Annotated in this window: 52 protein-coding genes, 4 tRNA genes and 1 pseudogene (1 of these 57 running past the window's edge); 34 read left to right on the forward strand and 23 right to left on the reverse strand. The window is 63.0% G+C overall.

Annotated elements, in window-relative coordinates; genetic code table 11:
* Nucleotides 1-285: 285 nt before the first annotated feature.
* From QMK17_RS19215 to QMK17_RS19230, 4 genes are all read right to left on the reverse strand, one after another.
* Nucleotides 286-2,391 (reverse strand): 3-hydroxyacyl-CoA dehydrogenase NAD-binding domain-containing protein, encoded by a 2,106-nt coding sequence (locus QMK17_RS19215; protein WP_283510896.1) that lies wholly within the window; start codon nt 2,389-2,391, stop codon nt 286-288.
* Nucleotides 2,388-3,614 carry a thiolase family protein gene (locus tag QMK17_RS19220; protein WP_283510897.1) on the reverse strand — a complete coding sequence of 409 codons (1,227 nt, stop codon included), beginning with the start codon at nt 3,612-3,614 and terminating at the stop codon, nt 2,388-2,390. Before QMK17_RS19220 ends, QMK17_RS19215 begins: the two co-directional genes overlap by 4 nt.
* Nucleotides 3,615-3,685: 71 nt before the next feature.
* Nucleotides 3,686-5,017 carry an HRDC domain-containing protein gene (locus tag QMK17_RS19225; protein WP_442972798.1) on the reverse strand — a complete coding sequence of 444 codons (1,332 nt, stop codon included), beginning with the start codon at nt 5,015-5,017 and terminating at the stop codon, nt 3,686-3,688.
* Between the two features lie 53 nt (nt 5,018-5,070).
* Nucleotides 5,071-5,658: a DUF3000 domain-containing protein gene (locus QMK17_RS19230; RefSeq protein ID WP_283510898.1), complete on the reverse strand. Its 588-nt coding sequence runs from the start codon at nt 5,656-5,658 to the stop codon at nt 5,071-5,073.
* Between the two features lie 148 nt (nt 5,659-5,806).
* On the opposite strand from QMK17_RS19230, the gene hemE reads away from it, so the two are divergent.
* From hemE to QMK17_RS19255, 5 genes are read left to right on the forward strand one after another with little or no spacing between them, the layout of a single operon-like run.
* On the forward strand, nt 5,807-6,871 hold the full coding sequence (gene hemE / locus QMK17_RS19235) for a uroporphyrinogen decarboxylase (RefSeq protein WP_283510899.1): 1,065 nt from the start codon (nt 5,807-5,809) through the stop codon (nt 6,869-6,871).
* Complete coding sequence (locus tag QMK17_RS19240) at nt 6,868-8,244, forward strand: protoporphyrinogen oxidase (protein WP_283510900.1); 1,377 nt, start codon at nt 6,868-6,870, stop codon at nt 8,242-8,244. Before hemE ends, QMK17_RS19240 begins: the two co-directional genes overlap by 4 nt.
* 5 nt (nt 8,245-8,249) lie before the next feature.
* Complete coding sequence (gene hemQ / locus QMK17_RS19245) at nt 8,250-8,945, forward strand: hydrogen peroxide-dependent heme synthase (protein ID WP_283510901.1); 696 nt, start codon at nt 8,250-8,252, stop codon at nt 8,943-8,945.
* On the forward strand, nt 8,942-9,640 hold the full coding sequence (locus QMK17_RS19250) for an HAD family hydrolase (protein ID WP_283510902.1): 699 nt from the start codon (nt 8,942-8,944) through the stop codon (nt 9,638-9,640). The genes hemQ and QMK17_RS19250 overlap by 4 nt, the downstream gene beginning before the upstream one ends.
* Nucleotides 9,637-11,955: a molybdopterin-dependent oxidoreductase gene (locus tag QMK17_RS19255; protein ID WP_283510903.1), complete on the forward strand. Its 2,319-nt coding sequence runs from the start codon at nt 9,637-9,639 to the stop codon at nt 11,953-11,955. The genes QMK17_RS19250 and QMK17_RS19255 overlap by 4 nt, the downstream gene beginning before the upstream one ends.
* Here QMK17_RS19255 and QMK17_RS19260 read toward each other — a convergent pair.
* From QMK17_RS19260 to QMK17_RS19280, 5 genes are all read right to left on the reverse strand, one after another.
* On the reverse strand, nt 11,936-12,394 hold the full coding sequence (locus QMK17_RS19260) for a MaoC family dehydratase (protein ID WP_283510904.1): 459 nt from the start codon (nt 12,392-12,394) through the stop codon (nt 11,936-11,938). The genes QMK17_RS19255 and QMK17_RS19260 overlap by 20 nt on opposite strands.
* Nucleotides 12,395-12,447: 53 nt before the next feature.
* Entirely contained in the window at nt 12,448-12,876 is a 429-nt protein-coding gene (msrB, locus tag QMK17_RS19265; RefSeq protein WP_283510905.1) for a peptide-methionine (R)-S-oxide reductase MsrB, read from the reverse strand.
* 9 nt (nt 12,877-12,885) lie between these two features.
* Nucleotides 12,886-14,160, reverse strand: a complete 1,275-nt coding sequence (locus QMK17_RS19270) for a glycosyltransferase family 87 protein (protein ID WP_283510906.1) — start codon at nt 14,158-14,160, stop codon at nt 12,886-12,888.
* A 103-nt stretch (nt 14,161-14,263) separates the two neighbouring features.
* Nucleotides 14,264-15,826 (reverse strand): alpha/beta fold hydrolase, encoded by a 1,563-nt coding sequence (locus QMK17_RS19275; RefSeq protein WP_283510907.1) that lies wholly within the window; start codon nt 15,824-15,826, stop codon nt 14,264-14,266.
* A gap of 28 nt (nt 15,827-15,854) precedes the next feature.
* Complete coding sequence (locus QMK17_RS19280) at nt 15,855-16,646, reverse strand: pyrimidine reductase family protein (protein WP_283510908.1); 792 nt, start codon at nt 16,644-16,646, stop codon at nt 15,855-15,857.
* Nucleotides 16,647-16,680: 34 nt separating this feature from the next.
* Between QMK17_RS19280 and zapE the strand changes: the two genes are divergently transcribed.
* A complete protein-coding gene (gene zapE, locus QMK17_RS19285; RefSeq protein ID WP_283510909.1) occupies nt 16,681-17,697 on the forward strand; it encodes a cell division protein ZapE in 1,017 nt (338 codons plus the stop codon).
* Between the two features lie 5 nt (nt 17,698-17,702).
* Here zapE and QMK17_RS19290 read toward each other — a convergent pair whose 3' ends face one another.
* The 7 genes from QMK17_RS19290 to QMK17_RS19320 all read right to left on the reverse strand — a co-directional run bounded on the left by QMK17_RS19290 (nt 17,703) and on the right by QMK17_RS19320 (nt 20,076).
* Nucleotides 17,703-18,233, reverse strand: coding sequence for a GNAT family N-acetyltransferase (locus tag QMK17_RS19290; protein WP_283510910.1), 531 nt, complete (start codon nt 18,231-18,233; stop codon nt 17,703-17,705).
* Nucleotides 18,230-18,682 (reverse strand): ribosomal protein L7/L12, encoded by a 453-nt coding sequence (locus QMK17_RS19295; RefSeq protein WP_283510911.1) that lies wholly within the window; start codon nt 18,680-18,682, stop codon nt 18,230-18,232. Before QMK17_RS19295 ends, QMK17_RS19290 begins: the two co-directional genes overlap by 4 nt.
* 50 nt (nt 18,683-18,732) lie before the next feature.
* A complete protein-coding gene (locus QMK17_RS19300; RefSeq protein ID WP_283510912.1) occupies nt 18,733-19,404 on the reverse strand; it encodes an alpha/beta hydrolase family protein in 672 nt (223 codons plus the stop codon).
* The gene (locus QMK17_RS19305; RefSeq protein WP_283510913.1) at nt 19,397-19,657 is read right to left on the reverse strand and encodes a hypothetical protein; all 261 of its coding nucleotides are present in this window, start codon (nt 19,655-19,657) and stop codon (nt 19,397-19,399) included. Before QMK17_RS19305 ends, QMK17_RS19300 begins: the two co-directional genes overlap by 8 nt.
* 124 nt (nt 19,658-19,781) lie before the next feature.
* Nucleotides 19,782-19,856: transfer RNA gene (locus QMK17_RS19310), tRNA-Val, on the reverse strand.
* A 42-nt stretch (nt 19,857-19,898) separates the two neighbouring features.
* Nucleotides 19,899-19,969 (reverse strand) — tRNA-Cys (locus tag QMK17_RS19315).
* A 35-nt stretch (nt 19,970-20,004) separates the two neighbouring features.
* Nucleotides 20,005-20,076, reverse strand: a tRNA-Gly gene (locus QMK17_RS19320).
* 209 nt (nt 20,077-20,285) lie between these two features.
* On the opposite strand from QMK17_RS19320, the gene QMK17_RS19325 reads away from it, so the two are divergent.
* The 9 genes from QMK17_RS19325 (at nt 20,286) to pdxS (ending at nt 28,495) form a co-directional block, all read left to right on the forward strand.
* A tRNA-Val gene (locus QMK17_RS19325) sits at nt 20,286-20,357 on the forward strand.
* Nucleotides 20,358-20,564: 207 nt separating this feature from the next.
* Nucleotides 20,565-20,924 carry a TIGR02611 family protein gene (locus tag QMK17_RS19330; RefSeq protein WP_442972801.1) on the forward strand — a complete coding sequence of 120 codons (360 nt, stop codon included), beginning with the start codon at nt 20,565-20,567 and terminating at the stop codon, nt 20,922-20,924.
* Between the two features lie 114 nt (nt 20,925-21,038).
* A complete protein-coding gene (thrS, locus tag QMK17_RS19335) occupies nt 21,039-23,117 on the forward strand; it encodes a threonine--tRNA ligase (protein WP_283510988.1) in 2,079 nt (692 codons plus the stop codon).
* Between the two features lie 7 nt (nt 23,118-23,124).
* Nucleotides 23,125-23,667 carry an HIT family protein gene (locus QMK17_RS19340; RefSeq protein WP_283510914.1) on the forward strand — a complete coding sequence of 181 codons (543 nt, stop codon included), beginning with the start codon at nt 23,125-23,127 and terminating at the stop codon, nt 23,665-23,667.
* 25 nt (nt 23,668-23,692) lie between these two features.
* Complete coding sequence (pgsA, locus tag QMK17_RS19345; protein ID WP_283510915.1) at nt 23,693-24,370, forward strand: phosphatidylinositol phosphate synthase; 678 nt, start codon at nt 23,693-23,695, stop codon at nt 24,368-24,370.
* Nucleotides 24,367-25,272 (forward strand): phosphatidylinositol mannoside acyltransferase, encoded by a 906-nt coding sequence (locus QMK17_RS19350; protein WP_283510916.1) that lies wholly within the window; start codon nt 24,367-24,369, stop codon nt 25,270-25,272. The genes pgsA and QMK17_RS19350 overlap by 4 nt, the downstream gene beginning before the upstream one ends.
* Nucleotides 25,269-26,393: a glycosyltransferase family 4 protein gene (locus QMK17_RS19355; protein WP_283510917.1), complete on the forward strand. Its 1,125-nt coding sequence runs from the start codon at nt 25,269-25,271 to the stop codon at nt 26,391-26,393. Before QMK17_RS19350 ends, QMK17_RS19355 begins: the two co-directional genes overlap by 4 nt.
* Nucleotides 26,393-27,418 (forward strand): NUDIX hydrolase, encoded by a 1,026-nt coding sequence (locus QMK17_RS19360; protein WP_283510918.1) that lies wholly within the window; start codon nt 26,393-26,395, stop codon nt 27,416-27,418. Before QMK17_RS19355 ends, QMK17_RS19360 begins: the two co-directional genes overlap by 1 nt.
* Before the next feature lie 156 nt (nt 27,419-27,574).
* Nucleotides 27,575-28,495, forward strand: a complete 921-nt coding sequence (pdxS, locus tag QMK17_RS19365) for a pyridoxal 5'-phosphate synthase lyase subunit PdxS (RefSeq protein ID WP_283510989.1) — start codon at nt 27,575-27,577, stop codon at nt 28,493-28,495.
* 9 nt (nt 28,496-28,504) lie between these two features.
* On the opposite strand, the gene QMK17_RS19370 is transcribed toward pdxS, so the two are convergent.
* Nucleotides 28,505-29,173, reverse strand: a complete 669-nt coding sequence (locus tag QMK17_RS19370; RefSeq protein ID WP_283510919.1) for a hypothetical protein — start codon at nt 29,171-29,173, stop codon at nt 28,505-28,507.
* A 64-nt stretch (nt 29,174-29,237) separates the two neighbouring features.
* Between QMK17_RS19370 and QMK17_RS19375 the strand changes: the two genes are divergently transcribed.
* The 12 genes from QMK17_RS19375 (at nt 29,238) to QMK17_RS19430 (ending at nt 42,513) form a co-directional block, all read left to right on the forward strand.
* A complete protein-coding gene (locus QMK17_RS19375; protein ID WP_283510920.1) occupies nt 29,238-30,089 on the forward strand; it encodes an acyl-CoA thioesterase in 852 nt (283 codons plus the stop codon).
* The gene (pdxT, locus tag QMK17_RS19380; RefSeq protein ID WP_283510921.1) at nt 30,086-30,688 is read left to right on the forward strand and encodes a pyridoxal 5'-phosphate synthase glutaminase subunit PdxT; all 603 of its coding nucleotides are present in this window, start codon (nt 30,086-30,088) and stop codon (nt 30,686-30,688) included. Before QMK17_RS19375 ends, pdxT begins: the two co-directional genes overlap by 4 nt.
* Before the next feature lie 147 nt (nt 30,689-30,835).
* Nucleotides 30,836-31,591, forward strand: a complete 756-nt coding sequence (locus QMK17_RS19385; RefSeq protein WP_283510922.1) for a YebC/PmpR family DNA-binding transcriptional regulator — start codon at nt 30,836-30,838, stop codon at nt 31,589-31,591.
* Nucleotides 31,592-31,677: 86 nt separating this feature from the next.
* Nucleotides 31,678-32,322 (forward strand): crossover junction endodeoxyribonuclease RuvC, encoded by a 645-nt coding sequence (gene ruvC, locus QMK17_RS19390; RefSeq protein ID WP_283510923.1) that lies wholly within the window; start codon nt 31,678-31,680, stop codon nt 32,320-32,322.
* Nucleotides 32,319-32,927, forward strand: coding sequence for a Holliday junction branch migration protein RuvA (gene ruvA / locus QMK17_RS19395; RefSeq protein WP_283510924.1), 609 nt, complete (start codon nt 32,319-32,321; stop codon nt 32,925-32,927). The genes ruvC and ruvA overlap by 4 nt, the downstream gene beginning before the upstream one ends.
* The gene (gene ruvB, locus QMK17_RS19400) at nt 32,924-34,015 is read left to right on the forward strand and encodes a Holliday junction branch migration DNA helicase RuvB (RefSeq protein ID WP_283510925.1); all 1,092 of its coding nucleotides are present in this window, start codon (nt 32,924-32,926) and stop codon (nt 34,013-34,015) included. The genes ruvA and ruvB overlap by 4 nt, the downstream gene beginning before the upstream one ends.
* A 126-nt stretch (nt 34,016-34,141) precedes the next feature.
* Nucleotides 34,142-34,543, forward strand: a complete 402-nt coding sequence (gene yajC, locus QMK17_RS19405) for a preprotein translocase subunit YajC (RefSeq protein WP_283510926.1) — start codon at nt 34,142-34,144, stop codon at nt 34,541-34,543.
* Between the two features lie 163 nt (nt 34,544-34,706).
* Nucleotides 34,707-36,536, forward strand: a complete 1,830-nt coding sequence (gene secD, locus QMK17_RS19410) for a protein translocase subunit SecD (RefSeq protein WP_283510927.1) — start codon at nt 34,707-34,709, stop codon at nt 36,534-36,536.
* Nucleotide 36,537: 1 nt separating this feature from the next.
* Nucleotides 36,538-37,743, forward strand: coding sequence for a protein translocase subunit SecF (secF, locus tag QMK17_RS19415; protein ID WP_283510928.1), 1,206 nt, complete (start codon nt 36,538-36,540; stop codon nt 37,741-37,743).
* A complete protein-coding gene (locus QMK17_RS19420) occupies nt 37,743-39,452 on the forward strand; it encodes an ABC transporter substrate-binding protein (protein ID WP_283510929.1) in 1,710 nt (569 codons plus the stop codon). Before secF ends, QMK17_RS19420 begins: the two co-directional genes overlap by 1 nt.
* Nucleotides 39,449-40,006: an adenine phosphoribosyltransferase gene (locus tag QMK17_RS19425; protein ID WP_283510930.1), complete on the forward strand. Its 558-nt coding sequence runs from the start codon at nt 39,449-39,451 to the stop codon at nt 40,004-40,006. The genes QMK17_RS19420 and QMK17_RS19425 overlap by 4 nt, the downstream gene beginning before the upstream one ends.
* Nucleotides 40,007-40,125: 119 nt before the next feature.
* Entirely contained in the window at nt 40,126-42,513 is a 2,388-nt protein-coding gene (locus QMK17_RS19430) for a RelA/SpoT family protein (protein ID WP_283510931.1), read from the forward strand.
* A gap of 68 nt (nt 42,514-42,581) precedes the next feature.
* Here QMK17_RS19430 and QMK17_RS19435 read toward each other — a convergent pair whose 3' ends face one another.
* Together QMK17_RS19435 and QMK17_RS19440 are read right to left on the reverse strand one after the other, a co-directional pair.
* Entirely contained in the window at nt 42,582-43,409 is an 828-nt protein-coding gene (locus QMK17_RS19435; protein WP_442972799.1) for a peptidylprolyl isomerase, read from the reverse strand.
* Complete coding sequence (locus QMK17_RS19440; protein WP_283510932.1) at nt 43,406-44,278, reverse strand: peptidylprolyl isomerase; 873 nt, start codon at nt 44,276-44,278, stop codon at nt 43,406-43,408. The genes QMK17_RS19435 and QMK17_RS19440 overlap by 4 nt, the downstream gene beginning before the upstream one ends.
* A 216-nt stretch (nt 44,279-44,494) precedes the next feature.
* Here QMK17_RS19440 and QMK17_RS19445 point away from each other — a divergent pair, with 216 nt between their 5' ends.
* The 3 genes and pseudogenes from QMK17_RS19445 to QMK17_RS19455 all read left to right on the forward strand — a co-directional run bounded on the left by QMK17_RS19445 (nt 44,495) and on the right by QMK17_RS19455 (nt 47,149).
* A complete protein-coding gene (locus QMK17_RS19445) occupies nt 44,495-45,187 on the forward strand; it encodes an MBL fold metallo-hydrolase (protein ID WP_283510991.1) in 693 nt (230 codons plus the stop codon).
* Nucleotides 45,188-45,189: 2 nt separating this feature from the next.
* Nucleotides 45,190-46,446 (forward strand): annotated as a pseudogene (gene hisS, locus QMK17_RS19450) (histidine--tRNA ligase); the annotation flags it as partial.
* A 70-nt stretch (nt 46,447-46,516) separates the two neighbouring features.
* On the forward strand, nt 46,517-47,149 hold the full coding sequence (locus QMK17_RS19455) for a hypothetical protein (protein ID WP_283510933.1): 633 nt from the start codon (nt 46,517-46,519) through the stop codon (nt 47,147-47,149).
* Nucleotides 47,150-47,154: 5 nt separating this feature from the next.
* Here QMK17_RS19455 and QMK17_RS19460 read toward each other — a convergent pair whose 3' ends face one another.
* Entirely contained in the window at nt 47,155-47,622 is a 468-nt protein-coding gene (locus QMK17_RS19460) for a DUF3237 family protein (RefSeq protein WP_283510934.1), read from the reverse strand.
* A gap of 124 nt (nt 47,623-47,746) precedes the next feature.
* On the opposite strand from QMK17_RS19460, the gene QMK17_RS19465 reads away from it, so the two are divergent.
* Entirely contained in the window at nt 47,747-48,778 is a 1,032-nt protein-coding gene (locus tag QMK17_RS19465; RefSeq protein ID WP_283510935.1) for an Rv2578c family radical SAM protein, read from the forward strand.
* 18 nt (nt 48,779-48,796) lie between these two features.
* On the opposite strand, the gene ypfJ is transcribed toward QMK17_RS19465, so the two are convergent.
* The gene (gene ypfJ, locus QMK17_RS19470) at nt 48,797-49,729 is read right to left on the reverse strand and encodes a KPN_02809 family neutral zinc metallopeptidase (protein ID WP_283510936.1); all 933 of its coding nucleotides are present in this window, start codon (nt 49,727-49,729) and stop codon (nt 48,797-48,799) included.
* Nucleotides 49,730-49,934: 205 nt separating this feature from the next.
* On the opposite strand from ypfJ, the gene aspS reads away from it, so the two are divergent.
* Nucleotides 49,935-51,731 (forward strand): aspartate--tRNA ligase, encoded by a 1,797-nt coding sequence (aspS, locus tag QMK17_RS19475; protein ID WP_283510937.1) that lies wholly within the window; start codon nt 49,935-49,937, stop codon nt 51,729-51,731.
* A 93-nt stretch (nt 51,732-51,824) separates the two neighbouring features.
* Here aspS and QMK17_RS19480 read toward each other — a convergent pair whose 3' ends face one another.
* Entirely contained in the window at nt 51,825-52,754 is a 930-nt protein-coding gene (locus tag QMK17_RS19480) for a hypothetical protein (protein WP_283510938.1), read from the reverse strand.
* Nucleotides 52,755-52,924: 170 nt separating this feature from the next.
* A complete protein-coding gene (locus tag QMK17_RS19485; protein ID WP_283510939.1) occupies nt 52,925-53,581 on the reverse strand; it encodes an RDD family protein in 657 nt (218 codons plus the stop codon).
* Between the two features lie 204 nt (nt 53,582-53,785).
* Between QMK17_RS19485 and QMK17_RS19490 the strand changes: the two genes are divergently transcribed.
* Nucleotides 53,786-57,181 carry a transglutaminase family protein gene (locus QMK17_RS19490; protein WP_283510940.1) on the forward strand — a complete coding sequence of 1,132 codons (3,396 nt, stop codon included), beginning with the start codon at nt 53,786-53,788 and terminating at the stop codon, nt 57,179-57,181.
* A 117-nt stretch (nt 57,182-57,298) separates the two neighbouring features.
* On the forward strand, nt 57,299-57,671 hold the start of the coding sequence (locus QMK17_RS19495) for a circularly permuted type 2 ATP-grasp protein (protein WP_283510941.1). 2,369 nt of this gene lie beyond the right edge of the window; the window shows 373 of its 2,742 coding nt (coding positions 1-373); its start codon is at nt 57,299-57,301; its stop codon lies off the right edge, out of view.

A 57,671-nucleotide genomic window follows, 5' to 3' on the forward strand; every position in this document is an offset into this window, starting at 1 on the left:
GAGGAGTCCGGCGACGGTGGTGTCGCTGTCCCAGTTCTGGTGGTAGTCCCAGCTGTGGTGGATGTCGGTGATCGCCAGGCGTGCGACTGTCGCTGCTGAATCCCCGTAGTCGAACATGTGTTCGAGAGTAGTGCTCTGGAAGCGCTGCTGTCTAGGGGTCTGACAAACGAACCCCTTCCTCCACAAACGAACCCCCAGTAGGGAATTCGGCGCCAGAGCGTAATGCCGGAAATGCCACAGCCGGCACTCGAATCGAGTGCCGGCTGTGGGATGGAACCGAGAAAATTAGACGTTTGCGACGCCGGAAGCGAGGAACCGCTTGCCGGTTGCAGCCTCGGACGCGCCGGTGCGGTCGAGATATGGCGTGATACCGCCATTCCAGAAACCGAAGCCACCGCCAAGGAGCAGGCAGAGGTCGATGTCCTCGGGAGCCGCGACTACACCCTCGTCGAGCATGATGCGGATCTCGTCAGCGAACGCACGACGAGTGCGATCGAGCACCTGTTCTGCAGTCGACGGTGAATCGCCCTGCGGCCACAGTGCGGCTACCTCGGGATCGACCACCTGACCCTCGGGGCCGTACGTCCACACGCCGGGCTTCTTCGCCTCGACCAGAGCGCGGAAGCCGGGGGAGTCCTTGAACCGCTCCGGGTATGCCTCGGCGAGCGTCTCGGCAGTGTGCAGCGCCACCGCCGGTCCTACGAGGGCCAACAACGTCAGAGGGCTCATCGGCATTCCGAGTTCGCCCACGGCGCCGTCGGCGACGTCGAACGGGGTGCCCTCGTCGATCGCACTGATGATCTCGTTGGAGGCACGAGTGACGAGACGGTTGAAGACGAATCCGGGAAGGTCGGCGGAGAGCACAGCCGACTTCTTGAGCGTCTTCGCGGTGGCGAAAGCAGTTGCAAGGGTGGCATCATCGGTCTTCTCACCCTTGACGACCTCCAGAAGCGGAAGTACAGCGACAGGGTTGAAGAAGTGGAAGCCCACCACGCGCTCGGGGTGCTTCAACTCGGCGGCCATCTTGGTGATGGACAGCGACGATGTGTTGGTGGCAAGAATCGTTTCGGGAGAGACGAATTCCTCGACCTCGGCGAACACCTTCTTCTTGACATCGAGGTTCTCGAACACGGCCTCGATAACGAAGTCCGTCTTCGCGAACGCCGACTTGTCGATCGAACCGGAAACCAAGGCCTTCAGGCGGTTTGCTGCGTCAGGAGACAGACGTTTCTTGCCGAGCAGCTTGTCGATCTCGCTGTGAACGTAGCCGACGCCCTTGTCGATGCGCTCCTGATCGATGTCGGTCAGGATCACCGGCACCTTCAGCTGACGGACGAAGAGAAGCGCAAGCTGGCTGGCCATCAGGCCTGCGCCGACGATGCCGACTCCGGAGATCTTGCGCGCCAACGACTTGTCGGGTGCGCCTGCCGGACGCTTCGCACGCTTCTGGACTAGGTCGAACGCGTACAGGCCGGCGCGGAGCTCATCCTTGACCAGCAACGTCGACAGTGCCTCGTCCTCGGCGGCGAATGCTGTGTCGAGAGATGCCGAATCGGTGATGTCGGTGGACTTCGCAAGTTCGAGCAGCTCGACAGCGGCGACGGGGCCGGGGGCGAAGTTGCCGGTCTTGCCCGCGACGATTCCCCTGGCACGAGCGATGGCGTCGTCCCAGGCCTGGCCCCGATCGATCTCGGGGCGAGCAGGAGTGATCTCACCATTGATGACTTTCACCGCCCAGGCGAGCGACTGCTCGATGAAGTCCGCTCCGCCGAAGACTGCGTCGGCGATACCGAGGTCCAATGCCTGCTGCGGCTTCAGCGTGCGGTTCTGGTTGAGTGAATTCTCGATGACCACGGTGACTGCATTCGATGCGCCGACGATGTTGGGCAGCAACTGTGTTCCGCCCCATCCCGGGACCATCCCGAGGAATGCTTCGGGTAGGCCGAGTGCTGCTGCGTTGTCCGCGACGGTCCGGTAGTGCGAGTGCAGCCCTACCTCCAAGCCGCCGCCGAGCGCAGCGCCGTTGATGAACGCGAACGTCGGGACCCCGGACTCGCGAAGGCGGCGAAACACCTTGTGACCGAGTTGCCCGATCTGCAGCGCCTCGTCCTTGGTCTTGATATTCGGAACACCGTTGAGGTCCGCGCCGACAGCGAAGATGAACGGCTTTCCGGTAACCGCGATGGCAACCGGGTTGGCGGCAAACGCTTCGTCGAGCGCCGCGTCGAACTGTGCAAGCCCAGCAGGGCCGAAGGTCGACGGCTTGGTGTGGTCGTATCCGTTGTCGAGGGTGACGAGAGCGATCGAGCCCTCGAGTCCGGGTACGGAGATGATCTTGGTGAACGCGTTCGTGACTACCTCGTCGGTGAACGCTGTGGTGATGTCGCTCATTTGACTGCTCCCGAGTAGTCGGAGTGGTTCGGGTTCTCCCAGATGACGGTGCCACCCATGCCGAGACCGATGCACATGGTGGTCAGGCCGTAGCGAACGTCGGGGCGCTCGGTGAACTGACGGCTCAGCTGCGTCATCAGGCGTACGCCAGAGGATGCGAGAGGGTGGCCACAGGCGATGGCGCCGCCCCACTGGTTGACGCGTGGGTCGTCGTCGGCTATCCCGTAGTGATCTAGGAACGCCAGAACCTGGATGGCGAAGGCTTCGTTGATCTCGAAGAGGCCGATGTCGGAGATGCTCAAACCAGTACGGCCCAGAAGCTTTTCGGTAGCAGGCACAGGGCCGATACCCATCACTGCCGGATCGACTCCAGCGAATGAGAAGCCGACCATACGCATGCCGATGTTGAGGCCCAGCTCGTGCGCGGTGTCTTCACCGGCGAGGATCGCAGCCGTAGCGCCGTCGTTGAGGCCGGCAGCGTTGCCCGCTGTCACGCGGCCTGCCGGACGGAACGGGGTCTTGAGCTTCGCAAGATCCTCGATGGTGGTACCGGGGCGCGGCGGCTCGTCCTCGGTGGCCAAGCCCCAACCTGCTGCGGACTTCGTGGCGACGGGAACGAGGGTGTCGGCGATGTAGCCGGCCTTCTTGGCGGCTTCGTACTTGTCCTGGCTCGCAACGGCATACGCGTCGGTGCGGTCCTTGGTGATGGCCGGGAAACGGTCGTGCAGATTCTCCGCAGTGTTGCCCATGACGAGCGCACTCGGATCGACGAGACGGTCGGCAAGGAACCTCGGGTTCGGATCGACGCCCTCACCCATCGGGTGACGACCCATATGCTCGACGCCACCCGCGATGACGACGTCATACTGGCCGAAGCCGATGCCGGAGCCGGTGGTGGTGACCGAGGTCATCGCGCCGGCGCACATGCGGTCGATGGCGAAGCCCGGGACGCTGATGGGCAGTCCAGCGAGCAGAGCGGACGTGCGGCCGATGGTCAATCCCTGGTCGCCGGTCTGCGTGGTCGCGGCAATGGCGACCTCGTCGACTCGCTCGGGAGGTAGAGCAGGGTTCTTGCGTAGAAGTTCGCGAATTGCTTTGACGACGAGGTCGTCTGCGCGGGTGTCGGCGTAGATGCCCTTGGGGCCTGCTTTGCCGAACGGTGTGCGGATGCCGTCGACGAACACGACATTTCGCTGTGAGCTGGTGGACGCGGGTACAGACACGCTTCGATCCTCCCGACAGGTGCGGACTTGATTCCCGGCCGACGCCGGGTTGCTGCCCACTCTAGCCGGTATTACTCGTCGGTAACTTGAGTAGGGGTCAAAGCCTTGGCGAGCACGGAAACGGTCAGCTCGAGTTGCCAGGGTCGCGCGCGACCTTCGCTGAGCGTCGCCTCGATGATCGCGGGAGCATCCGCCGCGGCCACAGATCGCCAATCCCAAACCAACCGTCGCAGGACGTCGGGCAGCAGCAAATTTTCCACCGGCACGGACACGCTCTCGCTCAGCTCGGTCATCGCTGTCCTCGCTGTCGCAAGACGTTCCGCGGCCTCCGGGTCCCGGCGAGCCCACCGATTGACCGGTGGAGGACCGTCGAACGGTGCCGACTTCGGAGGCAGTTCGGTTGTAGGCAGCCTGCGTGCGCGTTCTAGAGCTGACAGCCACATACTCGTCGACCTGCGCTGGCGGGGGCCTCCGAAAACAGGCAGTGCGCGCAGTTCACCCTCGGTCTTCGGGTCTGCCGATGCTGCTGCAACGATCGCCGAGTCAGGCAGCACTCTCGATGGAGCGATGTCGCGCCGCTGGGCCAGTTCGTCTCGGGCCTGCCACAGCTCGCGGATCGACGCGAGCACTCTCGAAGACTTGACCGCATGAATTCCGGACGTGCGCCGCCAGCGGTCCGCCTTCGGCTTCGGCGGTCCAAGGGAGAGGATGTGCGCGAACTCCTGTGCCGCCCAGGCGGTCTTCCCTTGACTTTCCAGTTCGGCCGCCATCGCGTCACGGAGTTCGAGGAGAACCTCGACGTCCAACGCTGCGTAGTTGAGCCACGTATCGGGGAGCGGACGCGTCGACCAGTCTGCGGCACCGTGGCCTTTTTGAAGGGAGAGGCCGAGAGTTCGTTCCACGATCGGTCCGAGACCGACTCGTTCGAAACCAGCCAGACGACCGGCGAGTTCGGTGTCGTACAGCGTTGCCGGCTCCAACCCGAGTTCGGCGAGTCCCGGCAAATCCTGATCGGCGGAATGGAGAACCCATTCGAGAGGATTGATGACCTCGGCAAGCGGACCGAGCGCCGCCGCCACTGGGATCGGATCGAGCAGCACGGTTCCCGCCCCGCGACGTCGGAACTGAAGGAGGTAGGCCCGTTGAGAGTAGCGAAATCCTGACGCCCGTTCGGCGTCGACAGCGAGCGGCCCGTGTCCGCCTGCCAGCATGCGCGCTGCGACGGCGACGGCCTCCGGCGTGTCGACGACCGTAGGTACGCCGTCGGCCGGGGCGAGCAAAGGTATCGCGGTCGGCGCAACCGCGGTCGTGTCCGAGTCCACTACTTCGGCGCCCACAACAGCGGACTCCATTGCTTTCGACTCCGATGCGTAGGGCGGTTCGTCGGAATTGGTCGCTGACATGAGAGGTGACTCTAAGCCCTCTCCTGTCAGCAGTGTGCGGACTACGTCCGGTTCTACTCGCCTCCGCGGAGCGCGGTGATACCTGCGGGCGGTAATCCAGCGGCGTAGGCGAGTACCTCACAGAAGGCTTGGACGTGGGACGCCAGTTCGACGGACCCAGCTGTCCACGACGCACGAAGTTCGAGCTGGTGCGCCTTCGGAGGGCCTGCTATGTCCCCGTAGCGGACAGAACTCGTCGACGTGACCGTGCCGCCGAGCGCGGTGAAGGGCTCTGAACCGCTTTCCAGAGCGTCGACCAACCAGCTCCAACCCACCTCGGGGAGCAGCGGATCGGATGCGAGCGACTCGTCGACGTCGGCCTGGATGTACGCGACGAGGCGCATCGTTCCGTTCCAGGCTTCGTCGCCGTCTGGGTCGTACAGCAGAATCAGGCGGCCGAAGGCGTCGCCGTCCGATTGCTCGCTGATGTCCTCGGAGTTGGGGTGTTTCACTTCCGCCCCGATGGCGTAGCTGTAAGGGGCCAGGCGCTGCGGCGGTCGAATCGGCCCGATCTCGATGGCCGGGTGTACGACGGCCCGGTGCATAGCCTCGATCGCCGATCGAAACGGCGCGGGCTCGGCAGAGGGTCCGGGTTTGGTCACGACATCGGACGTTAGACGCATCACGTTCGGGTTCGCCGCAGGCGCGCCGACTCGACACCAACCCGCGACACGCCGCACCCCCGTCCTGAGAAGATGTGTCGGACCTGCATAGAAGCGTCACGGCGCTCGCGTGGCAGCATGGAGACCGATGAACACCGACACGCCTTCGTCCCGTCGCCTTCTTCCTGACGCACCGCTGCTTGCCGCCATCGCAGGGCGGCCCACGTCGCGTCGTCCGGTGTGGTTCATGCGCCAGGCCGGCCGATCCCTTCCGGAATACCGGAAGATCCGGGCAGGCATCGGCATGCTCGACTCCTGCTTCGATGCCGAACTGGTGGCCGAGATCACCCTTCAGCCGGTGCGGCGGCACGACGTGGATGCTGCGATTCTGTTCTCCGACATCGTGGTGCCGCTGAAGGCCGCAGGGTTGGACCTCGACATCGTTGCTGGTACCGGTCCGGTTGTGGCGAATCCGGTGAGGTCGGCAGCCGACGTGGCTGCCCTGCCCAAGCTCGATGCCGATCAGGTGCAACCGGTATCCGACGCGATCGAGCTGCTGACGAAGGAGTTGGGGCAGACGGCTCTCATCGGTTTCGCAGGAGCACCCTTCACCCTCGCGTCCTACCTTGTCGAAGGGGGACCGAGCCGCAACCACGAGAAGACGAAGGCGTTGATGCGCTCGGACCCGGCCACATGGCACGCATTACTCGATGGCCTCGCAGACACCACGATCACATTCCTGCAGGCCCAACTCGCCGCAGGTGTCGACGCGATCCAACTGTTCGATTCTTGGGCGGGAGCGCTGTCACTGCGGGACTACCGAGAATTTGTGTTGCCGCACTCGACCAAGGTCCTCGACTCGGTCAGCGGGGCGGGAGTGCCGAAGATTCACTTCGGTGTGGGCACCGGAGAATTGCTCGGTGCGATGGGCGAAGCAGGCGCCGACGTGGTCGGAGTCGACTGGCGAATTCCGCTCGACGACGCATTCCGTCGCGTCGGCCCGGGTAAAGCGTTGCAAGGCAATCTCGACCCCGCCGTCCTTTTTGCAGGATGGGACGCGGTGGAGTCCGAGGTTCGACGGATCGTCGCCGAGGGCGACCGTGCTGTGAAGGCCGGAGCAACGGGGCACGTATTCAACCTCGGTCACGGAGTCCTGCCCGATACCGACCCCGCGGTGCTGACCCGAGTAGTGGAGCTGGTGCACTCGCTGTGACGAATCTCTCGCGCAGGGCGACAGCCCCGAGGGCAGCAGTGGTCGGCGGCGGAATCACCGGGCTGGTGGCCGCCTACCGGCTGCGTACAGCGCTCGGGCCCGACGCCGAGATCACCGTCGTCGAAGCGTCGGAACGGCTCGGAGGCACACTCCGTACGGTCGATCTCGCAGGCGGTCCGCTCGATGTGGGAGCCGAAGCGTTCATCGGTAGAAGGCCGGAAGTGCCTGCGCTGATGGCAGAGCTCGGTCTAGCTGATCAATTGGTTCATCCGGCAGGCAAACGCCCTCTGATCTACTCGGCGGGCGCTCTGCATGCGATGCCTGCAGGCACCTTGATGGGGATTCCGTCCAACGCTGAGTCGGTGGCGGGTCTCGTGGACGATGCGACCCTGCGGCGGATCGCCGCCGAGCAGAGCGTCGACCTGCATTGGGATCGAGGCAGCGACATGAGCGTCGCCGATCTGGTCGGCGGGCGTTTCGGCGAACAAGTGCTTCGTCGATCGGTGGATCCGCTTCTCGGCGGTGTCTATTCGGGGCTGTCGGACTCCATCGGCGTACGGGCGGCTGTACCCACACTCGCCGCGGCTCTCGATGCGGGCGCGCTGTCATTGACCGCCGCGGTCGAGAGTGCGATTCCCGCTCCCAGTTCGGCGCCGGTGTTCGGCGCATTGCGCGGTGGATACGGCGTGCTCGTCGACGCACTGGTGGCCGTAGCCGGAGCCCGAACGGTGATGGGGACTTCGGTGGTCTCGATCTGCGGCGAGCGCAAAGGGTGGAGAGTGGACCCGATCGGTCACGTTGATGTCGTCGTCCTCGCAGTGCCCGCGCCGGCGCTGTCGCAGATCCTGGCAGACACCGTTCCCGACGCTGCCGATGCTGCCGCAGGCATCGAGCTCGCATCCTCTGTGGTGGTCGCCTGCTCGCTTCCTGCGGGCACCGAACTGCCCGACAACTCAGGGGTTCTCGTCGCAACCGACGCAGGGCTTTCGGTCAAAGCATTCACCCTGTCCAGTCGTAAGTGGACGCATCTCGCTGACCGCAGCGGACCGGTGCTGCGCGCGTCGCTCGGACGGTTCGGCGACACCGAGGCCCTTGGTTGGACCGACGAACAGCTGGTCGAGACAGCCCTGGCCGACCTGCGAACCGTCACCGGCATCGACGTCCCGCCGACCGGAACCTTCGTTGCGCGCTGGCGCGGGGGACTCCCGCAATACGCTCCAGGGCACTTGAACCGAGTCGCCGAGATCGAAGAAGCCGTGAAGGACGTTCCCGGCGTTGCCGTCGCAGGTGCTTGGAGTCACGGCGTCGGAGTCCCCGCGTGTATCGCATCGGCCACCAGAGCTGCGGCCGCCGTGTGCGAGGTGGCACGATAGGGGCTATGGCACGCCTCGACTATTCCACGCTCAACTCCACGCTCCGCTACCTGATGTTCTCGGTATACAAGGTCACACCCGGTGTTCTGGGCGAGGACCGGGCCGAAGCAGCGAAGGAAGCTCGTGCGTTCTTCGAAAGCCAGGAAGAGAAGGGCGTTGCAGTGCGTGGCGTCTACGACATTGCCGGTATGCGCGCCGATGCCGACTTCATGGTGTGGACCCATGCGGAGCGCATCGAGGATCTGCAAGCGACGTACTCCGATTTTCGGCGCACCACCGCGCTCGGCAAGGCCAGCACTCCGGTGTGGAGCAACTCCGCGCTGCATCGGCCGGCCGAGTTCAACAAGAGTCACGTACCTGCATTCATCGCGGGTGAAGATCCCGGTGCGTACATCTGCGTGTACCCCTTCGTCCGCTCCATCGACTGGTACCTGCTCCCCGACGACGAGCGTCGCCAGATGCTCGCCGATCACGGTATGGCCGCCCGCGGCTACAAGGACGTGCGCGCCAACACCGTTCCGTCGTTCGCACTCGGGGATTACGAGTGGATCCTTGCGTTCGAGGCACCCGAGCTCGATCGCATCGTCGACCTGATGCGCGACCTGCGTGCCACCGAAGCGCGACGCCATGTGCGGGAGGAGATTCCGTTCTTCACCGGTCCTCGCGTGGATGTCGAAGCGCTCGTGGCTTCTCTTCCGTGACCGCGGGAAGTTCAGATATTCAGGCTGTAATTTTCGATTTTTCCGGGACGCTCTTTCGCCTGGACGAGGACGACTCCTGGTTCGACGGTGTGACGCACAGCGACGGAACCCCGGTCGACGGTCATCATGCTGCGGAGCTGATGCGGAGGTTGACGGCGCCGGTCGGTGAGGTCGTAGAGTTCGACGATGCCAGCAGGTACGCGTGGCGCAACCGGGATCTCGATCCGGCATTGCATCGTCAGGCGTACCTGCATGTACTGCGCGAGTCGGGAATCGACGATCCGGCCCAGGCGGACGCCGTGTACGGACGGGTTCTCGATCCGTTCTGCTGGACGCCGTACCCCGACACCGCCGAGGTGCTGAAATTGTTGGCGGCCAAGTCCATTCCGGTTGCAGTGCTGAGCAACATCGCTTTCGATATCCGTCCAGCGTTCGACGCTCTCGGTGTGAGCGAGTACATCTCGGAGTTCGTGTTGTCGTACGAGGTCGGATTCGTCAAACCACAGCAGGAGATATTTCGGTATGCCACCGAAAAACTAGGCGTCGTTCCGAGCCGCACGCTGATGGTCGGCGATAGTGAGGAAGCCGATGGCGCTGCACGCGATATCGGTTGCGCATTCGCTCTCGTCGAGCCGGTTCACACGTCGCTGCGCCCAGATGCTCTGCGGAAAGCGCTGGAGCGCAACGGTATATGAGTCCCGCTCAGCACATGGCGCACTGGGGTATGTACCGCGCGTCTTCGGTCGATGGTGAAGTCACCGAGGTCCATCCGGACGCGGGTGATGTGGCGCCGTCACCGGTGTTGGGGAACATCCCAGGGTCGGTTCGTCATCGTTCGCGGATAACCGGCCCTGCCGTGCGTCGTGGCTGGCTGGAGAACGGTCCAGGCCCCTCGAACGAACGCGGTAGCGACGAGTTCGTCGAGGTCACGTGGGAGGAGCTCGCCGAGCTGTTGGCGGGCGAACTACGGCGCGTAATCGATCGTCACGGCAACGAGGCGATCTACGGCGGGTCGTACGGATGGGGCAGTGCGGGACGATTTCATCACGCGCAGAGTCAAGTTCACCGCTTCCTCAACTGCATCGGCGGCTACACACGCTCGGTGAACAGTTATTCCACCGGCGCGACCAGCGTCATCATGCCGCACGTATTGGGTGCGCATTGGAAGATGTTCTCGCGGTCCACGTCTTGGGACGTCATCGCACAAAAGACCGACCTTCTCGTCGCGTTCGGCGGCGTGCCGGTGAAGAACACCTCCGTCAATCACGGCGGCACTTCGAATCATCCGACCGAGTCGGCGTTGCGGTCGCTGCGGGACAGGGGCGGAAGAATCGTCACGATCAGTCCGCTGCGTGACGATATGACCGGCGCGGCGACCTGGCTGGCGCCGAAGCCGGGGTCCGATGTTGCAGTGATGCTGGGTCTCGCATACGTGCTCAGGTCCGAAAATCTGCACGACGCAGCATTTCTCGACAAGTACTGCACCGGCTACGACATCTTCGAGCAGTATCTGCTCGGCACGTCCGACGGCATTGCCAAGACGCCGGAATGGGCCGCCGACAAATCGGGACTGAGCCCGAAGGTCATCGTCGAGCTGGCGCGGTCGATGGCGTCGCAACGCACTCTCGTGACTGTCACCTGGTCCATGCAGAGGATCAAGAACGGCGAGCAGGCACCGTGGATGGGGCTGACGCTCGCGTCCATGCTTGGCCAGATCGGTATACCCGGCGGCGGGTTCGGCCATGGGTACGGCTCGATGAACGAGCCAGGTTTGGCGCCGGTGCCGTATCCGTTGCCGACACTGCCCCAGGGATTCAATCCTGTCGCGACGCACATTCCGGTGGCAGCGATCTCGGACATGCTCCTGAACCCGGGCACGGCGTTCGACTACAACGGCGCTCGGCTCCGTTACCCCGACATCAGGTTGGTGCACTGGGCGGGTGGAAATCCATTTCATCATCATCAGGACCTCGGCCGTTTGCGCCGGGCACTCGCGCGCCCGGACACCATCGTCGTGCACGATCCCTACTGGACTCCGATGGCCAAGCACGCCGATATCGTGGTGCCGTCGACCACGTCCCTCGAACGAAGCGACATCAGCTGCACTCGAAACGATCCGCTTCTCGTCGCTATGGCACCTGCGGTGCGCCGCTACGCACACGCACGGGACGACTACGACACATTCTCTTCAGTTGCCGAGAAGATGGGCGTGGGGCAGGAATTCACCGAGGGCCGGACCTCGGGGGAGTGGCTCGAACATCTCTACGCGGAGTGGCAGGGTTACCTGGGCGCCTCGGGTGTTGCAACGCCCACGTTCGGCGAATTCTGGGAGGCCGGATCGGTGCGCATGGACACCGAGGATGGTCTGACGTTTTTTGCCGACTATCGCGAAGATCCCGTTCGAAACGCCCTCAGAACGCCGAGCGGCAAAATCGAGATATTCTCGGAGGTCGTCGACGGGTTCGGCTACGACGACTGCGTCGGACACCCGGCATGGTACGAACCCGAGGAATGGCTGAACGGCCCGCGTGCCGAGCTGTTTCCCCTGCACCTCATCGCGAACCAGCCACGAACGCGATTGCACAGTCAGCTGGACCACGGCGCGACTAGTCAAGAGTCGAAAGTTCAAGGGCGCGAACCAATTCGTATGCACTCGGCTGCAGCGTCGACTCGCGGACTCCTCGACGGAGATGTCGTGCGGGTCTTCAATGACCGCGGAGCGTGTCTCGCCGGAGTGGTCGTCGACGACGGCATGCTCGCCGAGGTCGTGCAACTCTCGACCGGCGCCTGGTACGACCCGCTGGACCCGAAGGACAGTGGGTCACTGTGCAAGCACGGAAATCCGAACGTGCTGACGCGGGACGTCGGTGCCTCGTCGCTGTCGCAGGGGTGCACTGGGCAGCACGTGCTGGTGCAGATCGAACGCTACGACGGCGAATTGCCGTCGATCACCGCGTTCGATCCACCTCCATTCACTGACAGTGAGGCGCTCAGAAGACGATTCGGCTGATGATCTCCGCCACCAGCGCTGGTTTGTCCTCGCCCTCGATCTCGAGGGTGCATGTGGCGAGGATCTGCAACGCCCCGCCCGATGCGTCCTCGACGGACGTCAGCGTGGTCTGCAGACGGACGTGCGAGCCGACTTTGACCGGGTTGATGAAGCGGACCTTGTTGGAGCCGTAGTTGATGCCGAGTTTGGTGTTCTCGATGGTGTAGATCTGCCAATTCAGCATCGAGACCAACGACAGGCTCAGGAACCCGTGTGCAATGGGTGCACCGAACGGGCTCTCCCTTGTTGCGCGTTCTACGTCGACATGAATCCATTGGTGGTCACCGGTCGCATCGGCGAACGTGTTGACTCGTTCCTGAGTGATCTGTAGCCAATCGCTCGACCCGAGATCCTCGCCGACTGCTGCTTTCAGCTGCTCTGCTGATGTGAAGGTGCGCATGGTCACAGTATGGCAGTGTGTCCGACACTCCAGTCCCGGGACACCGGCAGCCGTCAGGCCTTCGGCGCGAGGACCAGCGAAATCGAGTTGATGCAGTACCGCTGATCCGTCGGGGTCGGGTAACCCTCGCCCTCGAAGACGTGGCCGAGGTGGCTGTGGCAGCTCTTGCAGATGACCTCGACCCGGCGCATGCCGAGCGAAATGTCTTCGTTCAGGATTACGGCGTCGCTGTCGGCTGGGTCGAAGAACGACGGCCAACCGCAGTGAGATTCGAACTTCTCGGTGCTGCGAAACACTTCGGCGCCACACGCGCGGCACTCGTAGACGCCTTCGGTCGAGGTATCGGTGTACTCACCGACGAACGGACGTTCCGTACCCGCTTCACGCAGGACGGCGTACTCCTCGGGTGTCAGCTTCTCGCGCCACTGCGAGTCGGTCAGCTGGACGGTAGGGTCGGAATTCTTGTCGGTCGCTGAAGTCATATCACCACGCTAATACGATCCGGCGGTCTTCGTCGTTTTCCCAGCGTGCGCACTGCTGTCAGACGGGAGAGGCAGAATCAGGTCTTCCGGTTCGATTCCCTCTCCCAGCCTGCCGTCCTTCTTTGCTGCGAGATAACGCCCGAGAAGTACGCCGAAAATGACGATGATGAGCAAGCTCCATCCGAAGGTGGTGCGCATGTAGTCGAATGCACGTCCAGCCGTGTCGAAACGGCCGGACAGCCATCGGTCGTAACAGGTGAAGCCGTAGATCGCTAGCCAGGCAGGCCAGTTGCGCAGCACTGAATTCTTCAGAACCACCGTCATCAGCAACGGGAACAGCAACATCGAGTAGTACATCTGGCCGAGGGACCCCAGCAGCCAGTGAGCTGTAAGAACCAACCCGGAGGTGGTGGCGATGAAGAACAGTCGGTCCTCACGGCAGTATTTGTACAGAATCCACAGGGACGCAAGAACCATGATGCCGAGCACTCCGCGTATGCCGAGAATGAGGAACTCCGGCAGGCCGTAGTAACGGCCGTTGCCGACCACGGCACTGTTGAAGTAGTCGCGTGATTGGAGTAGGTAGGGCGCGGTACGTCGTACGAAGTCCATGGGATCCACCGAGAGCGGCCACGCGATGGCAGTGACGACTACGGGCACACCGAGTGCTGTGATGAACACCTTCCACTGCCTGGTCATCAAAGGAATGATCAGAAGCGGCGCCAGTATGGGCTTCACGACGATGGTAAGGCCAATCGCAACACCCGCCCAGAGGTCTTTGCGTGAAAGCATGAATCCGATGAAGGCGACCTCACCGAGGAGAACGAATCCGTTGAAATTGGTGAATACGAGGGTATTCGTGACCGTTTCACTTGCGAACGCGGCGAACAGAAGGACCGGCGCTGCAACGGAGTTCATACCGTAGCCGAAGATCCTGAGCAGGATGTAGAGCGCGGCAATGATCGCGACGGCGCTGGCGAGGATGAACAACCACCGAGCTCGCTCGGGGTCGATCAGAGCAACGGGGGACAGCATCATCGTCGCGCCAGGCGGATATAGATAATGCGGGTCGACCGAGTCGAAGTTGGCGTTGTATACAGGTTCCTGGTTCAGGAACGCGAGGCCCGCGCGGTACACCGGAGTGAAGTCGTCGGTGATATCGCCGTTCACCGCCCGTACGAGCACACGATTGAGCACCGTCATGATGGCGAACGGCCACAGAGCGAACTTCACGACATCTGCAGTGGATCGACCGTTACGCGGCTCGAGGAAGCTTAGTGACACCCGCAGAACGGTACCTTGACCGCCACGCAGCGAGAACCGAGACACACCGCGAACCCGCGCCGGTCCTCACCGATCGGCAGTGGTCTGTGATGGGTACGCAGGGCTAGGCCGGGCAGGCGCTCCCGTCGGGCGGCAGCGCCGCATCGCTCGCGTAGGCGACCGCTGCGGATTGCGCACACTGCGACCCGCCGAGTACTGGGTGGCCAGCTCCCTGCCATGTCATCGCTGCTGCGCGGGTACCCGTCGACGCGAGCAGACCGGTGATGCTTGGGAATCCGCCGTTGCCGACCACTGGATCGGCCGCGCCACTGAGCTGCAGCACCGGAATGGCGAGATCGGAGGGCAGCGGGGAGGCCGGAGCCGTTGGCCACGACGAGCACGTCAATGCAGCCAAGGCCGCGTCTGTGCCGAAGACCGGGTACCGCTCGTTCCAAGACGATGCCGCGTCGCGGACGGCCTGCGGCGACGGCCATTGCTGACCGTCGGTGCAGCGTGCGACGAATTGCCCGTCGCTTCCGTACGCTGCAGCTGCCTTCGTGGCGAGCGACCGTAGACTCGCCGGATCGCCATTCGATGCAGCAGAAAGCGTGTCGGCCAGCGCCAAAGCGCGCTGGGACGGATCGCCGTCCGACGATGCCAATTCGTATGCGATGCCGTCGACCACGGCATGCGAGGAGACAGGAGCGAAAGCTCCCGCATTCGCAGACGCGATCACACTCTTCACCAATGCCAGAGGATCGCCACCCAGCGAGCAGTTCAACGCGACACATCGCTGCGTGAACGCCGCAAACGCAGCCTCGCGGCCCTGCGTCTTCTGCTCGGCACGCGTCATCTCGTCGACACCGATTCCTGCCGGCGAATCGAGTACCAGGCGTGCGAGGCGATCGGGGTAGGCGGCTGCGTAGGCCAACGCTGTCGATGCACCGTTTCCGGTGCCGACGATTCCGAGCGCGTCGACGCCCCACGCCGTGCGCAACTGTTCGAGGTCGTCTGCGGCGAAGCGAGTGGAGAACGCGAGTTCTTGAGGCTGCAAGATATCGGTGCACTCGATGGTCGCGTCTCGACCGGCAGCAACGGCACGGTCAACCGCGTCCCCGCCGGTGCGTTCGAACTGCCCGAGGTCGGCGAGTGGGTCTCGGGCCTCGGCTTTGATGCAGTCGACCGCAGTGGATCGACCGATGCCTCGACGATCGATCGCCACGATCGGGTGAGCGGCCAGCAGGGTCGAACTCTGGCCGGCGGCCATGTCGGCGAGAGTCTCGATCGACGCCATGTCCGATCCCGAGGTGAGGACGAGCGGCGCAGCATCCGCGGGAGTGCGGTCGAAGCGCGCACGCATAGCGCCCACCGAGAACGACCCGAACATCTGACCCGACGCATCGACCGGCGCCTCGAAATCTGAGCATTCGAGAATCAATCCCGGCGACCGAGCCGTCAACCCGTAGTTGTTCAGAGTAGTTCCGGTGCAGTCGGACCAGGGCAAATCTGTCACGGGAACCTGAAGGTCCGGTATTTCGGGCGCAGCATCTGCCGTGTTCTGCGCCGGTTGCCCGGGGGAGTTCTGCTCCACTGCAACGTCGGGGCGCTGGGATGGGCCCGCAGCACAGGCTGCGGCCGTCATAGCCAGGCACACCGTCATTGCGAGCAACGTTCGATTCTGCGTCACGCTGCGAGGCTATCTTTTATCGTCGACCTCACGCCGACGGCCGGTGTTTGACCCACCTCGTCAACAGCGTCCCGTCGTCATCGGCCACTACGTGCGCCCGGGTCATGCGGCGCATCGACGACGTGGACGAGTGCGAAATCCGTCCTGCACCACCGGCGACGAGAAGCGGCGCCGTGGTGAGACAGACGTCGTCGACTGCGTCGTCGTTCAGCAACTGGCCGAACAATCCTGGCCCTCCCTCGCAGAGGACTCGGTGCAGGCCGAGATCGTCGAGCGCGGCGAGAATCGCAGCGGTCGAGACGTTGTCCCCCGGTGTTTCGACGACGCGTGCACCTGTAGTCGCCAGTGCGCGGCGTGCATCGGGCGACGCCGATGCCGCGGTGACGACGATCGGAGGGACTTCGGTGTCGGTGAAGATACGGGCGTCCGGCGAAATGTGCGCCGAGGCCGTGACCACTACGACGGGCGGAATCGGTGCGAGCCCGAGTGCCGATCTTCGTTCTTGTTCGTCGGTGGAGAACCGAACACCGCCGTAATTCTCTGCACGGACCGTGCCTGCTCCGACGAGGACAGCATCGGCAAGGGTACGCAGAACAGTGAACACAGCCTGGTCGGCGGGAGTTCCAAGGCCGGCGGAGAGGCCGCCGGCAGTGACCGCGCCGTCGATGCTGGAGACGAAGTTCGCGCGGATCCACGGCCGCCGCGGTCGTGGGGGATATGCGTACAGACGCTGCAGGTCCGCATCAGCGAGCGGGCCTTTCCTCACACGCGACACGTCGCTCTCGGATGTGAAGTAGGTCGCAATATCCAATAGCTGCATAAGATAGATAAGACCACGTCGTTAGGCTCTTCCAATGCCCGCACGTCTTGTCGACCGCAATCCCGTCGTTCCATCCGATCAATTGATCGCGCAGATGGTGCCACCGGCCATGTTCGACGACGTCAGCTTTGCCTCGTATATTCCGGACCCGAACGAGCCCAGCCAGGCGGAGGCCGTCGCCAAAGCCGAGGCGTTCGCCCAGCGAGTCGTCAAGATCCGCGGTAACGGAGGCAAGCGTGGGCTCTTCGGCAAGAAGACGCCCGCGACCGGTGCGGGCCTGTACCTCGACGGCGGTTTCGGTGTCGGAAAGACCCATCTCCTCGCATCGATCTTCCACAGCGTTCCCAGTCCGAAGGCTTTCGGCACCTTCGTCGAATTGACTCATGTCGTCGGTGCACTCGGCTTCAACAAGGCGCTCGAAGAATTCTCGAACCACAGCATCCTGTGCATCGACGAGTTCGAGCTGGACGATCCGGGCGACACCATGCTCGTGTCTCGGCTGCTCTCGGAGCTCTCCGAGCGTGGCGTATCCATAGTCGCGACGTCCAACACGCTGCCAGGGCAGCTCGGTGAAGGGCGATTCGCGGCAGCGGACTTCATGCGCGAGATCAAGAAACTGGGTTCCATCTTCGAGTCCATTCGTGTCGACGGGCCCGACTATCGTCACCGCGACCTTCCACCAGCACCTGACCCGACATCCGAGCCCGAGCTGATCGAGCGGGCCGGAAACACCGACGGCGCTACCCTCGACGATTTCGACGAGTTGCTCGCGCACCTGAGCACGCTGCATCCCTCGCGCTATGGCAAATTGCTCGAAGGCGTCAGCTCGGTGTTCCTGAAGAACGTGCACCCCGCGGCGGATCAGTCGGTGGCGCTGCGTCTGGTCGTCTTGGCAGACCGGCTGTACGACGCCAGCATCCCGGTGACCTCGTCGGGTGGCAAGCTCGATGAAATCTTCACCGAGGAGATGCTCGCCGGTGGCTACCGCAAGAAGTACCTTCGTGCAACCTCGCGCTTGCTTGCGCTCTCGCGTTTCGCCGCTGTCGGCTGAAGTTCCTACACTGCGCGTTCCATCACGAAGTCGTCGTGTACCTCGGCTCCGACGGTGAACGTTTTGGTACCGACCTGTTCGAATCCCTGTTTGGCGTAGAACCGCTGTGCTCTGACGTTCTCCTGGTTCACGCCGAGCCACACGCCCGCGCACTGGTTTTCCGAAGCCAGTGCCAGTACGGCCTTCATGAGTTCGGTGGAAACTTGGCGACCGTGGTGTCCGGGGAGTACATACATCTTCGACAGTTCCATCGTCGGTGAACGCGTGAGTGCCCGAGCAATGTCCGGATCGGCGGGCTCGCCGTGAATCGTCATCGCGTATCCGACGATCGAGTCGTCTTCTCGCGCCGCGAGAATAGTGCGCATCGGGTCGTCCAGATAATCGCCGAACTTTTCCTGGGAGAGCACGTCGTCGATGAACGCTTCGATCGACTCTCGCGTCGAGCCAGGTGGGCACGCCAATGGGAACGTGACAGCTGCGACGTCCGCGAGTTGTTCCGCCTCCCAGAGTCCAGCCGGTCCCACGGTGACAGTCATAGGCGGTCCACCGCTTCCTTGGCTTCACGCAGTGGCAGGTCGGTTCTGGCGCGCAGCAGCTTGATGGCGGTGATCGCTTTCCCCTCGGCCTTGAGAGAGCGCAGCTTCGGAACGATGTCCTCCCACGCCCCGCTGTCGAGACCATTGCCTGCTCGGTAGGCGCCCAAGGTCGGCAGCAGATTGCCGCTCCCAACCGATTCGACAATGTCCTTGGCTTCGGTCAACCCGGCGCCGGTTCGTTCGCGAAACAATTTGATGGCGTGGATCTTTTTCTTCTCGCCGACGAGCCGGTAGATCTCGTCTCGTGCTGAGCTGTCGAGGCCCGCAAGCATGAGTTGTGCTGTGGCAGCGGGGTTCTTGCGTGGATTCTTGCGGGCGAGGAACCAGGCAGCGAGAACCGCTGCATCGATGAGGACCAATGCGACGATGAACCATCCCCAGGTGGGCATGAATCAAGTAGAACACTTGACTGGTTACATGCCCGCGAGTGGCACGATTTTCAGATTCTGGGACCGATTCGGGTGGGGAGTGAGAACAACTCGGACGCGGCGGCAAGGGTGCGCTCGGCCGCCCGATGTCGAGCCGGCGACAAGTCGTGGCCGGCGCCGGTGATCTGCTCGAATCCTGTCGTGCCCGGCACCATTGCAATGGCGTCTTCGAGTTCCGCCGGCGTACCGAAAGGATCCTTGGTTCCCGAAACGAACAGGCTGGTCATCGTGATGTCGGGTAGATGCGCTGTGCGTGCCTTCTCGGGCTTACCGGGCGGGTGAAGGGGATACGACATCAGCACGAGGCCCGCGGCGATGGCGCCGTCTTCGGCGGCCACCATGGAAGCTTGGCGACCACCGTAGGAATGTCCGCCGATCAAGATCGGCGCCGCGGTTCGCGCCCGGAGCACATCGACCGCTGCCCGCACGCTGTCCCTGTCAGCGGCAGCCCGGGATGGATGCGGGGGACCCGATGATCTCGCCTGTCGGAACGCAAGATCGAATCGCAGAACTGTCACGCCGTGTTGCGCAAACAGTTCGGCCACATCGACGAGAAGTTTCGCCGAACAGTTTCCGCCTGCGCCGTGGGTGAGCGCGAGAGACACAAGAGACTCGCCGCGCGGGGTGTGGAGGTAACCACGTACCCCGCCGTCGGCAATCTCCTGGGTCGGAAGGTCAGTCATCCGAGGACGTGTCGTCCTTCAACTCGCCGTTCTCGTCGACCATGTCCGCAAACGCGGTGCCGGAGACCATTCCGCCGGTGCCGGGCAGCGTCACTGTGGGCCGGGAGCCCGGTTCGTACTTCGAATCGATTTCTGCGGCCTTTTCCTCGGCCTCGTGTTCGGCTTTCTCATCGATCTCGGGCTCGGCGGTGTCAGGTTCGGTGGTCTCAGGTTCGGTGGTGTCAGGTTCGGTGGTGGCGGTCTCTTCGGCCATCGTGGCTGTTCCTTCCGATCGTGGGCTATGCCTCCAAGAGTGCACGTTTATGACGTAAATCACCACCGCGGATTACTCGGGAAACGAAAAAAGCGGCTCCAGCACGTGGCTGAAACCGCTTTCTTGGTGCGCGATACTGGGATTGAACCAGTGACCTCTTCCGTGTCAGGGAAGCGCTCTCCCGCTGAGCTAATCGCGCAGGTACAAAAAGGGAAGGTTGGGAACCTTCGCTTCTTCTGCGAGGTGGAGACGGGAATCGAACCCGTGTGCACGGCTTTGCAGGCCGTTGCCTCACCACTCGGCCACTCCACCATGGGCCCGGTGCATTCCGTCTACCCTGGTCCTCGAGCGGATGACGGGATTCGAACCCGCGACCCTCACCTTGGCAAGGTGATGCGCTACCACTGCGCCACATCCGCATGCGCCTCGGAAGCAGTTGCTGTCTCCGTGGTGCGTTGAAAACATTAGACTAACTTCTGACGAACTCACAAATCGCGTGGTCAAGCCTGTTCTTTGGTGATTTTCCATGGTCGTGGAGCTCGAATTGCGGCACAGCGGCGGGTTGCGAAATCCGGAACGGGCCGATTCGAGTTCCCGTTGGGGCGCGTGTTAATGTTTTGCCTCGTTCGGTCCCGTGGCTCAGTGGAAGAGCGTCCGCTTCACACGCGGAAGGTCGCTGGTTCGATCCCAGCCGGGACCACCGAAAGAAGAAAGCCTCACGCAGTGCATGCGTGGGGCTTTTTTTCGTCGGTAACCTGATGCAGTGACCTCAGACGACGCCCGCACCGAACAGAAGTCCAGTGACAGCGTGAAGTCCAGTGACAGTGTGAAGTCCCGTGACGATGACAGGTCCGGTGACGGTGTTCTCGATCGCCTCGCCGAGCGCAGACGTCAGGTTCGCGCGCGGATTGCCTCTAACCCCACGGTCGACCTCGTGTATCGGATAGCCGTTGCGGTGGTGGGGGTGCTCGTGCTCGGCGTCGGCATCGTCTTGGTTCCGTATCCGGGGCCCGGCTGGGTGGTCGTTTTCGCAGGTCTTGGCATTCTGGCGTCGGAGTTCACGTGGGCACATCGACTGTTGAAGTTCGCGCGTAGGTATTACGAGAGGTTCATGGACTGGTTCTCACGCCAATCTCTCGTCGTCAAAGGTGTCGGGGTTCTGCTCACCACCGCCGTAGTACTTGCGACGCTCTGGCTCCTCGGCACTTTTTCGCTCGCCGGTGGTTGGTTCGGTCTCGAGTGGAGTTGGCTGGCCAGTCCGCTGTAGTTCGAACACAACCTCGCGCCGTGCCGGGCGATGTGACGGCGAGTTCGTTGTGTACAGCCGATAGGCTGTCATCGGTCTTACCGACCGCGAATGACAATCGAGGAGTACACAGCCGTGACCATGCCCGCAACCGCCGTCTCGCCCGCCCGCATCATGGTGCCGGCAGGAACGACCGCCGGCACGGCGCTTCGGGACACGGGACTTCCCAACAAGGGACCCGACGCGATCGTCGTCGTTCGGGACGCCGACGGAACACTGCGGGATCTGTCGTGGGCGCCCGACGCCGATGTCGAGGTCGAGCCCGTCGCCGCGAACACCGAAGACGGTCGCAGTGTCATCCGGCACTCGGCCGCGCACGTGCTCGCGCAGGCCGTGCAGGAGTTGTTCCCCGATGCCAAGCTGGGCATCGGACCGTTCATCAAGGACGGCTTCTACTACGACTTCGATGTGTCGAATCCATTCACTCCCGAGGATCTGACGGCGCTCGAGAAGAAGATGAAGCAGATAGTCAAGGCGGGCCAGCGCTTCTCGCGTCGGGTGTACCAATCTATCGAGCAGGCGCGCGAGGAATTGGCGAACGAGCCGTACAAGCTCGAACTGGTCAACGACAAGTCCGGCATCGACGACCCGGAAATCATGGAAATCGGCGGCGGCGAGCTGACGGCCTACGACAACCTCAATCCGCGCACGGGTGAGCGAATCTGGGGCGATCTGTGCCGCGGCCCGCACATCCCGACGACCAAGTACGTTCCTGCCTTCAAACTGACTCGCAGCTCGGCTGCGTATTGGCGCGGTAACCAGGACAACGCCGATCTGCAACGTATCTACGGCACCGCCTGGGAATCGACAGAGGCCCTCGACAACCACATGGAGCTGCTGGCCGAGGCGGAACGCCGCGATCACCGCAAGCTCGGCTCCGAGCTCGATCTGTTCAGTTTCCCCGACGAACTCGGCTCTGGTCTTCCGGTGTTCCACCCCAAGGGCGGCGTGATCAGGAACGAGCTGGAGAACTACTCGCGCCAGCGGCACATCGAAGAGGGCTACGAGTTCGTCAACACCCCGCACATCACCAAGGGCCATCTTTACGAGGTGTCCGGTCACCTCGACTGGTACCGCGACGGCATGTTCCCGGCGATGCATCTCGACGCCGAACTCGACGAGAACGGCGAAGTCCGTAAGCCCGGTCAGGACTACTACCTGAAGCCGATGAACTGCCCGATGCACAACCTGATCTTCCGTTCGCGTGGTCGCTCGTACCGCGAGCTCCCGTTGCGACTCTTCGAGTTCGGCACGGTCTACCGCTACGAGAAGTCGGGCGTCATCCACGGGCTGACCCGTGTGCGCGGTATGACCCAGGACGACGCTCACATCTTCTGCACACGCGATCAGATGCACGGCGAATTGACCAGAGCACTCGAGTTCGTGCTCGGTTTGTTGAAGGACTACGGCCTCGACGACTTCTACCTCGAACTGTCGACTCGTAATCCCGAGAAGTCGGTCGGTAGCGACGAGGTCTGGGAAGAAGCGACCAACACACTCGCCGGGGTTGCGGCTGCGTCCGGCCTCGACCTGGTTCCCGACCCGGGCGGCGCCGCCTTCTACGGACCGAAGATTTCCGTGCAGGCGAAGGACGCACTCGGCCGCACCTGGCAGATGTCGACCATTCAGCTCGACTTCAACCTTCCCGAAAGATTCGAACTCGAATACACCGCGTCCGGGGGCGTCAAGGAGCGTCCGGTGATGATCCACCGAGCTTTGTTCGGGTCCATCGAGCGGTTCTTCGGCGTGCTCACCGAGCACTATGCGGGCGCGTTCCCGGCCTGGCTTTCGCCGGTTCAGGTTGTCGGCATTCCCGTTGCCGAGGTCCACCAGGACCACTTGTTCGCGGTTGTCGCAGAGCTGAAGAAGCGCGGCATCAGAGCCGAGGTCGACGCGAGCGATGACCGCATGCAGAAGAAGATATTCAACCAGACTGCGCAGAAAGTTCCGTTCATGCTTCTTGCAGGCGAACGCGACGTCGAAGCAGGGGCTGTCAGCTTCCGCTTCCGTGACGGCACGCAGGTCAACGGAGTACCGACTGCGAGAGCGATCGAGTTGGTCGCTGGCTGGATCTCCTGCCGCAACAACGCATCTCCCACTGCCACGGATTTCACAGAAAATACTGCCGCCCTCGTCACCGAAGATCAGGAGTGAGCTGACCATGGCCGAACAGGACGCGGCGATCGTCGACACCGGGCTCGGTGACCCCGATCGTCTGCAGAGGTTGTGGACTCCGCATCGGATGTCGTACATTGCCGAGGCTCCGGGCTCCAAGAATCATTCCAGCGAACCGTTCTCCGACATCCCGAAGATGAGCGACGAGGACGGACTGGTGGTTGCACGCGGTGAAGAGGTCTATGCGGTACTCAACTTGTACCCGTACAACCCTGGACACACCATGATCGTGCCGTATCGCCGAGTGGCAGCTCTGGAAGATCTCACCCGAGCGGAGAGCGATGAGTTGATGTCGTTCACCCAGCACGTGATTCGGACGATCAAAAAGGTCTCACGTCCACATGGATTCAACGTGGGGCTCAATCTCGGTGCTGCAGCAGGTGGTTCACTCGCGGAGCATTTGCACCAGCACATCGTGCCGCGGTGGGGCGGCGACGCCAACTTCATCACGGTCGTGGGCGGAGTCAAGGTGATGCCGCAGTTGCTTCGTGACACGCGGGCATTGTTGGCATCGGCCTGGAACGAATGAACAGAACACGACAAGGGGGTCCGCGGTGCTGAGCGTGTTCGGGCGGGCGCCGATGTCGAAGGTCACAGCACCTCTCGGCAAAGCGCTGAACAGCACAGGTCTGACTCCGAACTCGGTAACGGTGATCGGAACTGTGGCCTCCGTTGCCGCGGCGATCACCATGTTCCCCGCGGGCTATCTCTGGTGGGGCTCCATCGTCATCACGCTGTTCGTGCTCTTCGACATGCTCGATGGTGCGATGGCGCGAGCGCGTGGTGGAGGCACGAAATACGGTGCAGTTCTCGATGCCACCTGTGACCGCGTTGCCGATGGTGCGATCTTCGGTGGCCTCGCCTGGTGGGCCGTATACAGCGAGGACAACAAGCTGCTGTTGGTAGCCACGCTGATCTGCTTGGTCACCTCACAGGTGATTTCGTACGCGAAGGCTCGCGCCGAAGCGAGCGGCCTCTCCGCCGACGGCGGCTGGATCGAACGGCCGGATCGGCTTGTGATCGTGCTGGTGGGGGCGGGCCTCACCGGTGCCGGTCGTCATTTCGACGTACCGTGGCTCGACAGTGTCATCTATCCCGCGATGTGGGTGCTCGCCGTCCTCAGCGTCGTGACCGTCTTTCAGCGTGTTCTTGCGGTGCGCCGTTCCGAGGGTGCGCGCGACATCATCTTCAAGGCAGAGTCTCCGCCGAGCAGCGAACCCGAGGCTTCATGAACTTCGCCGAACGCGCCAGCGACGCAGGGTATGCCGCAGGGTGGCGATTGGTTCGGGGATTGCCCGACGGTATGGCCCGGCGACTGTTCGATTTCGGCGCCGACAAGGCTGCCGCGCGCGGCGGTGGACCACAGCAACTGCGCCGGAATCTGGCTCGTGTGCTCGGTGTGGCGCCGAAAGATGTGCCCGACGATCTGGTGAAAGCGAGTGTTCGCTCCTACGCTCGTTATTGGCGCGAGGCGTTCCGGCTGCCCTCGATGGATCTCGACTCGCAGGCCGCGGTCATCGACGGGTGTGTGCACGGGCGTGAGCATCTCGACGCAGCCATCGACGAGGGCGTCGGCGCCGTACTAGCGCTCCCGCACAGTGGAAACTGGGACATGGCCGGGATGTGGCTCGTGCGCTACTACGGACAGTTCTCGACGGTGGCAGAACGGCTGAAGCCGGAGTCGCTGTATCAACGATTCGTCGATTATCGGGAAAGCCTCGGTTTCGAGATATTTCCGCTCAGTGGCGGCGAAGTGCCGCCGTTCGCGGCATTGTCGGAGCGGCTGCGCGAGAACAAGGTCGTGTGCCTGCTCAGCGAACGCGACCTTGCGAAACACGGTGTGCCGGTCACGTTCTTCGGTGAGCCGACCAGGATGGCAGCAGGTCCGGCGAAGCTTGCGATCGATACAGGTGCCCACCTACTCCCCGTGCACTGCTACTTCGACGGTGACGGATGGGGATTCACCATCTCACCGCGGATCGACGTCGGCGGGGGAGTGGAGGGCGCAACGCAGCTGCTTGCCGACACATTTGCCTCCAAAATCGCCGAGCATCCGGCTGATTGGCACATGCTGCAGCCGCTGTGGCTGTCGGACCTGTCGGATTCGCGGCGCGCTCGAATCGAGGGCACATGAAGATCGGCATGGTCTGCCCGTATTCCTTCGACGTGCCGGGCGGCGTTCAGGCCCACGTGGAGCAGCTCGCCCGTGTGTTCATCGAGCGTGGACATCGTGTCAGCGTGCTGGCGCCTGCATCCGATGACACCGTCCTTCCCGATTTCGTGGTGTCCGCTGGTGAGGCACTGGCGATTCCGTACAACGGATCCGTAGCTCGGCTGCGGTTCGGGCCCGTCACCTATTCGCGGATACGAAAGTGGATCGCCGAGAACGACTTCGACGTCCTGCACATACACGAACCGAACGCGCCGAGCCTGTCGATGCTCGCACTCAAGGCCGCCGACGGCCCGATCGTGGCAACATTCCACACGTCCACGACGAAATCGTTGGTACTGAGTACATTTCAGGGTGTACTGCGGCCCTATCACGAAAAAATCAGTGGACGGATCGCCGTCTCCGAACTGGCGCGGCGGTGGCAGGTCGAGTCTCTGGGAAGCGATGCTGTCGAGATACCCAACGGCGTCGATGTGCAGTTCTTCGCCAGGGCGCCGATGCTTCCCGGCTATCCACGTCAGGGCGGAACGGTGTTGTTCCTCGGACGGTTCGACGAGCCGCGCAAGGGGATGGCTGTTCTGCTCGGCGCACTGCCGACGCTCGCGACGAAGCATCCGGACATCGAGATCCTGGTCGTAGGCCGCGGCGAGGAAGACAAGCTTCGTAAAGAAGCGGGCCCTCTCGCCTCGCATTTGACGTTCCTCGGTCAGGTCGACGACAAGGTCAAGGCCTCGGCAATGCGTAGCGCCGACGTGTACTGCGCACCCAACCTCGGGGGCGAAAGCTTCGGGATCGTGCTCGTCGAGGCGATGGCGTCGGGAACGGCGGTGGTAGCAAGCGAACTGGACGCTTTCCGTCGGGTGCTGCGGGACGGCGCTGCCGGAGTGCTCGTACCCATCGACGATTCCGAAGCGCTTGCGTCAGCGCTGGACACGGTTCTGTCGTCAGACGAGGTCAGGGCAGGTCTCGTCGAGTCGGCGAGGAGGGCGGTGGCGGACTACGACTGGCCGGTCGTCGCTGAACAGATCATGCGTGTCTACGAGACGGTGACCGTCATCGGTCGCAAAGTCCGGGCGGCCAACTGATGACGTTGTCTGCGTTGACCGTGTTGATTGTCGGACTGATAGCGGTTCTCGTCCTGATTGTCGGACTGTGGGCGTACGGAACAGCGAACAGGCTCGACCGTTTGCATGTTCGTACCGACCTGGCCTGGCAGTCGCTCGATTCGGCACTCGCGCGGCGCGCAGTGGTCGCGCGCGCGGTCTCTGCCGCCGTTCGCGCCAGTGTCGACCGGAGTCGGAAGCTCGCCTCGTTGGCCGATGCCGCCGAACGTGCGGACCGAGTTCACCGTGAGGGTGCCGAAAACGACGTGTCAGTTGCGTTGGCGTCACTCGATTCCGCAGATCTGCCGCCTCAACTTGTCGCCGAGCTCGCAGACGCGGAGGCCCGTGTACTCATCGCGCGTCGGTTCCACAACGATGCGGTTCGAGACACGTTGGCGCTACGGACCACCCTGCCGGTGCGGATCCTTCATCTCGGCGGAACTGCGCCATTACCGACGTACTTCGAGATCGCCGAACGATCGGCCTCGGAAACGTTCGGACACGAGGACAGAGCCGTGCAGCGCACGTCGTCGCGCGTCGTGTTGGTCGACGAACGCGGGCGGGTGCTGCTTCTACGCGGGCACGATCCCACTGTGCCGGAAATCTACTTCTGGTTCACGATCGGTGGTGCCGTCGAATCAGGGGAGAACCTGCGCGACGCTGCCGCCCGTGAAGTGCGTGAGGAAACCGGTTTGACGGTCGACCCGGCCGCGCTCAGAGGTCCGCTGTGGAGGCGTGTTGCGACTTTCCCTTTCAACGGCACATTGCTGCGCTCGGAGGAGCTGTTCTTCGCCTTTCGCACTCAGGAGTTCGAACCGGAGCACAGTGGATTCACCGATCTGGAACGCCGGACGGTCACCGGACATCGATGGTGTACCGAGGACGATATCCGTCTCCTCGCCGCAACCGGTGAGACCGTGTATCCGCAGGATCTCGCGGAATTGCTCGACGAGGTGAACATCGTTCTCGCAAGGCGAGTCGAGCCCGAAGTCCGCGCCATCCGCTGAAAGTGTGAGGGCCGAGGTAAAAGGGGTCCAGGCATTGCCGATTGGCTATGGAAACGAAGACCACTGCCGCCTACCATCGATCGCGCGCAGTATCGCATCGAATGCCTGCGCAGCACTGTTCCCACACATCAGGAGTTTGCCTTGAGTACCCCCATCGTGCCTGCATCCAACGAATCTGCGAGCGGTGATTCTGTGAGCGGAACCGGAACCGCCCGCGTCAAGCGCGGTATGGCAGAAATGCTCAAGGGCGGCGTGATCATGGACGTCGTCACCGCCGATCAGGCAAAGATCGCCGAGGACGCCGGAGCTGTCGCTGTCATGGCCCTCGAGAGGGTCCCCGCCGACATTCGCGCACAGGGTGGCGTGTCCCGGATGAGCGACCCGGACATGATCGACAGCATCATCTCCTCGGTCAGCATTCCCGTGATGGCCAAGGCTCGCATCGGACACTTCGTCGAAGCGCAGATCCTGCAGAGTCTCGGTGTCGATTACATCGACGAATCCGAGGTGCTCACACCCGCGGATTACGCGAACCACATCGAGAAGTGGAATTTCACCGTTCCGTTCGTCTGTGGTGCAACCAATCTCGGTGAGGCGCTGCGTCGGATCACCGAAGGAGCCGCGATGATCAGGTCCAAGGGCGAGGCCGGTACCGGTGACGTATCCAACGCCACTACCCACATGCGCAAGATTCGCGGAGAGATCCGCCGATTGACGTCGCTTCCCGAAGACGAACTGTATGTGGCAGCCAAGGAGTTGCAGGCGCCGTACGATCTCGTCGTCGAAGTTGCCCGCGCGGGCAAGCTCCCGGTCACCCTGTTCACCGCCGGAGGTATCGCCACACCTGCCGACGCCGCGATGATGATGCAGCTCGGCGCCGAAGGCGTGTTCGTCGGATCCGGCATCTTCAAGTCCGGCAATCCGAAGGAGCGTGCCGAGGCTATCGTCAAGGCAACCACGTTCCACGACGACCCCGATGTGCTTGCGAAGATCTCGCGCGGACTCGGTGAGGCCATGGTCGGCATCAACGTCGACGACCTTCCGGTAGGCCATCGCCTGGCCGAGCGCGGTTGGTGACCGAACTGATCAGGTTCGAGAGCGCGGCAGTATCGCGGGCCGCTCCGGATGGTCCCAGCGCACGGTGAAGTCGGGTTCGGGCCCCTCACGTGCGTCGGAGTACTCCTCGTAGAACCGTAGGAGCGGCTCGATCGTCCAGTGCTGATCGCCTCGAGTCTGCCGTCGTAGTGCACCTGGACTGAGCTGCAGGTGCACTACGGCCGAGGGGTCGGCGATGCGCCCCAGCATCATCGGTCCGGCAATGATCAGGACCTGGTCCGATGCGGCGACCACCAATTTTGCTCGGGCAGATCGGTCTGCTGCTTCGTCCCACAATCGTGGAAGATAGCTGCCTCGCCCGTTCGATGCGAGCGGCGAGACGATTTCCCGATGCACTGCGTTGAAGTCGAACCATGCTGTGCGATAAGACAACTCATCGGTATGGGAGTATTCGAAGCGCAGTGACGCCGGGCGCACGAAATCATGAAGATCGATTACGTCACATGCCCGGCCGGTGCTCTGTACACGTCGGCTGACGCGGTGCGCGAACTCGACGGGGTCGGCGGCGTCTGCGCCGTCGACAACCGCAATGGACCGCTCTCGGACCGGAATTCGATCGACGACGCTCTCGACGAGCACGTCGGGAAAGATCGGCAGGGGAGCCGTGAAATCCGGGCGCGGGGGATCGGAGTTGAGCACCGGTCCATCTTGTCAGCCCGGGGGTGTTGTTAGCCTTCACCGGCAGCGACAAGAAAGGTGCACCATGGCCAGCATCGAGGACATACTCGAACTCGAACGCATCGAGAACGACATCTTTCGCGGTAGAACGTTTCCGAGTCTGCTTCAGCGCACATTCGGTGGTCAGGTCGCAGGCCAAGCACTCGCGTCCGCCGTGAACACCGTGAGCGAGGACTTTCGGGTTCACTCTCTGCACGGGTATTTTCTCCGTCCCGGTAACCCGACGGAGCCGACGGTCTATCTGGTCGACCGTATCCGCGACGGCCGCTCGTTCTGCACTCGGCGTGTCACCGGACTGCAGGACGGCAAAGCAATTTTCACAATGTCCGCGTCGTTTCACGTCGAGGACGAGGGTATTTCTCATCAGGACACGATGCCGAGAGTGGTCGACCCGGAAAGCCTTCCCGATCCGCGTGACCTGCCGGACTTCGACAATTCCTTCTACGAGGAATGGAACGAATGGGATATCCGGAGGATTCCCGACCATCAAACCGAGAAGCACCCGAGCTTCGCGGCTCAGCAGCGCGTGTGGTTTCGCTACCGAGATCGCCTTCCGGACAGTCAGGTCTTCCACGTCTGCACGTTGGCTTACATGTCGGATATGACTCTGATCGGATCTGCGAAGGTGCCGCATCCGGGTGTGGTGACTCAGACGGCGTCGCTCGACCACGCCTTGTGGTTTCTGCGGCCCTTCCGCGCCGACGAGTGGTTGCTGTACGACCAGACGTCGCCGTCTGCGGACTTCGGTCGAGCGCTGGCTCAAGGTCGCATCTTCGATCAGCAGGGTCGGATGGTTGCGGCAGTGGTCCAGGAAGGGCTCATGCGTATCGAACGCGACAAGACCAAGACGATCTCCGACCCGTTCGTGCCGAAGTGACCGGTCCGACCATCGGTGTCCTTGCATTACAGGGCGATGTGCGCGAACACCTGGCGGCGCTGAGGTCGAGCGGGGCGACCGGTGTCGCGGTGCGTCGACCGCAGGAACTGGATGCGGTCGACGGGCTGATCATTCCCGGCGGGGAGTCCACGACCATGAGCAATTTGCTGTCGGTGTTCGATCTCCTCGAACCGTTGCGCGCCCGGTTGAAGGACGGGCTTCCCGCCTACGGCTCGTGCGCGGGCATGATTCTTCTCGCGAGCGAAGTACTCGACACCAGACCCGACGCGCAGCATCTCGACGGTCTCGACATCACCGTGCGTCGCAATGCATTCGGCCGGCAGGTGGACTCGTTCGAGACCGACCTGGAGTTCGCGGGCATCGTCGGCGACCCGGTCCGCGCGGTGTTCATTCGAGCGCCGTGGGTGGAACGGGTCGGTCACGGCGTCGAGGTTTTGGCCGAGGTTCCGGACGGACCCGCAGCGGGGCGCGTGGTGGCAGTGCGGCAGGGTGCGATCATGGCAACCAGCTTCCATCCCGAAGTGACAGGCGACAGCCGCGTTCACGAATTGTTCGTCGACCTGGTTCGTTCCAGGTAAGCGATGTGCCGGTGACGCGCTTGCGAGATCCCGCGGACTCATCGAGACCATCGAACCTCTGAAGCGCTACCTGCAACTCACTACGGTTGTGCACGCGTAAACTACGAAAACACTTTGATCTGTTCGGTACGAAAGGGGCTCCATCGTATGAGCGGCCACTCCAAATGGGCCACCACCAAGCACAAGAAGGCGGTGGTCGATGCAAGACGCGGCAAGTCGTTCGCCAAGCTCGTCAAGAACATCGAGGTGGCGGCTCGCACCGGTGGCGGCGATCCGGTGGGTAACCCGACGTTGTTCGACGCTATCCAGAAGGCGAAGAAGACGTCCGTTCCCAACGACAATATCGAGCGCGCCCGTAAGCGCGGCGCAGGAGAGGAAGCCGGGGGCGCCGACTGGCAGACCATCATGTACGAGGGCTACGGACCCAACGGTGTCGCTGTGCTGATCGAGTGCCTCACCGACAACCGTAATCGCGCCGCAGGCGAGGTTCGTATCGCGATGACCCGCAACGGCGGCAACATGGCTGACCCGGGATCGGTGTCCTACCTGTTCTCCCGTAAGGGTGTCGTGACGCTGGAGAAGAACGGCCAGAGCGAGGACGACGTCCTCATGGCGGTCCTCGACGCCGGTGCCGAGGACGTCAACGACAACGGTGACACCTTCGAAATCGTCAGTGAGCCCACCGACCTGGTCGCCGTTCGAACAGCATTGCAAGAGGCAGGCATCGACTACGACTCCGCCGAAGCCAGCTTCCAGGCGTCGGTCAGTATCCCAGTCGATGCCGACGGGGCACGCAAGGTGTTCAAGCTCATCGACGCGCTCGAGGACAGCGACGACGTTCAGAACGTGTGGTCGAACGTCGATCTCTCCGACGAAGTGATGGCCGAGCTCGACGAGGAATGATCCCGGCGGGGGTGTCGCACGCGGGAACTCGTTGCTGATTCCGATACGCTATCGAACAACAGTTCGTAAGCGAATGGGAGACAAGTGTGCGAGTGATGGGCGTCGACCCCGGTCTCACCCGGTGCGGACTGAGCTTGATCGAAGGTGGGGCGGGTCGTAGTGTCATCGCGCTCGATGTCGATGTCGTGCGTACGCCCGCCGACATGGACCTCGCGCAGAGACTGCTTCGGATCTCGGAGGCTGCCGAGTACTGGTTGGACACGCACAAGCCGACCGTCGTCGCGATCGAGCGAGTGTTCGCGCAGCAGAATGTCCGCACAGCCATGGGTACGGCTCAGGCGGGGGGAGTTATCGCTCTGGCAGCTGCGCGACGCGGAATCGATGTGTGCTTCCATACGCCGAGCGAGGTGAAGGCTGCCGTCACCGGTAACGGCAGCGCCGACAAAGCCCAGGTCACCGCGATGGTTATGCGTATCCTCGGTCTGCAGACCGCTCCCACCCCCGCTGATGCTGCCGATGCGTTGGCGTTGGGGATCTGTCACTGCTGGAGAGCCCCGATGATCGCGCGAATGGCCAAGGCCGAGGCGATGGCGGCGGAACAGAAACGTAAGTACGAGGCGCGCCTGGCCGAGGAGCGAAAAGCGCGCGCTGCTGCGGCCAAGAAGCTCGAACGTGCCAAGGCCAGCAGCGCGAAGGCCGGCAGCGTCAAGAGAGAGGCAGGTGCCCGATGATTGCGTCGATACGCGGCGAAGTTCTCGACATCGCACTCGATCACGCCGTCCTCGAGGCCTCCGGTGTCGGATATCGGGTGAACGCAACCCCTGCCACGCTCGGAACTCTCAGTCGCGGCTGCGAATCGCGGCTCTTGACGACGATGATCGTGCGTGAGGACTCGATGACGCTGTACGGCTTCGAGGACAGTGAATCGAGGGACCTGTTCTCGCTGTTGCTCAGCGTCTCCGGCGTCGGACCGCGCATTGCGATGGCGACCTTGGCTGTTCTCGATCCGACCGCGCTGAGGTCCGCGCTGGCCGACGGGAACATCACCGCACTCACCCGTGTGCCCGGCATCGGAAAGCGCGGTGCTGAGCGAATGGTGGTGGAACTGCGGGACAAGGTCGATGCCATTTTCGGTAGCGGTGGGGGAGCGTCGTTCACGTCGGGGTCCGTCGTCGCCAATCCGGTGCGTGAGCAGATTGTCGAGGCACTTACCGGCCTGGGGTTCCCCGCGAAGCAGGCGGAAGATGCCACGGACGCAGTGCTCGCAGCGCAACCGGACGTGTCGACGTCGGCAGCACTGCGATCAGCTCTGGCCTCTCTGGGCAAAAGCAGATGACAGAAGAATCGGAGTTCGAGAACTCCGGCGTCGATCACTCTGGGGTGAGTGCCGAGGCCATCCCGGAAGATCTCGACGTCGAGACGAGCCTGCGTCCGAAATCGCTTACCGACTTCATCGGTCAGCCGCGGGTACGCGAGCAGTTGCAGCTGGTCCTGACCGGCGCAAAACTCCGAGGTGGAACCCCGGATCACATTCTGATGTCCGGCCCACCCGGGCTGGGAAAGACGTCGATGGCGATGATCATCGCGCAAGAGCTGGGAACGTCGCTGCGGCTCACATCGGGACCGGCGCTGGAACGCGCAGGCGATCTGGCGGCGATGCTCAGCAACCTCGTCGAGGGTGACGTGCTGTTCATCGACGAGATACACCGCATCGCCAGGCCCGCGGAGGAAATGCTTTACCTGGCGATGGAGGACTTCAGGGTCGACGTCATTGTCGGCAAGGGACCGGGTGCCACATCCATCCCACTGGAGGTTGCGCCGTTCACCCTGGTCGGAGCTACTACCCGATCGGGGGCGCTCACCGGCCCGCTGCGAGATCGCTTCGGATTCGTTGCGCACATGGATTTCTACGAGCCCGAGGAGCTGGAACGGATTCTGCTGCGGTCAGCGGGGATCCTCGGCGTTCCCATCGACAAGGCGGGCTGCGCCGAGATCGCGGGTCGATCGCGTGGCACGCCCCGCATCGCCAACCGTCTGCTGCGTCGGGTTCGTGACTACGCCGAAGTCCGCGGCGACGGCACCGTCACGAAACAGACAGCGCAGGAAGCGCTCATTGTCTACGACGTAGACCATTTGGGTCTCGACCGACTGGACCGAGCGGTACTCAGTGCTCTGATCAGAAGTTTCGGCGGAGGCCCCGTAGGAGTGTCCACGTTGGCCGTCGCGGTGGGCGAAGAGCCTGCGACGGTGGAAGAGGTGTGCGAGCCATTCCTCGTTCGGGCAGGCATGGTGGCGCGAACGCCTCGGGGGCGTGTGGCAACCGCCGCCGCATGGAAACATCTTCGTCTCGTCCCGCCTCCGGACCTTGCCATCGGTGGTATTTCCGTCCGAACCAACGAAGCTCAGCAGGACTTATTCGAATAATCTGCTGATAATCGGCAGTTGGCGGATAGATCGAGTGCGGAGTAATGGCACACTGGGACGAACGCGTGGCACCGATAGACCGCCGCAACCTTTTCGACACCGACACTTTTAGGACTGACGTAGAAGATGGAACTGCTATTCCCGCTGCTGATCGTGGCATTGCTCGTGCCGATGTTCCTCAACGTGCGCAAGCAGAAGAGAGCGCTGGCCAGTACCCAGTCGCTGCAGAATTCGCTGAAGATCGGTGATGAGGTAGTTACCACCGCAGGACTGTATGCGCGTGTCGTTCTGGTCGAGGACGACACCGTGGACCTCGAAATCGCCGACGGTGTCATCACCACGTGGTCACTCGCCGTCGTTCGCGAGGTCCTGCCGCCGGAGAGCGAAGAAGAGTTCACTGCCCCCGACGACCTGTCCGGAATCGAAGGCGCGGGCACCGCATCGCCGTCTCTCGAGAAGACGAATCTCGATAAAGCGCCCGTTGACGAGACCGTCGAGCAGACTGCGCGTCGTCTAGAAAAAGAGTGATCCGAAAATGACCGCCGCCGCTGTCGGAGAAAATTCCGGCAGCGGTTTCGCGTGCCGGGGTCAAGTCGTCCGGTTCGTCTGGAATACGTCGACGTGACCGGTTCGGACATGCTCGCTGTTCGGATTGCACGTTCATCAACTGCCAAGAGGAGAATCACACACCGTGGCACCTTCAAGCGGATCGGTGCATCCATCCCGCTATCTGGCCCTGTTCGGGGTGCTGATGGCAGTCGTGTTTGCGCTGGTCTTCTTCACCGGAGACAAGTCGCCCGAGCCCAAACTCGGAATCGACCTCGAGGGCGGCACGAGAGTGACGCTGACTGCGCGTACCCCGGACGGCAGCGCGCCGAGCAAGGACAGCCTCGAGCAAGCGCAGCAGATCATCACCACCCGCGTCGACGGTCTCGGAGTCGCCGGGTCCGAGGTGCTCATCGATGGCGACAACCTCGTGATCACAGTTCCCGGTGACGACAGCTCCCAGGCTCGGACCCTCGGCCAGACAGCACGCCTGTTCATCAGGCCGGTCATTTCTGCGACCCAGCCGTCCGCGGGCCAGCCGTCCGCGGGCCAGCCGTCCGCGGGCCAGCCGTCCGCGGGCCAGCCGGCGGCGGGCCAGCCGTCCGCGGGCACCGAAGCCACTCCGACGGGTGATGCGCCCGCGGCCGAGACCCCGGCTCCCGCCGGTGACGCGGTTCCGCAGGGACGCCCGTTCCCGGCGCAGGATCCGAGCACGGTCGATACCAGTCCTGCGAGTCCGGCACCGGGGGATCCAGCGGCCACCCAGACGCTCGACCCTGCCGCGACGGCCACCGACGATCCCGCGGCTCCATCGGCTACCGGCACCGAAGCCGAGCAAGCTGCAGACCAGATAACCGAGGCCAAGGCGCTGCGCCAGAGCGAGGACCCGCAGGTTCAGCAGGTCGCGTCGGCGACCATCGATTGCAATGCGCCCGATCCACTGCAAGGTAACGACGATCCAGCGCTTCCCCTGGTGGCGTGCAGCACCGATGGAACGTCCGTGTATCTCCTCGGTCCGAGCATCATCGACGGCCAGCAGATCGCCGACGCATCCTCAGGATTCAACTCACAGCAGTCACGCCACGAGGTCAGCTTGACCTTCGACTCCTCGGGCAGCAATACCTGGGCTCAGTTCACCGGGTCCAACATCGGCAAGCAGGCCGCGTTCACGCTCGACTCGAAGGTTGTCAGCGCTCCCCAGATTCAGGGAGCCACACCTGCTGGCAGCGCGACGTCGATCACCGGTCAGTTCACGGCACAGAGCGCGTCGGAGTTGGCCAACACATTGAAGTACGGATCGCTGCCGCTCTCGTTTGCCTCGTCCGAGGCCGAGACGGTCTCCGCCACGCTCGGACTTGCATCGCTCGAGGCCGGACTGCTCGCCGGCGCGATCGGTCTTGTGCTCGTCCTCGTCTACTGCCTGGTCTACTACCGCGCGCTGGGCTTCCTGACCGCGCTCTCGCTGATTCTCGCGGGTCTGATGGTCTACGGCATCCTTGTGCTTCTGGGTCGATGGATCAACTTCACGCTCGACCTCGCCGGAATCGCCGGTCTGATCATCGGAATCGGAATGACTGCCGACTCGTTCGTCGTCTTCTTCGAACGTATCAAGGATGAGATCAGGGAGGGCAGAAGCTTCCGCTCTGCTGTGCCGCGCGGTTGGACACGAGCCCGCAAGACCATCCTGTCCGGTAACGCCGTGAGCTTTATTGCAGCTGCGGTGCTGTATGCGCTGGCCGCCGGGCAGGTTCAGGGATTCGCATTCACCCTCGGTCTGACCACGATCCTCGACGTTCTCGTCGTCTTCCTGGTGACGTGGCCGTTGGTCAACCTTGCATCCCGATCCAAGTTCTGGTCCAAGCCCGGGGTGAACGGTCTCGGAGCAGTTGCCGAGATCGCACAGGAACGCAGGCGCGCCGCCGCTCGAACCACGGCGGGCAAGGCAGCAGCCAACGCATCTACGAAGGGGGCCTGATATGACCGATTCGCCTGACAACACGGCCTCTTTGGAGAGCGGTTCGACGTTGCTGGAGGATTCCCGTGTCGACCAGAATGCGCAGCCCAAGCACAGTTGGCTCAGCAGGCTGTACACGGGAACGGGTGCCTTCGAGATCATCGGCCGTCGCAAGTTCTACTACATCCTGACCGGTGTGATCGTGTTGATCTGCCTGCTCAGCATGGTGTTCAGGGGCTTCACTCTGGGGATCGACTTCGAAGGCGGAACCAAGATCCAGGTGCCCGCCGCCGCAGACGTCACCACCGAGCAGGTCGAAACCGTGTTCACCGACTCGCTCGGATTCGGTCCGGAGGCGGTGCAGACCGTCGGGTCAGGCGCTGCGGCCACCGTTCAGGTCAGGTCAGAGGCTCTGGATGCGAGGCAGGTAGACCAGGTCAAGACCGCTCTGTTCGACGCCTTCCAGCCCGAAGACAGTACCGGTACGGCGACGCCGAACGCGATCAGCTTCTCCGACGTCAGTGAGACCTGGGGCGGCCAGATCACGCAAAAGGCTCTGATTGCGCTGCTTGTGTTCCTGGTGATCGTGAGCATTTACATCGCGATTCGCTACGAGCGAGACATGGCACTTGCTGCATTGGCTGCATTGTTCTTCGACTTGCTCGTCACTGCCGGTGTGTATTCGCTGGTCGGATTCGAGGTAACCCCTGCCACAGTTATCGGACTGCTCACCATTCTCGGGTTCTCGCTGTACGACTCGGTGGTTGTGTTCGACAAGGTCGAGGAGAACACCCGCGGAATTCTGCACCTGAACCGCAAAACCTATGCGGAACAGGCGAACCTTGCCGTCAACCAGACGCTTATGCGCTCGATCAACACCACTGTCATCGGTGTACTCCCAGTGCTGGCACTGATGATCGTCGCAGTGTGGCTGCTCGGGGTCGGAACACTGAAGGACCTCGCGCTGGTGCAGCTGGTCGGCATGATCGTCGGCGCGTACTCGTCGATCTTCTTCGCGACGCCGTTGCTCGTCACCATCAAGGAGAAGTGGGGCCCGGTAGCCGCACACACCAAGAAGGTGCTCGCCAAGCGCGCCGAAGCGGCTGGTCGTGTCGGCTCGACCAACTTGGTGAAGACCGCCGCAGGTGCCAGTTCGGTCGCGAATGCTCCGGCAACGCCCCAGGTGGGTTCGCGACCGACCGGAAAGCGCGCCAAGAAGAGGCGCTGATGACTGTACGAGCCGGAGTGTATCGAGCGGTGGCAGCCGCAGTGGTTGCCACCGTCGGCGCAGGCGTACTCAACGGATGCTCGTCGCCGGAGGACCCGGTGCCGTCCATCGGATACGCAGTGGACAACACTGTGCCCACTTATAACGCGCAGACCGTCGCCGGCGCCGCATCTGGTGCCAGACAAGCGTTTCCGAGGGTCCAGACGGGGTTCAGTTATCTCGGGCCCGAAGGGGAGTCGCTGTCGGACAACGATATCGGTGGCGTCTCGGTAGTACCCGCGGACGTCCTGACCGTGGCGTTCATGATCGCGCCCCAGGCCACGTACTCCGACGGAGTACCGATGACGTGTGACGATCTCGTGCTCACCTGGGCTGCCAACAGTGGACGTTTCGTGTCGGGAACCGACAATCAGCCGCTGTTCGACTCAGCGTCGAGCGCGGGGTATTCCGATATCGACCGTGTCGACTGTGTGAGTGGCAGCAAGGATGCCACTGTCACGTTCAAGGCCGGCCGCGATTACGAGGGGTGGCGCAGTCTGTTCGGTGCTACCGATCTCCTTCCCGCGCATGTGGTGTCGAGAGCGGCGAACGTACCCGACGTCGTCGAACCGATCCTCGCCGGGGACGTGGCCGCGGTGCGGCGTATCGCCGATTTCTGGAACACCGGTTGGACTCTCACGCCGGGAGCGGTGGACACATCGCTGCTGCCGTCGAACGGTCCGTACCGAGTCGATTCTTACACCGTCGACGGCGGACTCGTTCTCGTCGCCAACGACAAATGGTGGGGCATCCCGCCCGAGACCGAGCGAGTGGTGATCTGGCCGAAAGGTACCGATCTGGCCGCGCGTGCTGACGCCGGAGATCTCGACATCGTCGATCAGGGTGTCGGCGGCACATTGCCCGACGCATTCACGGCGACGAATTTTCCCTCGCACGGGGTCGAGCAACTGACTTTTGCGACGAGTGGATCACTCTCTTCTTCAGCGGCCCGTCGCGCTGTGGCACTGTGCACCGCGCGCGAGCAACTCTTCGAACAGTACGGACATCAGGGTTACGACCGCCCGAACGGGATTGGTGCAGATGTGGTCGATTCTCGTCTGGTGCAGCCGAACGCACTGATATACGGCCCGGTAGCAGGCACCGCGAGCGGCCGCTACCGCCAGGCGGATACCCCGGCGGCCCAGGCCGCGTTGAAGGACGCAAGTCTCGGTGCTGTGACGGTCAGAATCGGTTACCTAGCTCCCGACCCTCGACGTGCGAGCATCGTCGCCGATATCGCCGCCGCCTGTTCACCTGCAGGAATCACCATCACGGACGCAAGTTCGGAGGATTTCGGGCCCGAAGCCCTTCGCGCGGGTGCGGTGGATGCAGTGCTCGCCTCCACCGGTTCCGCTTCCGGGCCATCCGGTGCCGCATCCGACGCGGCAGCCAGGTACAGCTTGCACAGCGGCATCGGCAGCAACGTCGGTGGTTATGCGAACGGCCGTATCGACGCCATCGTCGATCAACTTGCCGTCGAGACGTCGGATGCAACAGCCCTGTCGATCGCGACGGAAGGCGAGAATATCCTCTGGAACGACATGCCGTCGCTGCCACTGTTCAATCAGCCTCGGAGTCTTGCTGTTGCCGATGGCATGAGCAACGTCGTCGCCAACCCGACGACCTCGGGCGCGGGTTGGAACATGGATCGGTGGATACTTCTTCGGTGAGTACCAACGTCTCGTCACCTCAATCCGATCTCGCCGCACGGGCGGCAGTCAACATCGACAAGCACGTCCGCTGGGCGAACGATTTTCCGGTGGAGGGCGTGCGTTTCGCCGATCTGACACCGGTCTTCGCCGACGCCGACGGGCTGAAGACAGTGATCGGGGCGCTTGCGGAAGCGGGCACCGGTGCCGATCTGGTCGCTGGTATCGACGCACGAGGATTTCTTCTTGGAGCAGGCGTCGCGCTTGCACTCGAATCGGGTGTTCTTGCAGTCCGCAAAGCGGGAAAGCTGCCTCCACCGGTCGTGTCGCAGAGCTACGACCTCGAATACGGGTCAGCCGTTCTCGAGATACCGGAGGACATCGACATCGTAGGTCGAAAGATCTTGATCGTCGACGACGTGCTCGCCACCGGCGGCACCATCGCTGCGACGGCAGAACTTCTGCGTGCGCGCGGTGCGAAAGTTCTCGGTGCCGCGGTGGTTCTCGAGATCGCGGCGCTCGGTGGACGCGAGAGATGTGCCGGGTACCCGCTCGCCTGCCTCCGGCAAGTATGAGGACTAAAGTCCATACATACTGCGTCCCGGACGGCACGAGAGGTTCGACAAGCACGTGAGTGGTTCTTTGGCTCACCGAATCGTGCGCGATGCAGACAACGCGGCAGGAGGCGATCGCAGTGACCAGTTATGTCGACCAACCCTTGCCTGAGCGGCCCGAGCCCGACAGCGCCGAGGACAGCTCTGCGGAGCCGTCCGCCACAGCAACACCCGAGCAGGAACCACTCGTAGTCGGACGCGGTTCGGTTGCAGTGCCGACGTCGGCGTCCAGGCGGGTGCGCGCCCGGTTGGCGCGCCGAATCACGGCGGGTCGCACAGCGGCAGTGAAGCCAGTCCTCGAACCTTTGGTCAGTCTTCATCGCGAGCTGCATCCGAAGGCCGATTTGGCGCTGTTGCAGCGCGCCTACGACGTCGCCGACGAACGCCATGCCACTCAGATGCGCAAGTCCGGCGATCCGTACATCACGCACCCGTTGGCGGTCGCGAATATTCTCGCAGAGCTAGGCATGGACACCACGACCTTGGTCGCGGCACTGCTCCACGACACTGTCGAGGACACCGGCTACTCGCTGACCCAGCTCACCGAGGAATTCGGTGAGGAGGTCGCGCATCTCGTCGACGGTGTGACCAAGCTGGACAAGGTGGTGCTGGGAACAGCGGCCGAGGGCGAAACCATCCGCAAGATGATCATCGCGATGGCGCGCGATCCTCGTGTGTTGGTGATCAAGGTTGCCGACCGTCTCCATAACATGCGCACCATGCGGTTCCTGCCGCCGGAGAAGCAGGCACGCAAGGCGAAGGAGACACTGGAGGTCATTGCACCGCTAGCCCACCGCCTGGGTATGGCCACGGTGAAGTGGGAACTCGAAGACCTCGCCTTCGCGATCCTGCACCCGAAGAAGTACGACGAGATCGTGCGGCTGGTCGCGGATCGCGCGCCTTCACGCGACACGTACCTCGAGAAAGTGCGCGCCGAGATCAACGCGTCGCTGTCCGCTTCGCGAATCAGTGCCGCGGTCGAGGGACGGCCGAAGCACTACTGGTCGATTTATCAGAAGATGATCGTCAAGGGCCGCGATTTCGACGACATCCACGATCTCGTCGGCATGCGCATTCTGTGCGACGAGATCCGAGACTGCTATGCCGCGGTGGGCGTCGTGCACTCGTTGTGGCAGCCCATGGCGGGCCGGTTCAAGGACTACATCGCCCAACCGCGCTACGGGGTGTATCAGTCGTTGCACACCACCGTCATCGGTCCCGAGGGCAAACCGCTAGAGGTTCAGATCAGAACCAGGGATATGCACCGCACTGCCGAGTTCGGCATTGCTGCGCACTGGCGTTACAAGGAAACGCGCGGCAAGCACGGCAACGACAACGCCGAGGTCGACGACATGGCGTGGATGCGCCAGCTTCTGGACTGGCAGCGTGAGGCCGCGGACCCCGGTGAATTCCTCGAATCGCTACGCTACGACCTGGCGGTCAAGGAGATCTTCGTGTTCACCCCGAAAGGCGACGTGGTGACGCTTCCCGCCGGATCGTGTCCGGTGGACTTCGCGTACGCCGTACACACCGAGGTGGGGCACCGATGTATCGGCGCCAGGGTCAACGGCAGGCTCGTCGCTCTGGAGCGCACGCTCGAGAACGGTGAAGTGGTCGAGGTGTTCACCTCGAAAGCGGTCACTGCAGGTCCCAGCCGAGACTGGCAAGGATTCGTCGTCTCGCCGCGCGCGAAGACCAAGATCCGTCAATGGTTCGCCAAGGAGCGCCGCGAAGAGGCACTCGAAGCGGGCAAGGATGCCATCGCGAAAGAAGTCCGTCGCGGCGGACTTCCTCTGCAACGTCTGATGAATGCCGAATCGATGTCGGCGATCGCGCACGAGTTGAGATATGTCGACGTCTCGGCGCTGTACACGGCGGTGGGGGAGAGCCATGTCTCTGCTCAGCACGTCGTGCAGCGACTGGTGGCGCACCTCGGCGGCGTCGGAGACGTCGAGGAAGAGCTGGCGGAGCGCTCGACACCGTCCACCATCCCGACACGTCCCCGTCATGTCGGAGACGCCGGAGTGCTGGTGTCAGGTGCGACAGGGGTCGTCGCAAAGCTGGCGAAGTGCTGCACTCCTGTGCCGGGCGACGAGATTCTCGGATTCGTGACCCGCGGTGGATCGGTCAGTGTGCACCGCACCGACTGCACCAACGCGAAGTCACTCGGCGATCAGTCCGAACGCTTCGTCGACGTGCAATGGGCGCCGTCCGCGTCGTCGGTGTTCCTCGTAGCGATCCAGATCGAGGCGCTCGATCGCCACCGCTTGCTCTCCGACGTCACCAAGGCGTTGGCGGACGAGAAGGTGAACATCCTCTCGGCATCGGTGGCGACGTCAGGGGATCGGGTAGCGATAAGCAAGTTCACGTTCGAGATGGGTGATCCGAAGCACCTGGGACATGTGCTGAACGTTGTCCGCAACGTGGAAGGCGTCTACGACGTCTACCGGCTCACGTCGGCTGCCTAGGCGGCTCCGGCGCATGTGTGCGGTAATACCTCCCCTGGGACGTATTACCGCGCACATGCGCAGAGCGCCTACGAGCTGACAGTCTCGAGCACGACCGGCAGTTTCGGTGCTCCGTCGTCACCGGGCGTCGACACGCCTCCGGCGGCAACGGCATCGAGGGTGTCGAGGCCTTCGTCGGAGATCGTGCCGAAGACCGTGTACTGCGGTGGCAACACCGAGTCGGCATACACCAGGAAGAACTGGCTTCCATTGGTGTCAGGTCCGGCATTGGCCATCGCGACGGTGCCGCGGGGGTAGACGATGGGGCGCGACAGCGCGGGGTCTCCGGCCGGGTACGCCGTGCTGGGGTACTCGTTTGCGAACTCGTAGCCGGGTCCGCGGTTGCCCTTGCCCGACGGATCGCCGCACTGTAGCACCGCCAGTCCCTCTGTCGTGGTGAGGCGATGGCACACGGTGTTGTCGAAGTAACTCTGCGATGCCAACGATGTGAAGCTGTTGACAGTGCACGGCGCCTCGGACCGGTCGAGCGTCAATCCGATCGCTCCCTGGCTGGTCGTGATCGCCACGTCGACGGTGCCTGCGGTGGACACACCCTCCGTTCCCGGTGGGGTGTTCTCCTTGATCGCCGGGGCTGCCTCGGGGTACTCACAACTGGCAGTGGATGCCTCGGCAGCAGGAACGGCAGGAAGCACGCCGAATTGAGACAGGTCGAGTGGTGTCTGCGACGTGGTCGCCGAGCTCGATGCGGCCTCCGTCGTGGACACAGTGGTATCGGATGCAGTGGTATCGGATGCAGTGGTATCGGACGCAGCGGTGTCGGACGAGCCCGACGAGCATCCTGCGACGAGCACCGCCGCTGCTCCGGCAACCGCACTCAGTGCTACGGCGCGCCTCACAGATCGCTTACCATGCTCGTGATGTCCACGGGCAGTGCCGGCGTGCCGTCTGCTGCGCCCCCTTCGGCGCCTGCTGCAGCAACCTTGTCCAACGTCTGGAGACCTGTCTCGTCGATGGTGCCGAACGCCGTGTACGCCGGAGGCAGAGTCGAGTCGCCGTAGACGAGGAAGAACTGGCTGCCGTTGGTGCCTGGTCCGGCATTGGCCATCGCGATGGTCCCGCGCGGATACGAGATCGGCTCGCTGGCCGCGGGATCGCCTTCGGCGTACTGGTCGGCCGGGAACTCGTCGGCGAACTGGTAGCCGGGTCCGCCCATACCGGTACCGGCCGGATCACCGCACTGCAGAACCTGCAGACCCGCGCCGGTGGTGAGGCGATGGCAGGTGGTCCCGTCGAAGTAGCCCTGGTTGGCGAGCGAGACGAAGCTGTTGACCGTGCACGGCGACTGCGGGTTGTTCAACGTCAGACCGATGTTGCCCTGTGTGGTTTCCATGCTGTAGCTCAGCGCTTCGTCGCTCGTCGGCACGCCGTCGGTGCGAGGAGGAGTGTTGGCCTTCGCTGCGGGCTGAGCGGCCGCCGGGTAGGAGCAATTTACGGTCTCGGGTAGGGATTCGGCCCGACCGTCGGCGATCAGGGTGTCGCCGCTGGTTGAGCTTGCCGCGGACGTGCTAGCCGCGGTCGCGTCCGGCTCGTCACTGCCGCGAGTGAGTGCGAACACGACTGCCACGGCGCCTACCACTACGACCAGACCGAGAACAGATCCGGCGATCGTCATCTGCTTGCGCTTCTTGGCGCGGTCGGCTCGATGTTCGAGCTGGCGCTCGAGTTTCCGTTTCGCTGCCGCGCGTCGCTGCTCGTTGCTGGGCAATTGACGTGTCCTCCTGCTTGTCCTGAATTTGACGTGCCTGTTAAGAACGGGCTTGTGTAGAGCTGTCACCGGCCGTGAGTGAGTGTGCCATTACATCCTGAGAACCATCTGACGGCCTCGCGGATTCTCGCCTGTAGGCACTGGCGACGAGCAGATGAACGATGAACAACTAGTCTGGTTCTCGACTTGGCCGTACCGAATACAGGAGCTGCAGCCGTGCTCGTCACCGGATTCCCGGCGGGAATGTTCCAGACCAATTGCTATGTGCTCGCCCACGATGGCTCCGACACATGTGTCGTCGTCGATCCTGGCCAGGATGCCACCGAGCCGCTGTTCCGGTTCTTGAGCGAATCGAACACCACGCCGGTGGCGGTACTCCTCACTCATGGGCACCTCGATCACACCTGGTCGGTTGCTCCTGTGTGCGAGAAGTTCGGGATTCCTGCCTATATTCATCCCGACGACCGCTACATGCTCTCCGACCCGCTCCGGGGAACCGGACCGCAGCTGGCGGCCCTGCTGGGCGACTCCGAGTTCCACGAGCCCGACGAGGTCGTCGATCTCGCGCACGAGGACACTCTTGTGTTGGCGGGCATCGAGATCGGCGTCGTGCATACTCCTGGACACACCCAGGGATCGGTGGCGTTCACCATCGACGTCGAGACTCCCGATGGAACCCTCGCTGTTGCGCTCACCGGTGACACACTGTTCGCCGGTTCCATCGGGCGCACCGATCTGCCAGGGGGAAACCACGAGCAGCTGCTGTCGTCGGTTGCATCGAGACTTCTACCGCTCGCCGACGACACCGTGATCCTTCCCGGCCACGGCGCGCAGAGCTCGATCGGCCAGGAGCGAGCCTCCAATCCATTTCTCGTTGGACTGTCGGCACCCGAACAAGGAAAACTGTGACCGTGAGCAAGACCAGCACTTTTTCTGCGCCCAAGGGCATCCCTGACTACGTACCCCCGAACTCGGCGGAGTTCGTTGCCGTTAGAGAAGGGCTGCTGACCGCGGCTCGCAATGCTGGGTACGGCCACATCGAGCTCCCGGTCTTCGAGGACACCGGTTTGTTCGCGCGAGGCGTCGGCGAATCGACCGATGTGGTCAGCAAGGAGATGTATACGTTCGCCGATCGAGGAGACCGTTCGGTGACGCTGCGACCCGAGGGAACCGCCGGTGTCATGCGTGCCGTCATAGAACATGGCCTCGACCGCGGAGCTTTGCCGGTCAAGCTTGCCTATGCCGGCCCGTTCTTCCGCTACGAACGCCCGCAGGCAGGTCGCTACCGCCAGTTGCAGCAGGTCGGTGTCGAAGCAATCGGTGTCGATGATCCGGCTCTCGATGCCGAGGTCATCGCCGTCGCGGACACCGGGTTTCGCAGTCTGGGTCTGACCGACTTCCGTCTCGAGATCACCTCTCTCGGCGACGACACGTGCCGTCCTCGGTACCGCGAACTCCTCCAGCAGTTTCTTTTTGCGCTGCCGCTCGACGACGAAACGAAGAAGCGCGCGGAGATCAATCCACTCCGGGTGCTCGACGACAAGCGTCCTGAGGTTCGCGAGATGACTGCGGATGCGCCGCTGATGCTCGATCACCTGTCGGAGACGGCCAAGGCCCACTTCGACGAGGTACTCGCGCACCTCGATGCATTGAAGGTTCCCTACGTGGTCAATCCGCGTATGGTGCGTGGCCTCGACTACTACACCAAAACGACATTCGAATTCGTGCACGACGGCCTCGGAGCGCAGTCCGGAATCGGCGGCGGCGGTAGGTACGACGGTCTGATGGCCCAACTCGGCGGACAGGAACTGTCCGGCATCGGGTTCGGGCTCGGAGTCGACCGTACGATGCTCGCGCTGGTCGCCGAAGGTAAGTCTGCGGGCTCTACCGCTCGGTGCGCAGTCTTCGGCGTTCCGCTCGGGGCGGATGCCAAAGCGAAGATCGTCGCCATCGCCGGGGAGCTGCGCGGCAAAGGCATAAGCGTCGATATGGCCTACGGAAATCGTGGGGTGAAAGGCGCAATGAAGGCTGCCGACCGGTCTGGTGCACGCTTCGCTCTGGTCCTCGGCGACAAGGAACTTGCCGAGGGCAACGCCGTGGTGAAAGAACTCGCGACTGGGGAGCAGCGCGATGTTCCACTCGCCGAAGTGGTCTCCGCGTTGGAGGCCGGTCTTGCCGACGTTGGTTCGAACTCAGAGGCCGGTCTTGCCGACGTTGGTTCGAACCCAGGGGCCGGTCTTGCCGGCTGACAGTTCTGCGCGCGTCGAACTCGATCTCGTTCCGGTCGAGTTGATCGCGCCGCGACTGAAGAAGGTCGCCCTTGGTGCGGTGGTGATCGGAATATTGCTCGCGGTCGTTGCGAGTTTCTTCCTGCCGGTCGCGGTGGCATCAGTGCTCGGGGCTGTCGTGGCGGTGCCGACCGCTGGATCTGCATGGGTGGGGCTGAGGCGTCGAACATGGCTCAGCGACAACATCATCCATGCGCGGGGCGGGTTTCGGACGAAGCAGTTGGCAGTGGCGAAGGTGGTCAGTGCCGAAGTTCAGGTGCGTACAGCGCGGATCGATCAGATTTCGCTTCGCCTGTACGACGGCAACTCTCGCGTCACCATCGCGCTTGCGCTTTACACGAAAGGCGGTGGCCGCGAATTGCCGATCTTGTCGCTGAGAAAACTCGCCGACGCCTTGTGGACGAGCGAGTTGGTGCCCGCGGCCGCAATTGCCTCGGTATTGGTCGATCAACTGAAAGCGGAAGCACGCGACGCCGGACTGAACGAACGCCCGCTGTACCGAGCAATCGAATTGGTACGCGATGCAGGTCGAACGCCCTTGGCCACGTTGACCGATCGGGAAGTCGCTGCGCTGACGGGGTAAGCCTTTCAGGTGACCAGGAAGGCATCGATGACCACCGATTCGGCTGATCGCGAGCCGGATGTCACGACGAGTGCCCGATTGAGGTACGTCAATTGTGGCACCGCCGTGGTGATGGCGAGCGTGCCACGAAAGTAATACGCCGCCGGATCTACTTCTTCGGTGCCGTCCAAGGACTCGATCACCTCGGCCGGGCCGAACTGGACGCCGCGGTAGGCGAGCGAAAGGTAGCCGCCGACAGTCAGTTCCAGCGTCATGTCGGCGGTGAACTCGGTGCACCCGTCTTGCCTGGTCACTCCAATGATCGACGACGCACCGGCGAGCGTTCCCTCGATGTCGGGACCGGGTGCGGCGCCGCCGAGAATCGGCGTCACAACACGTTCGCCCGCAGGGACGGAACCAACCTTGATCGGCACGCCCAGAGTCAGCCCGAGACGGAGGATGGGTTCGAGAGTCGGCGCGATGGGTGCAGTCACGTGGGGGAACGCTCCTTGGCAGTGGTGGGCTCTGTACCCCTACACGCTATCTGCTGTACGGCACGTGATCTCGCACCGCTGGCACCGCCTTGACATGCCATAGAACACATGTTCGACTATGTGTATGCGATGGGCCGGTCAATCACTCGACGCCGCGGACGACGGCGCATTGCCCGGCCTCGAACGTTCAGGTCTGGTCCGAAGCGTACAGACGCCGGAGTTCGAGGGCATCACCTTCCACGAGGTGCTGTGCAAAAGCGCGCTCAACAAAATTTCGGGGGATGCGTCGCTTCCGTTCACCTGGACCATCAACCCGACGCGTGGGTGCTCGCACGGGTGCCGCTACTGCTTCGCGCGACCGACACACGAATATCTGGATCTGAACTCCGGCAACGACTTCGATTCGCAGATCGTGGTGAAGACCAACATCGGAGCAGTTCTCCGCAAGGAACTTGCGCGTCGATCATGGAAACGCGAGCCGGTAGCGCTCGGGACGAACACTGATCCTTACCAGCGGGCCGAGGGAAGGTATCGATTGATGCCGAGCATCATTCGAGCGCTGGCCGAGTCGGGGACACCGTTTTCCATCCTGACGAAGGGAACGCTGCTCCGGCGCGACCTTCCGCTGCTCACTCTCGCGGCTCGGCAGGTCGACATTCACATCAGCGTGAGCCTTGCCATCCATGACGCCGATCTGCAGAAGCAGATCGAACCGGGCACACCCAGTCCGCGCGCTCGTCTCGATCTCATTCGGGCAGTGCGTGATGCTGGTCTACCGTGCAGCGTGATGGTGGCGCCGGTGATCCCGTTCCTCACGGACGGCGCACGGCAACTCGACGGGTTGTTCGAGGCACTCGCCGATGCCGGTGCGACATCGGTGACGGCCATGCCGATGCATCTTCGATCGTCGACGAAGGACTGGTTCATGTCCTGGCTGTCGGAAAATCATCCTGCGCTCGTTCGCCGCTACCGAACGTTGTACGGTCAGGGCGCCTACGTCACTCCCGAGTACAAGCGGTGGCTGCGCGGCCGCATCGACCCACTGCTGGACCGTCACGGATTCGGGGTCGACGACACAAGATCGATGCCCGAGAACGTGCCAGCCGAGCCCGCGGCGGCTCCTCAGGACCGAACCCCCGCGATGACCCTGTTTTGATGGCCTTGCTTGGAGGGTCTACCGGGTGAGCGCGGGCGGGTTGTTCAGGTCGCGCGCCGAGAAGGTATCGCACGCCGACACCTGCCCTGTTCGGTATCCGGTGGCAAACCAACTCTGGCGCTGCTCCGACGAACCATGTGTCCAGCCCTCGGGATTGACCCGGCCGCTGGAAGCCTGTTGGATCCGGTCGTCGCCCACGGACGATGCGGCCGACAGGGCGTCATCGATATCGGTTTGAGTGAGAGGTGCCAAGAACGGTAGGCCGGTGTTCGGGTCAGGGATGACCGCTGCCTGGCTGGCCCAGATTCCGGCGTAGCAGTCGGCCTGCAGTTCCACCCGAACTGCTCCAGACTCTGCCCCCTGCGGATCCTGCTGCGCTCTGCCGATATCACCGAGCTGATTCTGGATGTGGTGACCCACCTCGTGTGCGACCACATACTCCTGCGCGAGTTGCCCTCCGCTGGATCCGAAACGATCGACCAAAACTTGGAAGAAGCTGGTGTCGAAGTACGCCGTGGCGTCGGCTGGACAATAGAAAGGTCCGACCGCACTGGTGGCGTTGCCACAGCCGGTGTTGGTCGAGCCCGAGAACAACTGAACCTCAGGCCGGACATAAGCGACGCCCGTCTGCGAGCCCAACTGTGAGGCCCAGACGTCGTCCAAGCTTTGCACCGTTCCGACAACAAGGCAGTCCACGTTCGTATTTGCGTCGAGGCCGGTCTTGCAATTTTCGAGGCCCTCACTACCGCCGGACTGATTCGAGGTGTCCGAGGCTCCGCTGAGTTGCCCAAGGATCGATTCAGCGTCACCGCCGCCGAACAGCAACGCGAGAACCAGCACGATCAGACCGCCTGCACCACCGCCGAGTGCAAGCTTCCCGCCGCGTCCACCTCCTCCGCCACCGGACTTGACCCTTCCTGAATCCAGGCGTGCGCCCTCGTTGAACGTCATCGTCGAATCCTTTCGGGCGGGTCGTTTTGGCACGTTCGACTCCTGGCGTCGCGCTGCCGCGAACACCTGGGCAAAGGTCCACATTTGGTTGATCGAGCACTAGCTTCGCACGCCGCGGTGGTATCGCGTTTCCCGTCTGTGGAAGCTCTCCGTAAGATTAGTGACCGACGAACACGTTTTTTGGAATTTTTGTGAAAGGAAACCAGTGCTGCGCACCCACCTCGCCGGCTCGCTTCGATCCGAGCACGTCGACCGAACAGTCACTCTGACGGGTTGGGTTGCGCGTCGCCGCGATCATGGCGGTGTCATCTTCATCGACCTGCGAGATGCCTCCGGCGTCGCACAAGTGGTGTTTCGTGATGGCGAAGTTGCCGAGAAGGCGCACCGCCTGCGCGCCGAGTATGTCGTCAAGGTCACCGGCAAAGTAGAGCAGCGCCCGGAGGGAAACCAGAATTTCGAGATCCCGACCGGTGCGATCGAGGTCGACGCTTCCGACATCGAGGTTCTGTCCGAAAGCGCTCCGCTCCCATTCCAGCTCGATGACCAGCCCGGCGAAGAAGCGCGACTGAAGTACCGATACCTCGATCTTCGTCGCGCCGGACCAGGTCATGCGATCCGGCTTCGCTCGCAGGTCAATGCCGCAGCGCGGGGAGTGATGGCTCATCACGAGTTCGTCGAGGTGGAAACACCGACTCTCACCCGCTCGACCCCCGAGGGCGCCCGCGACTTCCTGGTGCCCGCACGGTTGCAGCCGGGGAGCTTCTACGCACTTCCGCAGAGTCCGCAGCTGTTCAAGCAACTGCTGATGGTCGGCGGCATCGAGCGGTATTACCAGATCGCACGTTGCTACCGAGACGAGGATTTTCGCGCGGATCGTCAGCCGGAGTTCACTCAGCTCGACGTGGAGATGAGCTTCGTGACGCAGGACGACATCATCTTGCTTGCCGAGGAAATCCTCGCAGCGCTGTGGAAGCTCGTCGGCTACGAGTTCGAGGGCAAAATTCCGCGGATCACGTACGCCGAGGCGATGCGTCGTTACGGCTCCGACAAGCCCGACCTCCGATTCGACATCGAGTTGGTCGAGTGCACAGACTTTTTCTCCGACACCGCGTTCCGAGTGTTCCAGGCACCTTACGTTGGCGCCGTGGTCATGCCGGGAGGTGCGTCGCAGCCGCGTAAGCAACTCGACAAGTGGCAGGAGTTCGCCAAGCAGCGCGGGCACAAGGGACTGGCCTACGTTCTTGTGGCCGAGGACGGCACACTGGGTGGACCTGTCGCAAAGAACCTCACCGACGCCGAGCGTGACGGTATCGCAACGCATGTCGGCGCGAAGCCCGGCGACGCGATCTTCTTCTCCGCAGGACCGATCAAGGCCTCGCGTGGTCTGCTCGGCGCGGTTCGTGGCGAAATCGCCCGCAAGCTCGATCTGATCGACCCGAAGGCATGGGCCTTCGTATGGGTTGTCGACGCGCCGCTCTTCGAGCCGACATCCGACGCCACCGCCAGCGGAGATGTCGCCGTGGGTTCCGGTGCCTGGACCGCGGTCCACCACGCATTCACCTCACCGAAGCCCGAGTCGATGGAGAACTTCGACACCGAGCCAGGGAAAGCGCTTGCGTATGCCTACGACATCGTCTGCAACGGCAACGAAATCGGTGGCGGCAGTATTCGTATCCACCGGAAGGACATTCAGGAACGTGTCTTCGCGGTCATGGGAATCGGCGTGGAAGAAGCGCAGGAGAAGTTCGGCTTTCTTCTCGACGCCTTCAGCTACGGCGCACCGCCACACGGCGGAATTGCATTCGGCTGGGACCGCATCACAGCATTGCTCGCCGGTGTCGATTCGATCCGCGAGGTCATTGCGTTTCCGAAGTCCGGTGGCGGTGTCGACCCGCTGACGGATGCGCCCGCGCCGATCACCCCGCACCAGCGCAAAGAATCCGGTATCGATGCAAAGCCGGAGAAGAAGGAAGACAAGCAGATCGAGGCAGACGCGGAGTAGCGTCGCCCGATGTTCGAGACAGCCCCCGCCGCGACTCCACGGCGGGGGCTGTCTCTGCATCGATCGCGCTGTCGACTACGTGTCGACGATGAATCAGGTTGCGGGCGAGACAAATCCGCCCGACAGAACGCGGTATGCATAGGTCATCGCAATGAGAGACATCGGCACCGTGAAAATGAGGCCGAGGCCGCAGGGGATCGCCCCGACGACATTGATTGCCGCGAGTGCCAAGAACAGCAGTGCCAGTTGCACGGGTGCGCGTGCGATGAGGCTCGCATTCGTGATGACAGCGGTGTGGAAGGCCAGCCCACGATCGAGCAACAGTTGGAGCACGAACCAGAACATGATGCCGATCACGAGACCGATTGCGATCGAGAAAAAATAATTGTCGAGTAGCGACGTTGCGGCATTCACGACCGAAAGCAGAACGGCAGAGATCGCGATGTTGCCTACGTTACGCAGCCGCCAGAACGATCCGAAGTGTGGTCTCAATCCGTCCAATTCGAGAAGGGACCCTCGTACGAGCACAGCGCCGGCGAAATATCCGACGACTCCGATGGCGGCGGTTCCGATCGTCACGGACCAGGTCACACCGGCGTTGTCGAATTCGGCACCGTAACTCGAGTTTTCGAGAGCGCTGGACGAGAACAGGGCCGTGAGGACGACGACGATGGCGATGATGTAGAGGACGACCAGCACGGCAGCGTACAGGCCCATGAAGCCAAGCCATACACCGATGTTGGCGACGAATTTTTTCCACCCGTACTTGATCGCCTCGCCCGCGCGTAGAGCAGCCGGCGCTGCATTCATCGGGGGGCCGGTATAGCCCCATGGGTCTTGCTGTGGGTACTGGGTGAAGTTGCCTGCCGGGGGAAGGAAGCTCCCAGGCGGATACGCGCCCGGCGGCGGGTAATTCGACTGCGACGATTGGTAGTTGGTGGGCTGGGTGAACCCACCGAGATCCGGATTCCCGCCCTGCTGTGGATCGTGGCCACCGGCCCCGCTCGGTTGGTCGTTCACCATTGCCCCCTCGCTTGCTGTTCCGACTCGGTCGAGCCAGAACCTTACGGCCAGAGGCGATACGTTGGATACCGCACAGTCTGATCTGCCGTGCCGAACGGCAGCGGGTCAAATATGCGAAGCGGGCCATCCAGGTAGTTCTTGGATGGCCCGCTTCGCGTCGAACTATGGGATCACTTGGTGGAGACGACCTGCGTTCCGCCCGCGAGTTCGTCATGCTTGCCCTGCTTGGTAGGGCTGGAATTGATGGTGACTGCAATGACGATTTCGGCGATGAATACCAGTAAGCCACCGAGAATCGGAATGATGTTCAGTAGCAGGAAGGCATTGCGCTTGGCGGCCTCGGCCTGGGTCGGGTGGCCGCCCGCAGCGCCGAGAGTCCGAAGACCGAGGAGCTGTTTGCCGAAGGTCTGTCCTCGGCTCGATTCGAGGAAGACAAAGTACGCAAAGCCTAGAACAGCCGAAACCAGTCCGAAGATGAACTGCCCGACGAATCCGCTCGGAGAAACGGCGTAGACGATGGCTGCAACGATCGCGACGATGATTCCATCGACCAGGCGTGCCAAAAATCGCTTCAGCAGGGTACCGGGTTGACCTCCGCCTGGCAGCTGAGAACCGGCACCGTAAGCCGCGTTGCCCGCTGCAGGCGGCGGTGGGTAATTGCCGGGCGGTGGGTAGTTGCCGGGCGGTGGGTAGTTGCCGGGCGGTGGGGAATTACCGGGCGGTGGGTAGCTGCCGGGAGGTGGGTACCCACCAGCCGGATTCTGCGGGTACTGCGGCTGGTTCGGATCGGAACCGTACTGCGGCCCGTTTGGTGGGTTTTCGCTCACGGAATGTCCCCTCGACTGGAGTTTGGCTGTGCATGTACGAACACCTTATTTTCAGGCTGAGCGAACCGCACTCGACGGGGTGTGTCAAGCATTACGCGCGTCGCTGGCATGCACGATTCGGACACGATCTCACTGAGCGAGCGTGACGAGCGACCTCTAAGGTTGAAGTTTCTTACCCATACCGGGATATGTAAGGGGCTCGCCGTGGGCATCAAAGTCGCACTGGAACACCGAACAGGCTATGCGTTCGATCGAATGGTGCAGGTGTACCCGCACGAGATTCGGCTTCGGCCCGCGCCGCACTCGCGGACACCGATCGAAGCCTATTCACTGAAGATCGAACCTGCAGAGCATTTCATCAACTGGCAGCAGGATGTTTTCGGAAACTTTCTGGCTCGTGTCGTCTTCCCCGAGCGAACCGACCACATGTCGATCACCGTGGGTCTCGTCGCCGATATGGCAGTGATCAACCCGCTGGACTTTTTCGTCGAGGACTGGGCGGAACACTTCGGGTTCGCGTACGAGGCGGACGATCTCCCCGATCTGGAGCCGTACCTGCGACCGGTGGACGAGGACGGTGTCGGTAGCGGACCTGGACCGATCGTCACTGCGTGGGTCGAGAAGCTCGAGGCCGCAGCGCGTGAGCGCGGCGACAAGCTGCGCACGATCGATTTCCTGGTGATGGCCAATCACGCTGTCATGTCCGACATCGGCTATTCCGTTCGTATGGAGCCCGGCGTTCAAACGCCCGATCACACCCTTACCAGTGCTGTCGGTTCGTGCCGCGACTCAGCATGGTTGCTGGTGTCGATTCTGCGGCAGATGGGCCTGGCAGCACGCTTCGTCTCCGGATATCTCGTGCAACTTGCGTCGGACATCAAGTCCTTGGACGGACCGTCCGGACCGGCAGCAGACTTCACCGATCTACATGCGTGGACCGAGGTGTACCTACCCGGCGCAGGGTGGGTCGGGATGGACCCGACATCCGGTCTCTTCGCCGGCGAAGGCCACATTCCGCTCTCGGCAACCCCTCATCCATCCACCGCAGCAGCGATTTCCGGCGCGACGAGCAAATGCAAGGCCGAGCTGGATTTCTCGAACACCGTGGTGCGTGTGCACGAAGACCCACGCACCACGCTGCCGTACACCCCGGAACAGTGGGAGTCGATCCTGGCAACGGCGTCGGTGTTGGACAAGAAGATGGCGGGCCAAGACATTCGCCTGACCGTCGGAGGGGAGCCCACGTTCGTTGCAATCGAGAATCAGGATTCGCCCGAGTGGAACACCACTGCCGACGGTCCGCACAAACGTCTCCTCGCGAGTGCGCTCGCCGAACGCATGCGCACCATCTACGCTCCGGACGGATTGGTTCAACGCAGCCAAGGAAAGTGGTACCCGGGAGAGCCCTTGCCTCGGTGGCAAGTCGGAATGTTCTGGCGAACGGACGGCGAATCCCTCTGGCGTGACGCCGATCTCATCGCCGATCCCTGGCTCCCCGACGGCGAGCGCCCGGCCGCGGTGGCGTCCACGGCATCGCGTGACCTGGTGGCCACGCTGGTCGAGAGTCTCGGGTTGCCACCAGAGCAAGCGCGTCCGGCCTACGAGGATCCGTTGGTTCGGCTACTCGATCTGGTGCGCGCACCCTACGGTGACCCTCCTGCAGACGGTGACGATCTGGAGCCGGGCGTCGACACCGCCGACGCCCGAGCAGCGTTGTTGGCCAAACTCGATTCCACCACGGACGAGCCCGCGGCGTTCGTCCTACCGATCAGCCGCACGCCCGACGGAACCGGGTGGCAGAGCGCGGACTGGCGGCTGCGCCGAGGCCGCCTCGTGCTGCTCGAAGGCGACTCACCCGCAGGACTTCGCCTGCCGTTGAGCGCGATTTCCTGGACCGGCGGCCCCCCTGCGAACCCTGCCGACCCGACGGCGCCGACAGAACCGCTACATGCGCAGCAGTTGACCCAGCGGCCACCTCGACCGGTGGATCCGGTGGAAGCCCGCTACGCACGTCTGGTCGAGTCGAATGTCGCAGGCGCAGTCGGTGGCAACGACGTCACCGCATTGGTCGCTGAAGTCCGCGATGGCATCCTGCATGTGTTCATGCCTCCGATGGATCGGCTGGAGGACTTCGCGGAACTCGTCGAACGGGTGGAGAACGCAGCGTCGGCAATCGACACGCCCGTCGTCATCGAGGGGTACGGGCCGCCGTCGGATCCGCGCATTCAAACCCTGACGGTCACGCCCGACCCGGGCGTCATCGAGGTCAACCTACAACCGTCGTCCTCGTGGGCGGAGCAGAACGAATTGATGGAAACCCTCTACCGGGAGGCCCGCCAATCTCGTTTGACCACAGAAGGATTCGACAACGACGGCACCACCCGCGGTACCGGGGGCGGCAACCACATCACTCTCGGCGGAGTGACGCCGTCGGATTCCCCGGTGCTGCGAAGGCCGGATCTACTCGTCTCGATGCTCACCCACTGGCAGCGGCACCCGTCGCTCTCCTACCTGTTTTCGGGACGATTCATCGGAACCACATCTCAGGCTCCCCGCGCCGATGAGGGCAGAGAAGAATCACTGTACGAACTCGAGGTGGCGTTCAGTGAGATCGAGCGACTGACCGGTCCTGATCGCACGGCCTCTCCCTGGATCGTCGATCGCGCGCTTCGGCATCTTCTGACCGACATCACCGGCAACACGCACCGCGCCGAGTTCTGCATCGACAAGCTCTACAGCCCCGACAGCACCCGGGGACGGCTCGGACTTCTCGAGCTGCGAGGCTTCGAGATGCCACCACACCACCAGATGGCGATGGTGCAATCGCTTCTCGTTCGGTCTCTGGTGTCGAGGTTCTGGGACGAACCATTGAAAGCGCCGCTCATCCGACACGGTGCGAACCTTCACGGCCGATATATGCTCCCGCACTTCGTCATCAGCGACATCGGACGCGTTGCCGAAGATCTGCGCGAGCACGATATCGACTTCGACACCAGCTGGCTCGAGCCCTTCACCGAGTTCCGGTTCCCGCGTCTCGGGACCACCGTGATCGGTGACGCTGAAATGGAGTTACGCGGAGCCATCGAACCCTGGAACACTCTCGGCGAAGAGTCGACTTCCTCGGGCACTGCGCGCTACGTGGATTCGTCCGTCGAACGCATCCAGGTGAAGATCACCGCTGCCGACGAAGGCCGCTACATGGTGACCTGCAACGGGGTACCGGTGCCGATGCTACGAACGGAACGCCAGGACGAACAGGTTGCTGGTGTCCGGTATCGGGCGTGGCAACCACCGAGCGCGCTTCACCCGACCATCGCGGTACAGAGCCCACTCCGCTTCGATCTCATCGAAAAGCAGACCGGCCGTGCGGTCGGCGGGTGCAGCTATCACGTTGTTCACCCTGGTGGCAGGTCCTACGACGGCCCTCCGGTCAACTCGGTGGAAGCCGAAGCACGCCGAAACGGACGGTTCGAAGAGGGCGGGTTCACCGCAGGGAAGGTCGACATAGCAAGATTGCTCGAGATGCATGCTCGACAATCGATCGACGTCACCGCGCCCGGCATGTTGGACCTCCGTCGCACGGGCGTCTACTCCGGATAGCAGTGGCGCGATCGAACAGCGAGTCGAACCGGTGACGATTACCGGCCGTTCCTGCGTACTCACCGCGAGGTGGCGCAACCCGGCATGGAATCGCCCTACGGAAGGAATGACGACTCGATGGTGCCCGTGGATGCAAGGGACTCCGGATCCGGTGCTGCACTGGGCAGTCCCGGAGCGGGCGGTGGTGAGTCCGGTGCTGGCCGGCCCGGCGGCCCACGGCAGGCATCGGTCCAGGTGATCTCCGAATATCGAAACCGCCGGGGATCTCTGCCGTGGGACGCGGTTCGCCACGACGAACTCCTCGACGACGCCGGCGTCGTACGCCCACAGTGGGCCGAACTCGTGGCGGGTCTCGACGAGAGCGGACGAGGCGGCGAGCGCGCGCTTCAATCGCGTGTCCGCAGGCTCGTCGACGACCACGGAATCACGTACAACCCGATCCCGGCCGACGGGTCGGACAGCGTCGTCACGCCGGTTCGATGGGGTCTCG

Origin of the sequence: Rhodococcus sp. G-MC3 (genome assembly GCF_030063335.1) — a bacterium.
Taxonomy (GTDB): Bacteria; Actinomycetota; Actinomycetes; order Mycobacteriales; family Mycobacteriaceae; genus Rhodococcoides.

Bases quoted from the DNA above. Each gene is read 5' to 3' on its own strand.
- QMK17_RS19385 (WP_283510922.1), top strand. From the start codon at position 30,836: ATGAGCGGCCACTCCAAATGGGCCACCACCAAGCACAAGAAGGCGGTG.
- QMK17_RS19375 (WP_283510920.1), top strand. From the start codon at position 29,238: ATGGCCAGCATCGAGGACATACTCGAACTCGAACGCATCGAGAACGAC.
- hemE (WP_283510899.1), top strand. From the start codon at position 5,807: ATGAACACCGACACGCCTTCGTCCCGTCGCCTTCTTCCTGACGCACCG.
- secF (WP_283510928.1), top strand. From the start codon at position 36,538: ATGACCGATTCGCCTGACAACACGGCCTCTTTGGAGAGCGGTTCGACG.
- msrB (WP_283510905.1), bottom strand. From the start codon at position 12,876: ATGACTTCAGCGACCGACAAGAATTCCGACCCTACCGTCCAGCTGACC.
- QMK17_RS19255 (WP_283510903.1), top strand. From the start codon at position 9,637: ATGAGTCCCGCTCAGCACATGGCGCACTGGGGTATGTACCGCGCGTCT.
- QMK17_RS19465 (WP_283510935.1), top strand. From the start codon at position 47,747: ATGCGATGGGCCGGTCAATCACTCGACGCCGCGGACGACGGCGCATTG.
- QMK17_RS19215 (WP_283510896.1), bottom strand. From the start codon at position 2,391: ATGAGCGACATCACCACAGCGTTCACCGACGAGGTAGTCACGAACGCG.
- QMK17_RS19355 (WP_283510917.1), top strand. From the start codon at position 25,269: ATGAAGATCGGCATGGTCTGCCCGTATTCCTTCGACGTGCCGGGCGGC.
- QMK17_RS19420 (WP_283510929.1), top strand. From the start codon at position 37,743: ATGACTGTACGAGCCGGAGTGTATCGAGCGGTGGCAGCCGCAGTGGTT.
- QMK17_RS19225 (WP_442972798.1), bottom strand. From the start codon at position 5,017: ATGTCAGCGACCAATTCCGACGAACCGCCCTACGCATCGGAGTCGAAA.
- QMK17_RS19290 (WP_283510910.1), bottom strand. From the start codon at position 18,233: ATGACTGTCACCGTGGGACCGGCTGGACTCTGGGAGGCGGAACAACTC.
- ruvB (WP_283510925.1), top strand. From the start codon at position 32,924: ATGACAGAAGAATCGGAGTTCGAGAACTCCGGCGTCGATCACTCTGGG.
- QMK17_RS19305 (WP_283510913.1), bottom strand. From the start codon at position 19,657: ATGGCCGAAGAGACCGCCACCACCGAACCTGACACCACCGAACCTGAG.
- zapE (WP_283510909.1), top strand. From the start codon at position 16,681: ATGCCCGCACGTCTTGTCGACCGCAATCCCGTCGTTCCATCCGATCAA.
- ruvA (WP_283510924.1), top strand. From the start codon at position 32,319: ATGATTGCGTCGATACGCGGCGAAGTTCTCGACATCGCACTCGATCAC.
- QMK17_RS19340 (WP_283510914.1), top strand. From the start codon at position 23,125: ATGGCCGAACAGGACGCGGCGATCGTCGACACCGGGCTCGGTGACCCC.
- QMK17_RS19360 (WP_283510918.1), top strand. From the start codon at position 26,393: ATGACGTTGTCTGCGTTGACCGTGTTGATTGTCGGACTGATAGCGGTT.
- QMK17_RS19280 (WP_283510908.1), bottom strand. From the start codon at position 16,646: ATGCAGCTATTGGATATTGCGACCTACTTCACATCCGAGAGCGACGTG.
- hemQ (WP_283510901.1), top strand. From the start codon at position 8,250: ATGGCACGCCTCGACTATTCCACGCTCAACTCCACGCTCCGCTACCTG.
- QMK17_RS19300 (WP_283510912.1), bottom strand. From the start codon at position 19,404: ATGACTGACCTTCCGACCCAGGAGATTGCCGACGGCGGGGTACGTGGT.
- ypfJ (WP_283510936.1), bottom strand. From the start codon at position 49,729: ATGACGTTCAACGAGGGCGCACGCCTGGATTCAGGAAGGGTCAAGTCC.
- QMK17_RS19260 (WP_283510904.1), bottom strand. From the start codon at position 12,394: ATGCGCACCTTCACATCAGCAGAGCAGCTGAAAGCAGCAGTCGGCGAG.
- QMK17_RS19295 (WP_283510911.1), bottom strand. From the start codon at position 18,682: ATGCCCACCTGGGGATGGTTCATCGTCGCATTGGTCCTCATCGATGCA.
- QMK17_RS19480 (WP_283510938.1), bottom strand. From the start codon at position 52,754: ATGGTGAACGACCAACCGAGCGGGGCCGGTGGCCACGATCCACAGCAG.
- yajC (WP_283510926.1), top strand. From the start codon at position 34,142: ATGGAACTGCTATTCCCGCTGCTGATCGTGGCATTGCTCGTGCCGATG.
- QMK17_RS19350 (WP_283510916.1), top strand. From the start codon at position 24,367: ATGAACTTCGCCGAACGCGCCAGCGACGCAGGGTATGCCGCAGGGTGG.